At 58.4% G+C, this 55272-nt stretch carries 60 protein-coding genes, 1 tRNA gene and 2 pseudogenes (2 of these 63 only partly in view); 29 read left to right on the forward strand and 34 right to left on the reverse strand.

What is annotated here, in order from left to right; translation table 11 throughout:
* The 4 genes from rloA to pabB form a co-directional block, all read left to right on the forward strand.
* Positions 1-310: the 3' portion of a retropepsin-like aspartic peptidase RloA gene (gene rloA / locus BK662_RS26705; protein ID WP_123360056.1), read on the forward strand. Its footprint begins 227 nt before the window's first position; 310 of the gene's 537 nt are visible here — the last part of the coding sequence; the start codon falls outside the window, past its left edge; the stop codon is at positions 308-310.
* Between the two features lie 5 nt (positions 311-315).
* Complete coding sequence (gene rloB, locus BK662_RS26710; RefSeq protein ID WP_123360057.1) at positions 316-1851, forward strand: osmotic stress tolerance membrane protein RloB; 1536 nt, start codon at positions 316-318, stop codon at positions 1849-1851.
* Positions 1851-2837 (forward strand): alpha-L-glutamate ligase-like protein, encoded by a 987-nt coding sequence (locus tag BK662_RS26715; RefSeq protein WP_123360058.1) that lies wholly within the window; start codon positions 1851-1853, stop codon positions 2835-2837. Before rloB ends, BK662_RS26715 begins: the two co-directional genes overlap by 1 nt.
* A 198-nt stretch (positions 2838-3035) precedes the next feature.
* On the forward strand, positions 3036-4373 hold the full coding sequence (gene pabB / locus BK662_RS26720) for an aminodeoxychorismate synthase component I (RefSeq protein ID WP_123360059.1): 1338 nt from the start codon (positions 3036-3038) through the stop codon (positions 4371-4373).
* 171 nt (positions 4374-4544) lie between these two features.
* On the opposite strand, the gene thrH is transcribed toward pabB, so the two are convergent.
* On the reverse strand, positions 4545-5162 hold the full coding sequence (gene thrH / locus BK662_RS26725; protein WP_008074130.1) for a bifunctional phosphoserine phosphatase/homoserine phosphotransferase ThrH: 618 nt from the start codon (positions 5160-5162) through the stop codon (positions 4545-4547).
* Between the two features lie 174 nt (positions 5163-5336).
* On the opposite strand from thrH, the gene BK662_RS26730 reads away from it, so the two are divergent.
* From BK662_RS26730 to BK662_RS26740, 3 genes and pseudogenes are all read left to right on the forward strand, one after another.
* Positions 5337-6077 carry a phosphoadenylyl-sulfate reductase gene (locus BK662_RS26730; protein WP_008074131.1) on the forward strand — a complete coding sequence of 247 codons (741 nt, stop codon included), beginning with the start codon at positions 5337-5339 and terminating at the stop codon, positions 6075-6077.
* 240 nt (positions 6078-6317) lie between these two features.
* Positions 6318-6476, forward strand: a pseudogene (locus tag BK662_RS26735) (NCS1 family nucleobase:cation symporter-1); the annotation flags it as partial.
* 50 nt (positions 6477-6526) lie between these two features.
* Entirely contained in the window at positions 6527-7255 is a 729-nt protein-coding gene (locus BK662_RS26740) for an aspartate/glutamate racemase family protein (protein WP_123360060.1), read from the forward strand.
* 116 nt (positions 7256-7371) lie between these two features.
* Here the strand turns inward: BK662_RS26740 and BK662_RS26745 are convergent, their stop codons facing one another.
* Positions 7372-8295 (reverse strand): LysR family transcriptional regulator, encoded by a 924-nt coding sequence (locus BK662_RS26745; protein ID WP_123360061.1) that lies wholly within the window; start codon positions 8293-8295, stop codon positions 7372-7374.
* Positions 8296-8419: 124 nt separating this feature from the next.
* On the opposite strand from BK662_RS26745, the gene BK662_RS26750 reads away from it, so the two are divergent.
* Entirely contained in the window at positions 8420-9166 is a 747-nt protein-coding gene (locus tag BK662_RS26750; protein ID WP_123360721.1) for a 3-oxoacyl-ACP reductase family protein, read from the forward strand.
* A gap of 112 nt (positions 9167-9278) precedes the next feature.
* Here the strand turns inward: BK662_RS26750 and BK662_RS26755 are convergent, their stop codons facing one another.
* A complete protein-coding gene (locus BK662_RS26755) occupies positions 9279-9974 on the reverse strand; it encodes an HAD-IA family hydrolase (RefSeq protein ID WP_123360062.1) in 696 nt (231 codons plus the stop codon).
* A 263-nt stretch (positions 9975-10237) separates the two neighbouring features.
* On the opposite strand from BK662_RS26755, the gene BK662_RS26760 reads away from it, so the two are divergent.
* Positions 10238-15106, forward strand: coding sequence for an RHS repeat-associated core domain-containing protein (locus BK662_RS26760; protein WP_123360063.1), 4869 nt, complete (start codon positions 10238-10240; stop codon positions 15104-15106).
* Between the two features lie 2 nt (positions 15107-15108).
* On the forward strand, positions 15109-15519 hold the full coding sequence (locus BK662_RS26765) for a hypothetical protein (protein WP_123360064.1): 411 nt from the start codon (positions 15109-15111) through the stop codon (positions 15517-15519).
* 151 nt (positions 15520-15670) lie between these two features.
* Here the strand turns inward: BK662_RS26765 and BK662_RS26770 are convergent, their stop codons facing one another.
* The 7 genes from BK662_RS26770 to BK662_RS26795 all read right to left on the reverse strand — a co-directional run bounded on the left by BK662_RS26770 (position 15671) and on the right by BK662_RS26795 (position 18836).
* Positions 15671-16036 carry a hypothetical protein gene (locus BK662_RS26770; protein ID WP_123360065.1) on the reverse strand — a complete coding sequence of 122 codons (366 nt, stop codon included), beginning with the start codon at positions 16034-16036 and terminating at the stop codon, positions 15671-15673.
* A gap of 101 nt (positions 16037-16137) precedes the next feature.
* Entirely contained in the window at positions 16138-16362 is a 225-nt protein-coding gene (locus tag BK662_RS26775) for a hypothetical protein (protein ID WP_123360066.1), read from the reverse strand.
* Between the two features lie 108 nt (positions 16363-16470).
* On the reverse strand, positions 16471-16638 hold the full coding sequence (locus BK662_RS34940; protein WP_185047192.1) for a hypothetical protein: 168 nt from the start codon (positions 16636-16638) through the stop codon (positions 16471-16473).
* Positions 16639-16772: 134 nt separating this feature from the next.
* Positions 16773-17198, reverse strand: coding sequence for a glycine zipper domain-containing protein (locus tag BK662_RS26780; protein ID WP_123360067.1), 426 nt, complete (start codon positions 17196-17198; stop codon positions 16773-16775).
* A gap of 187 nt (positions 17199-17385) precedes the next feature.
* On the reverse strand, positions 17386-17751 hold the full coding sequence (locus BK662_RS26785) for a glycine zipper domain-containing protein (protein ID WP_123360068.1): 366 nt from the start codon (positions 17749-17751) through the stop codon (positions 17386-17388).
* A gap of 349 nt (positions 17752-18100) precedes the next feature.
* On the reverse strand, positions 18101-18295 hold the full coding sequence (locus tag BK662_RS35560) for a hypothetical protein (RefSeq protein ID WP_008072999.1): 195 nt from the start codon (positions 18293-18295) through the stop codon (positions 18101-18103).
* A gap of 220 nt (positions 18296-18515) precedes the next feature.
* Positions 18516-18836: a YbjQ family protein gene (locus BK662_RS26795; protein ID WP_007902143.1), complete on the reverse strand. Its 321-nt coding sequence runs from the start codon at positions 18834-18836 to the stop codon at positions 18516-18518.
* Between the two features lie 489 nt (positions 18837-19325).
* Between BK662_RS26795 and BK662_RS26800 the strand changes: the two genes are divergently transcribed.
* Together BK662_RS26800 and BK662_RS26805 are read left to right on the forward strand one after the other, a co-directional pair.
* Positions 19326-19595: a short-chain dehydrogenase gene (locus tag BK662_RS26800; protein ID WP_123360069.1), complete on the forward strand. Its 270-nt coding sequence runs from the start codon at positions 19326-19328 to the stop codon at positions 19593-19595.
* A 130-nt stretch (positions 19596-19725) separates the two neighbouring features.
* A pseudogene (locus BK662_RS26805) lies at positions 19726-19981 on the forward strand (Fis family transcriptional regulator).
* Here BK662_RS26805 and BK662_RS26810 read toward each other — a convergent pair.
* The 3 genes from BK662_RS26810 to BK662_RS26815 form a co-directional block, all read right to left on the reverse strand.
* A complete protein-coding gene (locus tag BK662_RS26810; protein WP_123360070.1) occupies positions 19978-20160 on the reverse strand; it encodes a hypothetical protein in 183 nt (60 codons plus the stop codon). The pseudogene BK662_RS26805 and the gene BK662_RS26810 sit on opposite strands and share 4 nt — an antisense overlap.
* A gap of 119 nt (positions 20161-20279) precedes the next feature.
* Positions 20280-20402 (reverse strand): hypothetical protein, encoded by a 123-nt coding sequence (locus BK662_RS35565; RefSeq protein WP_259695961.1) that lies wholly within the window; start codon positions 20400-20402, stop codon positions 20280-20282.
* A gap of 71 nt (positions 20403-20473) precedes the next feature.
* Positions 20474-20563: transfer RNA gene (locus tag BK662_RS26815), tRNA-Ser, on the reverse strand.
* A gap of 308 nt (positions 20564-20871) precedes the next feature.
* On the opposite strand from BK662_RS26815, the gene BK662_RS26820 reads away from it, so the two are divergent.
* From BK662_RS26820 to BK662_RS26830, 3 genes are all read left to right on the forward strand, one after another.
* Complete coding sequence (locus BK662_RS26820) at positions 20872-21561, forward strand: crotonase/enoyl-CoA hydratase family protein (protein ID WP_123360071.1); 690 nt, start codon at positions 20872-20874, stop codon at positions 21559-21561.
* Between the two features lie 214 nt (positions 21562-21775).
* Positions 21776-22498 (forward strand): lysophospholipid acyltransferase family protein, encoded by a 723-nt coding sequence (locus BK662_RS26825; RefSeq protein ID WP_038979796.1) that lies wholly within the window; start codon positions 21776-21778, stop codon positions 22496-22498.
* 145 nt (positions 22499-22643) lie between these two features.
* Positions 22644-23615 carry a magnesium and cobalt transport protein CorA gene (locus tag BK662_RS26830; RefSeq protein WP_123360072.1) on the forward strand — a complete coding sequence of 324 codons (972 nt, stop codon included), beginning with the start codon at positions 22644-22646 and terminating at the stop codon, positions 23613-23615.
* A 113-nt stretch (positions 23616-23728) separates the two neighbouring features.
* On the opposite strand, the gene BK662_RS26835 is transcribed toward BK662_RS26830, so the two are convergent.
* The 3 genes from BK662_RS26835 to BK662_RS26845 all read right to left on the reverse strand — a co-directional run bounded on the left by BK662_RS26835 (position 23729) and on the right by BK662_RS26845 (position 27959).
* Entirely contained in the window at positions 23729-24463 is a 735-nt protein-coding gene (locus tag BK662_RS26835) for an amidotransferase (RefSeq protein ID WP_123360073.1), read from the reverse strand.
* 107 nt (positions 24464-24570) lie between these two features.
* Positions 24571-26715, reverse strand: coding sequence for a 3-hydroxyacyl-CoA dehydrogenase NAD-binding domain-containing protein (locus tag BK662_RS26840; protein ID WP_123360074.1), 2145 nt, complete (start codon positions 26713-26715; stop codon positions 24571-24573).
* Positions 26716-26753: 38 nt separating this feature from the next.
* The gene (locus BK662_RS26845; RefSeq protein ID WP_123360075.1) at positions 26754-27959 is read right to left on the reverse strand and encodes an acetyl-CoA C-acetyltransferase; all 1206 of its coding nucleotides are present in this window, start codon (positions 27957-27959) and stop codon (positions 26754-26756) included.
* A 646-nt stretch (positions 27960-28605) separates the two neighbouring features.
* On the opposite strand from BK662_RS26845, the gene BK662_RS26855 reads away from it, so the two are divergent.
* Positions 28606-29427, forward strand: a complete 822-nt coding sequence (locus BK662_RS26855; RefSeq protein WP_123360077.1) for a c-type cytochrome — start codon at positions 28606-28608, stop codon at positions 29425-29427.
* 122 nt (positions 29428-29549) lie between these two features.
* Here the strand turns inward: BK662_RS26855 and BK662_RS26860 are convergent, their stop codons facing one another.
* The 3 genes from BK662_RS26860 to BK662_RS26870 are packed head-to-tail and all read right to left on the reverse strand — an operon-like array spanning position 29550 to position 32728.
* Positions 29550-30359, reverse strand: coding sequence for a transglutaminase family protein (locus BK662_RS26860; protein ID WP_123360078.1), 810 nt, complete (start codon positions 30357-30359; stop codon positions 29550-29552).
* On the reverse strand, positions 30356-31306 hold the full coding sequence (locus BK662_RS26865) for an alpha-E domain-containing protein (protein WP_047531601.1): 951 nt from the start codon (positions 31304-31306) through the stop codon (positions 30356-30358). The genes BK662_RS26860 and BK662_RS26865 overlap by 4 nt, the downstream gene beginning before the upstream one ends.
* 12 nt (positions 31307-31318) lie before the next feature.
* Entirely contained in the window at positions 31319-32728 is a 1410-nt protein-coding gene (locus BK662_RS26870; protein ID WP_007902187.1) for a circularly permuted type 2 ATP-grasp protein, read from the reverse strand.
* Between the two features lie 160 nt (positions 32729-32888).
* Here BK662_RS26870 and BK662_RS26875 point away from each other — a divergent pair, with 160 nt between their 5' ends.
* Positions 32889-33188 (forward strand): hypothetical protein, encoded by a 300-nt coding sequence (locus BK662_RS26875; protein WP_123360079.1) that lies wholly within the window; start codon positions 32889-32891, stop codon positions 33186-33188.
* Positions 33189-33256: 68 nt separating this feature from the next.
* Here the strand turns inward: BK662_RS26875 and BK662_RS26880 are convergent, their stop codons facing one another.
* The 7 genes from BK662_RS26880 to BK662_RS26910 all read right to left on the reverse strand — a co-directional run bounded on the left by BK662_RS26880 (position 33257) and on the right by BK662_RS26910 (position 38820).
* Complete coding sequence (locus tag BK662_RS26880; RefSeq protein WP_123360080.1) at positions 33257-33598, reverse strand: ribonuclease E inhibitor RraB; 342 nt, start codon at positions 33596-33598, stop codon at positions 33257-33259.
* Positions 33599-33813: 215 nt separating this feature from the next.
* Positions 33814-34047 (reverse strand): hypothetical protein, encoded by a 234-nt coding sequence (locus tag BK662_RS26885; RefSeq protein WP_123360081.1) that lies wholly within the window; start codon positions 34045-34047, stop codon positions 33814-33816.
* 219 nt (positions 34048-34266) lie between these two features.
* Positions 34267-35142: a polyamine aminopropyltransferase gene (speE, locus tag BK662_RS26890; protein ID WP_052963708.1), complete on the reverse strand. Its 876-nt coding sequence runs from the start codon at positions 35140-35142 to the stop codon at positions 34267-34269.
* Positions 35143-35409: 267 nt separating this feature from the next.
* Entirely contained in the window at positions 35410-35601 is a 192-nt protein-coding gene (locus tag BK662_RS26895; protein ID WP_007902193.1) for a PLDc N-terminal domain-containing protein, read from the reverse strand.
* An 83-nt stretch (positions 35602-35684) separates the two neighbouring features.
* Complete coding sequence (locus BK662_RS26900) at positions 35685-36215, reverse strand: hypothetical protein (protein ID WP_123360082.1); 531 nt, start codon at positions 36213-36215, stop codon at positions 35685-35687.
* Between the two features lie 151 nt (positions 36216-36366).
* A complete protein-coding gene (locus BK662_RS26905; protein WP_123360083.1) occupies positions 36367-36885 on the reverse strand; it encodes an ankyrin repeat domain-containing protein in 519 nt (172 codons plus the stop codon).
* A gap of 96 nt (positions 36886-36981) precedes the next feature.
* Complete coding sequence (locus BK662_RS26910; RefSeq protein ID WP_123360084.1) at positions 36982-38820, reverse strand: long-chain-acyl-CoA synthetase; 1839 nt, start codon at positions 38818-38820, stop codon at positions 36982-36984.
* Positions 38821-39171: 351 nt separating this feature from the next.
* Between BK662_RS26910 and BK662_RS26915 the strand changes: the two genes are divergently transcribed.
* Positions 39172-39450: a DUF3509 domain-containing protein gene (locus BK662_RS26915; protein WP_008005638.1), complete on the forward strand. Its 279-nt coding sequence runs from the start codon at positions 39172-39174 to the stop codon at positions 39448-39450.
* Between the two features lie 200 nt (positions 39451-39650).
* On the opposite strand, the gene mtnC is transcribed toward BK662_RS26915, so the two are convergent.
* From mtnC to aroC, 5 genes are read right to left on the reverse strand one after another with little or no spacing between them, the layout of a single operon-like run.
* A complete protein-coding gene (gene mtnC / locus BK662_RS26920; protein ID WP_123360085.1) occupies positions 39651-40334 on the reverse strand; it encodes an acireductone synthase in 684 nt (227 codons plus the stop codon).
* A gap of 4 nt (positions 40335-40338) precedes the next feature.
* Positions 40339-40884 (reverse strand): 1,2-dihydroxy-3-keto-5-methylthiopentene dioxygenase, encoded by a 546-nt coding sequence (locus BK662_RS26925; RefSeq protein WP_123360086.1) that lies wholly within the window; start codon positions 40882-40884, stop codon positions 40339-40341.
* Positions 40885-40904: 20 nt separating this feature from the next.
* A complete protein-coding gene (locus BK662_RS26930) occupies positions 40905-41531 on the reverse strand; it encodes a methylthioribulose 1-phosphate dehydratase (RefSeq protein WP_123360087.1) in 627 nt (208 codons plus the stop codon).
* The gene (locus BK662_RS26935; protein ID WP_123360088.1) at positions 41528-42673 is read right to left on the reverse strand and encodes an MFS transporter; all 1146 of its coding nucleotides are present in this window, start codon (positions 42671-42673) and stop codon (positions 41528-41530) included. Before BK662_RS26935 ends, BK662_RS26930 begins: the two co-directional genes overlap by 4 nt.
* Positions 42674-42707: 34 nt before the next feature.
* Positions 42708-43799 (reverse strand): chorismate synthase, encoded by a 1092-nt coding sequence (aroC, locus tag BK662_RS26940; protein WP_052963693.1) that lies wholly within the window; start codon positions 43797-43799, stop codon positions 42708-42710.
* Between the two features lie 84 nt (positions 43800-43883).
* Here aroC and BK662_RS26945 point away from each other — a divergent pair, with 84 nt between their 5' ends.
* Complete coding sequence (locus BK662_RS26945; protein WP_123360089.1) at positions 43884-44882, forward strand: alpha/beta hydrolase; 999 nt, start codon at positions 43884-43886, stop codon at positions 44880-44882.
* 96 nt (positions 44883-44978) lie between these two features.
* Positions 44979-45770 (forward strand): hypothetical protein, encoded by a 792-nt coding sequence (locus tag BK662_RS26950; RefSeq protein WP_123360090.1) that lies wholly within the window; start codon positions 44979-44981, stop codon positions 45768-45770.
* 102 nt (positions 45771-45872) lie between these two features.
* Here the strand turns inward: BK662_RS26950 and prmB are convergent, their stop codons facing one another.
* A complete protein-coding gene (prmB, locus tag BK662_RS26955) occupies positions 45873-46781 on the reverse strand; it encodes a 50S ribosomal protein L3 N(5)-glutamine methyltransferase (RefSeq protein ID WP_123360091.1) in 909 nt (302 codons plus the stop codon).
* Between the two features lie 238 nt (positions 46782-47019).
* On the opposite strand from prmB, the gene BK662_RS26960 reads away from it, so the two are divergent.
* The 5 genes from BK662_RS26960 to BK662_RS26980 all read left to right on the forward strand — a co-directional run bounded on the left by BK662_RS26960 (position 47020) and on the right by BK662_RS26980 (position 49792).
* Positions 47020-47610, forward strand: coding sequence for a cysteine hydrolase family protein (locus BK662_RS26960; protein WP_008005646.1), 591 nt, complete (start codon positions 47020-47022; stop codon positions 47608-47610).
* A 132-nt stretch (positions 47611-47742) separates the two neighbouring features.
* On the forward strand, positions 47743-48063 hold the full coding sequence (locus BK662_RS26965) for a hypothetical protein (RefSeq protein WP_010456650.1): 321 nt from the start codon (positions 47743-47745) through the stop codon (positions 48061-48063).
* Positions 48064-48138: 75 nt separating this feature from the next.
* Positions 48139-48696: a Smr/MutS family protein gene (locus BK662_RS26970; protein ID WP_007898817.1), complete on the forward strand. Its 558-nt coding sequence runs from the start codon at positions 48139-48141 to the stop codon at positions 48694-48696.
* A gap of 77 nt (positions 48697-48773) precedes the next feature.
* Positions 48774-49319 (forward strand): GTP cyclohydrolase I FolE, encoded by a 546-nt coding sequence (gene folE, locus BK662_RS26975; RefSeq protein ID WP_007898818.1) that lies wholly within the window; start codon positions 48774-48776, stop codon positions 49317-49319.
* A gap of 101 nt (positions 49320-49420) precedes the next feature.
* Positions 49421-49792 (forward strand): glutathione S-transferase N-terminal domain-containing protein, encoded by a 372-nt coding sequence (locus BK662_RS26980; protein WP_123360092.1) that lies wholly within the window; start codon positions 49421-49423, stop codon positions 49790-49792.
* A 198-nt stretch (positions 49793-49990) separates the two neighbouring features.
* Here the strand turns inward: BK662_RS26980 and BK662_RS26985 are convergent, their stop codons facing one another.
* Positions 49991-51157 carry an aminotransferase-like domain-containing protein gene (locus BK662_RS26985; protein ID WP_123360093.1) on the reverse strand — a complete coding sequence of 389 codons (1167 nt, stop codon included), beginning with the start codon at positions 51155-51157 and terminating at the stop codon, positions 49991-49993.
* Positions 51158-51238: 81 nt separating this feature from the next.
* Here BK662_RS26985 and BK662_RS26990 point away from each other — a divergent pair, with 81 nt between their 5' ends.
* The 3 genes from BK662_RS26990 (at position 51239) to BK662_RS27000 (ending at position 54110) form a co-directional block, all read left to right on the forward strand.
* Positions 51239-51694, forward strand: coding sequence for a MarR family winged helix-turn-helix transcriptional regulator (locus BK662_RS26990; protein ID WP_123360094.1), 456 nt, complete (start codon positions 51239-51241; stop codon positions 51692-51694).
* Between the two features lie 360 nt (positions 51695-52054).
* Positions 52055-53404 carry an NCS2 family permease gene (locus tag BK662_RS26995; protein ID WP_123360095.1) on the forward strand — a complete coding sequence of 450 codons (1350 nt, stop codon included), beginning with the start codon at positions 52055-52057 and terminating at the stop codon, positions 53402-53404.
* A 79-nt stretch (positions 53405-53483) separates the two neighbouring features.
* Positions 53484-54110, forward strand: a complete 627-nt coding sequence (locus BK662_RS27000; protein WP_123360096.1) for a LysE family translocator — start codon at positions 53484-53486, stop codon at positions 54108-54110.
* A 222-nt stretch (positions 54111-54332) separates the two neighbouring features.
* On the opposite strand, the gene uraH is transcribed toward BK662_RS27000, so the two are convergent.
* The gene (uraH, locus tag BK662_RS27005; RefSeq protein ID WP_007898824.1) at positions 54333-54686 is read right to left on the reverse strand and encodes a hydroxyisourate hydrolase; all 354 of its coding nucleotides are present in this window, start codon (positions 54684-54686) and stop codon (positions 54333-54335) included.
* Between the two features lie 435 nt (positions 54687-55121).
* On the opposite strand from uraH, the gene puuE reads away from it, so the two are divergent.
* Positions 55122-55272 carry the 5' end (the start) of an allantoinase PuuE gene (puuE, locus tag BK662_RS27010; RefSeq protein WP_123360097.1) on the forward strand. 776 nt of this gene lie beyond the right edge of the window, so only the first 151 of its 927 coding nucleotides appear in the window; it begins with the start codon at positions 55122-55124; its stop codon lies beyond the right edge, outside the window.

A 55272-nucleotide genomic window follows, 5' to 3' on the forward strand; every position in this document is an offset into this window, starting at 1 on the left:
TATCGACGCCGCGCATTCGCACCCGATCGAACGACCGCTGGCCCGTGTCAGCAAGATCAAGCGCCGGGCCGGTGACTACGACCCGGAAGAAGGCAAGAAGTACACCGCCCGTCCGGTCATCGAGCTGGATATCTGCATGGGTTCGGCGTTACGCAGCATCGAAGTGAACTTGACCGACCGCAGCGCCTTCCAATATCCGCTCTTGATCGGCTCCGAGGCACTCAAACGTTTCGATGCGCTGGTCGACCCCAGTCTTAAATACGCTGCTGGCAAACCCGCCTGCGCCACCGACGCTCATACCGCAGAGTAATTCCAATGCGCTCTCTTACCCTCCATCTGAAACTGCTGATCGCCATCCTGGTGGTGCTGGGCATTTCAGTTACGGCCTATCAGATTTTCGTGCTCGGAATTCCGGTAACCGAAGACGCTACCGACGACTTGTGGAACATCGACGCCAAGGTCGAGTTCGTCGCCAACGCCAAAGACCCGATCAAGATCCAGATGTTCGTGCCGCCGCTGAGCCGCGACTACGTGAGCCTCAACGAGAGTTTCATTTCCAATAATTACGGCGTGGCGGTGAACCGGGTCGACGGCAACCGCAAGGTCACCTGGTCGGCGCGTCGGGCCAAGGGCAACCAGACCCTTTATTACCGACTGGTGCTGACCAAGCGCTACAGCGGCGAAAAATCCAAGGTCAAAGGCCCGACCTTTCGCGACAGCATCGCCGTCGAAGGCCCGGAAAAAATCGCCGCCGAAGCCTTGCTCGCACCGATCCGCCAACACTCGGCCGATGTCGAAACCTTCATTGGCGAAGCCATCAAGCGCGTCAACAATCTCAATGACGACAACGTGAAATTGCTTCTGGGCGGCGATCCATCCACCGCGAACAAAGCAAGAATCGTCGAACTGGTACTGTCCATCGCCCACGTGCCGGTGGAAAAGGTCCATACCATTCGTCTGGTGGCCGATCAGCCGCAAATGCCTGAGCTCTGGTTGCGCAGCTTCAACGGCACCGACTGGCTGTACTTCAACCCGGAAACCGGTGAACAGGGCCTGCCCACCGACCGCTTGCTGTGGTGGACCGGCGACGAAAACCTGATCACCGTCGATGGCGGCAAAAAAGCCAACGTCACCTTCAGCCTGAACAACAGCGAAATGAACGCCATTCGCCTGGCCAAGCTGACCGATGAAAACTCCGACGCCAACTTCCTCGACTACTCGTTGTACGGCCTGCCACTGGAAACCCAGCAGACCTTCATGATCATGGTGATGATCCCGATCGGTGTGCTGGTGATCCTGATCCTGCGCAACCTGATCGGCATTCAGACACTCGGCACCTTTACCCCGGTGCTGATCGCCCTCGCCTTCCGGGAAACCCAGCTCGGCTTCGGTATTGTGCTGTTTACGATTATTACGGCGCTGGGGCTGTCGCTGCGTTCCTACCTTGAGCACTTGAAACTGCAAATGCTGCCGAGGCTGTCGGTGGTGCTGACCTTCGTGGTGGTACTGATCGCGGCTATCAGCCTGTTCAGCCACAAACTCGGCCTGGAACGCGGCTTGTCGGTGGCGCTGTTCCCGATGGTGATTCTGACCATGACCATCGAACGCCTGTCGATCACCTGGGAAGAGCGCGGTGGCGGCCATGCCATGAAAGTGGCAATCGGCACGCTGTTCGCAGCCTCCCTGGCACACCTGATCATGAGCGTGCCGGAGCTGGTGTACTTCGTGTTCACCTTCCCGGCGATCCTGCTGATCCTGGTGGGTTTCATGCTGGCCATGGGTCGCTATCGCGGTTATCGCCTGACCGAACTGGTGCGTTTCAAGGCTTTCCTCAAGAAGGCTGAAGCCTGATGTTCGGTCTCTGGAAGACCTGGAAAGCCCTTGAGGCCCGGGGCATCATGGGGATCAATCGGCGCAACGCAGACTACGTGCTCAAGTACAACAAGCGCAGCCTGTACCCGATTGTCGATGACAAGATCATCACCAAGGAACGCGCCATCGCCGCCGGCATCCACGTGCCGGAGCTGTATGGCGTGATCTCCACCGAGAAGGAAATCGACAACCTCGGCGAGATCATCGGCGGGCGTACCGATTTCGTGGTCAAACCAGCCCAGGGCGCCGGCGGTGACGGCATTCTGGTGATCGCCGACCGCTTCGAGGGCCGCTATCGCACGGTGTCGGGCAAGATCATCAGCCACGAGGAAATCGAGCACCAGATTTCCAGCATCCTGACCGGCCTGTACTCGCTCGGCGGTCACCGTGACCGCGCGCTGATCGAATACCGCGTGACCCCGGACCAGATCTTCAAAAGCATCAGCTATGAAGGCGTGCCGGACATTCGCATCATCGTCCTGATGGGCTATCCGGTGATGGCCATGTTGCGCCTGCCGACCCGCCAGTCCGGCGGCAAGGCCAACCTGCACCAGGGCGCCATCGGCGTCGGTGTCGATCTGGCCACAGGCCTGACATTGCGCGGCACCTGGCTGAACAACATCATCAACAAACACCCGGACACCACCAACGCAGTGGACGGTGTGCAACTGCCCTACTGGGACGGTTTCATGAAGCTCGCTGCCGGCTGCTATGAGTTGTGCGGGCTGGGTTACATCGGTGTCGACATGGTGCTCGACCAGGAAAAAGGCCCGCTGATTCTTGAGCTTAACGCCCGGCCCGGGTTGAACATTCAAATCGCCAACGATTGCGGGCTGACGTTGCGTACCCACGCAGTCGAAGCGCGGCTGGAAGAATTACAGGCCCGCGGGATAATCGAAACAGCGCAGGAGCGCGTGGAGTTCGTTCAGGAAATGTTTGGGCATATTCCTGCGGTTGAGGGCTGACCTGTGGCGAGGGGGCTTGTCGGTCTGTCTGATACAACCTGACTTGGGGCCGCTTCGCTGCCCGACGGGAGCAAGCTCCCTCGCCACAGGTAAACCTCCCTCGCCACAGATGTATCTCTTGCCGACATCCCCTCTAGGAGCAAATCCTGCAGAGGACTACAATCGCTCCCCCGCCTCGATGGCTGATCTACCCCGCCCATGTTGACCTGTTCCGTACACCCGCTGCCCTATCGCGCCAACCCCGCCGAATACTTTGCGGCGATTCGTCATGCCCCCGGTGCCGTGCTGCTCGACAGCGGTCGGCCGAGCGCCGAGCGTGGGCGTTATGACCTGTTCAGCGCCTGGCCGCTGGAGCAACTGGCTGTATTACCGGATGAAAGCGGCAGCCATTTCCTGCAACGCCTTCGCGACAACCTGACGCGACTCGGCGAAGCCACTGTTCCTTTCGACCTGCCTTTCGCCGGTGGCCTGATCGGTTATCTGAGCTACGACTTCGGCCGGCATCTGGAAAACCTGCCGAGTCAGGCACGGGACGATCTGCAATTGCCCGACGCACGATTTGGGCTGTACGACTGGGCCCTGATCAGCGATCACCACTTGGCCACCAGCCAACTGGTGTTCCACCCGGCGCTGATGAACAGTGAACGACAGCGGCTGATCGAACTGTTCACGCAACCTGCACCTCCGAAGATCGAGCCTTTCAAACTGGACGGCCCGATGAGTGCCGACCTGAGCGCCGATGACTATCGACAAGCCTTCGAACGCATTCAGCAGTACATCCAGGCCGGCGACTGCTATCAGGTCAACTTCGCCCAGCGCTTTCGCGCGCAATGCCAAGGCGATCCGTGGGCCGCGTACTGCGCGCTGCGGGCGGCGTGCCCGACACCGTTTTCCGGCTTCCAGAGCCTGCCCGATGGCGACGCCGTGCTGAGCCTGTCGCCGGAGCGCTTCGTCAAAGTCAGCGAGCGCCACGTCGAAACCCGCCCGATCAAGGGCACCCGCCCCCGCGGCCTGACTGCCGCTGAAGATGCAGCGAACGCCGCCGAACTGCTGGCCAGCCCCAAGGATCGCGCGGAAAACCTGATGATCGTCGATCTGCTGCGCAACGACCTCGGCCGCACCTGCCGCATCGGCTCGGTGCGGGTGCCGGAGTTGTTCAGCCTGGAAAGCTATCCGAACGTGCATCACTTGGTGAGCAGCGTTACCGGCGAGCTGGCGGATGACAAGGATGCGCTGGATTTGATCGCCGGCAGCTTCCCCGGCGGCTCGATTACCGGCGCGCCAAAGATTCGCGCGATGCAGATCATTGATGAGCTGGAACCGACCCGTCGTGGGTTGTATTGCGGTTCATTGCTGTACCTGGACGTGCGTGGCGAGATGGACAGCTCCATCGCCATCCGCAGTTTGCTGGTCAAGGATGGGCAGGTGTGCTGTTGGGGGGGTGGCGGGATCGTCGCGGATTCGGACTGGCAGGCGGAATATCAGGAATCGATAACCAAGGTAAAGGTGTTGCTGGATACTTTGCGGGACCTCTGATATCGGGCTTCTGTGGCGAGGGGGCTTGCCCCCGTTGGGGTGCGAAGCGCCCCCCCCCAAACCCCGACACCGCGAATCTTCAAATAGAACGCATGCACCGGTTTACGACTGCTTCGCAGCCGAACGGGGCGATGCGGCGTTCCGACAAGCCCCCTCGCCACAATATTGTGTTTACAAACTCAACGCCCGATTCGAAGCCTTGATGAACTCTTGCTTCAGCTCGGCAAAACTATGCACCGCCGGGAACTGTGGAAATTCGCGAATCACATTGTCCGGCGCATGGAACAGAATCCCGGCATCCGCCTCGCCCAGCATCGTCGTATCGTTGTAGGAATCCCCCGCCGCGATCACCCGGTAGTAGAGGCTCTTGAACGCCAACACCGACTGACGCTTGGGATCTTTCTGACGCAACTGATAGCCCGTAACCCGACCGGCATCGTCGGTAATCAGACGATGGCAAAGCAAGGTCGGGAAGCCCAGTTGACGCATCAGCGGCTGGGAGAATTCGTAAAAGGTGTCCGACAGAATCACCACCTGAAAGCGTTCACGCAGCCAGTCGACGAATTCGCTGGCGCCTTCCAGAGGCTTGAGCGTGGCGATCACCTCCTGGATGTCGGAAAGCTTCAGGCCGTGCTCGTCGAGAATCCGCAGGCGCTGCTTCATCAACACGTCATAGTCGGGAATGTCCCGAGTGGTGGCCCTGAGGGAGTCGATCCCGGTTTTTTCGGCAAAGGCGATCCAGATTTCCGGGACCAGTACACCTTCAAGATCCAGACAGGCAATTTCCACAAGACACTCCCATTTTGTACTGTTTATTGAGTCGAGCGAGCAAAAGGACTGCCGAACTCTAGCGACTCGTCCTTCTCTGCGCAACGCAGAGGGCGCACCAGCCGCCGCAGGATTTTGTTACCATCAGGCATATATAGAGCGCCCAGCGCCACCGACCTGTAGGAAGCCGCCCTGATGAGCCCATCGTTCGATGTCGTGGAACTCGCCACGACCTATGCCAACAAATCCGCCCAGGACATCCTGAAACTCGCGTTCGCCGAGTTTGGCGATGACCTGTGGATATCTTTCAGCGGTGCCGAGGATGTGGTGCTGGTGGACATGGCCTGGAAGCTGAACAAGAACGTCAAAGTGTTCAGTCTCGATACCGGCCGCTTGCACCCCGAGACCTACCGCTTCATCGAACAGGTGCGCGAGCACTATAAGATCGACATCGAAGTGGTATCGCCGGACTACACCAAGCTCGAACCTTTCGTGAAGGAAAAAGGCCTGTTCAGTTTCTACAAGGACGGCCATGGCGAGTGCTGCGGCATCCGCAAGATCGAGCCGTTGCGTCGCAAGCTGTCGGGCGTGACAGCCTGGGCCACCGGCCAGCGTCGGGACCAGAGCCCGGGCACTCGCAGCGCGGTCGCGGTGCTGGAAATCGATACCGCGTTCTCCACCCCGGAACGCACCCTGTATAAATTCAATCCGCTGGCGCAAATGACCAGCGAAGAGATCTGGGGCTACATCCGCATGCTGGAGCTGCCGTATAACAGCCTGCATGAGCGCGGCTTCATCAGTATCGGCTGCGAGCCTTGCACCCGTCCGGTGCTGCCGAACCAGCATGAGCGCGAAGGTCGTTGGTGGTGGGAAGAAGCCACACAGAAAGAATGCGGATTGCATGCGGGCAATATCATCAGCAAATCCAAAGCCTGATAGAGCAACTGACGCCGAAAATCAAAAGATCGCAGGCTTCGCCAGCTCCTACGCCAACCGCGTACACCCGTGATGCTGCGGCGTACGCAACCTCCGTAGGAGCTGCCGAAGGCTGCGATCTTTTGATCTTAAAAATCTGCACACAGAAATGTCATCATAGGTGCCATATCTGTGTGCACTTTTCATTTCAGCGCCCCGAAAAATCACCTCCTGCCCTGACTTCCCCAGTCCCAACAAAGACCCAATGGCGATTATGACTACAACCTTTGCGTCAATTTACGTGTCGTGGTGGCGTTCATTCCGGCAGCCTTTATCGCCATTGCCTTGGCCCTGGCGCCAGGTTTCGACAGCGTTTCGCCGTTCTCCTGGCTGATTGGCGCCGCGATTGCAGGGATGCTCGGCCCGGCAACGTCGGGCCGCAGAACCACTTCGCTCTAAAAGGACCTCCCATGCGAATTCTCGTGGTCAACGTCAACACCACCGAATCCATTACCCAGGCCATCGCCCGCCAGGCCCAATCCGTGGCCTCGCCCGGCACGGAAATCATCGGCCTGACCCCGCATTTTGGTGCCGACTCCATCGAAGGCAATTTCGAAAGTTATCTGGCTGCTATTGCGGTGATGGATCGGGTCATGTCCTACGATCAGCCCTTCGATGCGGTCATCCAGGCCGGTTATGGCGAGCACGGTCGCGAAGGTTTGCAGGAGTTGCTCAACGTGCCGGTGGTGGACATCACCGATGCCGGCGCCAGCACTGCGATGTTCCTCGGGCATGCCTATTCGGTGGTCACTACACTGGACCGCACCGTGCCGCTGATCGAGGATCGCCTCAAACTGTCCGGTCTTTGGGACCGCTGCGCGTCGGTACGGGCCAGCGGGTTGGCAGTGCTGGAGCTGGAGTCCGATCCAGAGCGTGCGCTGGAGGCGATTGTTCGACAGGCGGAACTGGCGGTGAGTGAAGACAAGGCCGAGGTGATCTGCCTGGGCTGCGGCGGCATGGCCGGGCTGGACGAGCAGATTCGTCAGCGCACCGGCGTGCCGGTGGTGGATGGCGTGACCGCGGCGGTAACCATTGCTGAATCGCTGGTGCGGTTGGGGTTGTCGACGTCGAAAGTGCGGACGTATGCGACGCCTCGGCCGAAGACCATTATTGGTTGGCCGGGGCGGTTTGGCAGGTAGACCGCGTTATCGTTCTTCGCGAGCAGGCTCGCTCCCACAGGAAATTTGTGAACGCCACAGACCCCATGTGGGAGCGAGCCTGCTCGCGATGGCCACACCTCGGTCCCAAGCCAGGTTCAAAGCGCACTGAACCGCTGCCCCACCCCCTGCTCCGCAAACTGCTCAATGATGAAATCGACAAACGCCCGGGTCTTGCCCGGCAGCAGTTTGTGCTCGGCGTAATAGATAGAGATGTTGCCGTCGTCGACATACCAGTCAGGCAACACCCGCTGCAACGTCCCGCCATCCAGATAACCCACGGCGAACGGCATGCTGACCAATGCGATACCCAGCCCCTGGGCCGCCGTGGCACAAGCGGCTTCCGAATCGCTCATGGTCATCCGCGCCTTGAGCGTCAGCGGGCTGTGTTGCCGAGTTCGACTGGTCAACTGCCAGGAGCGCACGCGCCCCGTCTGCGGCGAGCGTATCAAGATGCCATCGTGGTGTTTGAGGTCGTCGGGCTCGACGATCGCCTCGTGCCCCGCCAGGTACTCGGCTGAAGCCACCAATACCCGATGGGCAGGAGTCAGCTTGCGCGCCACCACGCCCTGTGGCAGTTCGAATCCGCCACCAATCGCTGCATCGAAACCCTGACCGATCAGGTCGACCTGACGGTTATCGAAATGCCAGTCCGGGTTGATCGCCGGAAAGCGCCGCAGAAACTCGCCCAGCAACGGCACGATGTACAAACGCCCGAACACTGTGCCCATGCTGACTTTCAATGTACCGGCGGGACGCCCTTCGGCGCTGGCCAGGTTGGCCACGGCATTCTGGATCGTGTGCAGGCTGGCGCTGACTTCGCCGAGAAACAGCTGGCCGGCCTCAGTCAGCGTCAGGCTGCGCGTGCTGCGCTGGAACAACCGCACCCCCAGTCGCGCCTCCAGCTTCGCCACGCTCTTGCCCACCGCCGCTGGCGTCAGGCTCAAGCGCCGCGCAGCTTCGGCGAAGCTGCCAACCTCGGCGCTGCGCACGAAGCATTCGATACTGCTGAAGGTTTCCATAAGCGTCACTATAAACTTTTGGTTTACACAGACTATAGCAATGACGGTCTACCCGCAGGGTAATGCGAGGCCGATACTCGACTCCAACAACAAGGCAGCCCGCCTTGAATTTCTGGAGATCGACATGACCACTCAACACCTCAGCGGTAAAGTAGCTCTGATTCAAGGCGGTTCACGCGGCATCGGTGCTGCCATCGTCAAACGTCTGGCCGCAGAAGGCGCTACCGTCGCCTTCACTTACGTCAGCTCTACCGCCAAAGCCGAAGAGTTGCAAAACAGCATCACCAGCGCTGGCGGCAAAGCCCTGGCCATCAAGGCCGACAGCGCCGACGCCGTCGCCATTCGCAATGCAGTGAACGCCACCGTCGAAGCCTTCGGTCACCTGGACATCCTGGTCAACAACGCAGGCGTTCTGGCCGTCGCACCACTGGAAGACTTCAAACTCGAAGACTTCGACCAGACCCTCGCCATCAACGTGCGCAGCGTATTCATCGCCACCCAGGAAGCGGCCAAACACATGACCGAAGGCGGTCGCATCATCAACATCGGCAGCACCAATGCCGAGCGCATGCCCTTCGCCGGTGGCGGCCCGTACGCCATGAGCAAATCGGCGCTGGTCGGCCTGACCAAAGGCCTGGCTCGCGATCTCGGCCCACGGGGTATCACCATCAATAACGTGCAACCGGGCCCGGTCGACACCGACATGAACCCCGCCAGCGGCGACTTCGCTGAAAGCCTGATCCCGCTGATGGCCGTGGGCCGTTACGGCAAAGTGGAAGAAATCGCCAGCTTCGTCGCCTACCTTGTCGGTCCCGAAGCCGGCTACATCACTGGTGCCAGCCTGACCATCGACGGTGGTTTCGGCGCCTGATACAGGTCACGGCGGGAGCGGGCCTGCTCGCGAAGGCGTCGTATCAGTCGACATTGATGTTGCCTGACACTCCCTCTTCGCGAGCAAGCCCGCTCCCACATTGATACCGGCATTAAGCCCACTCGAGTGCCGGCAGGCCACATGCACCGGGCTTGAACGCCTTCAACGTACGAAGAATGCCATCGGCGTGTGCGTACTTTTCGTCGGCCATCGCCGCATCCGGGATCGCAATCGCCGTCATCCCCGCCGCTTTCGCCGCAGTGACGCCGAACGGCGAATCTTCGAACACCAGGCAATCCTCAGGCGCAACACCCAGGCGCCGCGCCGCCGTCAGGAAGATATCCGGCGCCGGTTTGGCTGCGCCCACTTCCGGGTCATCAGCGGTAACGATGAAGTCGAACAGCGCAAACCAGTCCCGGTGCAAGGTGGTTTTCTGGCTGAACGACTGACGTGAAGAACTGGTGCCCACCGCAATAGGAATGTTGTTGGCCTTCAAATGCCGAACCAACTCCTCTGCGCCAGGCATCGCCAGCGCTGTCGGAAAACGCTCGCGCATCAGCGGTTCGCGGATCACCAGAAACTCTTCGGCAGTAATCGGCAGGTCCAGCGCCTCGACCACATAGCGCGCCAGATCACCTGCGCCACGACCGATGATGTTCTGTTTGACGCTCCAATCGAAGGTCCGGCCATAACGCCCGGCAATGATGGACGTGACCTCGGTGTAAATGCCCTCGGTATCCAGCAACAAGCCGTCCATGTCGAAAATCACGGCCTTGATCGGGCCGAACTCATCCAAGGGTGCATTCATCGCATCTGATCCGTTTTCTCATGACATCCCAGGAGCGGCTAAGGCACGACCGGGTCCGTGATGGATTAAAGGGTTCAGCAGCATAGCGAGCGCGGTTGGCAGAGAGCAACGGGCAATGCCTGGCGGATACAAAAAACTGTGTCGAGGCGCCAGCGATGATTTAGCGACTTGCCCTACACCAAACACCTCCTTTCCCGACTTCTTTCCTCGTTGATCCCCCGCAAAGTCTTGCGCTCCTAATTGATCAGCGCGAGGGATTGCGAATGTTCGAACCTGACAAGGTCCTGGCCTTGAACAACGCCATCGGTCTGCTGGTGGTCGCCGCCATGAATCCCGAGCAGCCGGACGTCGAAGCGTTGCTCGGCGATTTTCGACTCTGTCTTAACGACTACGAGGCCTGGGCGGAAAACTTCTGGACCGGTGGGGCGCTGAATGTCGAGCAGGTGTTCAAGGTCGGTAACGAAGTCCGGCTCAGCGCACCGAAGGACTCCACAACCCCTGTCAGTTCGACGCTCGCCATGTGCCCGGCCAGCGGTCCATTGACCCTGATGCACCTGTTTGAAGCCGCGCGTTTCGTGCCGATCGGCAATACGCCGGTGATGCTCGAACCGGTTATCTCGCAGCGTAATGGTGAACTGACGTTCGGCAAGCCCATCCACGAAACCATCGGCCCCAGCGGCATCCTCGAAATCCCCGAATGCTGGCGCGGCCAGCGCTATCGCATCACCTTCTTTCCCAATGTTTCCACTGAGCACATCAAAGCGCTCTACGCCTCCTATCAAGACGTGATCGGTGAGCTGGAAGGCTGGTTGCGCAATGAATGGACGAATGAATTTCAGCCCTTATGGGCAGGTTTTTCCGAGGCAGGGTTTACCCAGCGCTACGGCCTGCTGCAACAGGCCGACTGGCGCGGCTTCGAGCGCACGCTGCACGGTTTGTGGGATGACGTGAAGCAGGTCTACGCCCTGGTGGCAGACCTGCAAACCAACAGCGAAAAACTCCTTGAGTACCTGACCCAAGGCGAGCTTGAGACGCTGCTGAATGCCTCGTCTGAAGCCATCGCCAATGTGTTGCTGATGTTGAGCGATGAGCCGTTGATGTTCATCCATCTCGCGGCCTTTACCAGTTGGCTGAGGATGCTTCCGCCGCAGTACATCGCCGAAGTCGTGGCGCAAATTCGTACAGAACTGTTGATCAGTTTCCTGCTGGTGCGCCTCACTGGCCCCACGGGCCTGAAGCTCGGCATGAGCGCCAAAGTATTGGACAAGATCAAGTCCCGGCAGGCCCGCCAGTGGTTGGCGGCGGCCAGTTTGCGGCTGGCAGAACTGACGGCCAGATCTGACCTGACAGCCCACGCTGGCGCGCTCAAACCGCTCGTGGTCAGCGCGCGCAATGCACCACTGAAACCGGCACCGACAGTTCCGTTACAGATCAACACCGGCGACTCACCGGTTGTGCGGGTAAACAATCCGGTTGCCATTGCTCGCGACAAGTCCGACGCGATGACCCGGCTGGGGCGTCACAAACCTCACGACGACGCACCGAATCAGGCAAAAAACCCCAATGGCGACAGTGCCGATTGCGCGGCACTGACCTGCACCAACAACTGTCCGGTGTCGATGGTCACCGGTGAAGAACTGCTGACCCTGACCGACGGTTCGCTGGACGGAATCCTACCGTTCGACTTCACCCGGCTCTACCGCACCAGCGCGGTGGAGATCGATTGCGGGCTGGGCTGGGGCTGGAGCCATTCGCTGGCGCAGCGGTTGGAGCTGGACGATGAACAGGTCGTCTGGGTCGACCATGAAAACCGTCGTACGACGTTTCCGCTGCCGAGCGTCGAGCGCCCGGTGATCCACAACATCCTGTCGCGGGCGGCGATTTATCTCGGCGATGCCCCGGAAGAACTGATCCTCGCCCAGGCCGGCGGCGACGCGCGTTTTTATCACTTTCATAACGGTCGGTTGACGGCGATCAGCGACGCCTACAACAACCGCCTCCATATCACCCGCGACCGTCAGGAGCGCATTCAACGCCTCGATAACGGCGCTGGTCGTTCGTTGCTGTTGTGCTACGAGCGCAGGCACCTCGTCTCCGTCGAATACCAGTCGTTTCATTCCAGCGATACCTTGGGCGAAGCGTGGCGTACAGAGCAGACGCTGGTTTTCTATCGCTACGACGCCCGCCAACGCTTGATCGAAGCGACTAACGCCGCTGGCGAGAGCGAGCGTTACGACTACGACGATCGGCACGTGATTCTGCAGCGGCAACTGGCCGGTGGCGCGAGTTTCTTCTGGGAGTGGGAACGGTCTGGCAAGGCAGCGCGATGCGTGCGGCATTGGGCGTCGTTTTCACAGATGGACACGCGGTACATCTGGGATGATCAGGGCAGCGTCACGGTCCAGAACATCGATGGCAGCGAAGAGGTTTACGTCCACGATGACCGGGCGCGGCTCGTGCGCAAGGTCGAGCTGGACGGTGGCGAACACCTCAAGGCCTATGACGATCAGGGTCGGCTGATTGCAGAGCAGGATCCGCTCGGGGCCGTCACCGAATACCGCTACGACGAAGTCGGAAGGTTGGTGGCGCTGATTCCGCCGCAAGACGAGCCAACATCCTACGAATATCGCAATGGTTTCCTGCATGCACGCTATCGCGGCAAAGCGGTGTGGAAATATCAGCGCAATGCTCAGGGGGATGTCACCGAAGCCACCGATCCGGATGGCCAGGTCACTCACTATCACTACGACACTCAGGGGCGTTTGCTGTCGATCCGCTTCCCGGACAACGGCCGGCATGTCTTCATCCGGAACGGGCTGGGACAACTACTCGAAGAGACCTTGCCGGACGGTGGTCAGAGGCGCTTTTCCTACGACGCGCTAGGCCGGCAGACGACCCGTCAGGACGAACACGGTGCGCTCACCCAGTACCAATGGGATACCGTCGGCCGACTGCTCCAGACGATTTTGCCTACTGGCGCTAGCCGCGCCTTTAGTTACAACGCCTATGGCAAGATCACCGCCGAACGCGATGAACTGGGCCGCGTCACTCGCTATGAATACGCCGACGATTTGCACCTTGTCAGCCGCCGCATCAACCCCGATGGAACGCAACTGCGTTATCGCTACGACAACGCGCAGTTACGGCTCACGGAAATCGAAAACGAATCCGGTGAAAAATATCGGCTGGATTACACGCCCAACGGCCTGATCCGACAGGAAACCGGCTTCGACGGCCGCCGCACCGCTTATAGCTACGACCTTAACGGCCACCTGCAGGAGAAAACCGAGTTTGGCGATGACGACTCCCCGCTGGTTACGGGGTATCAACGGGATTCGGTCGGACGCCTGATGGTCAAGACCTTGCCCGACGGCGTCAAGGTCAAGTACTGCTACGACCGCCTCGGCCGACTGGTCAGTGTCGACGACGGCCACGACCATCCGCTGGAATTCGAATACGACACCCAGGACAGGCTGATCACCGAGCACCAAAGTTGGGGCACCTTGCGTTACCGCTACGACGCCTGCGGCCAGCTCAACCACCTGCGCCTGCCGGACAACAGCAAACTCGATTATCACCACGCCAAGGGCGGCGCGCTGACGGCCATTGACCTCAACGGCACACGCCTCACCACCCACCAGTTTGCCTTCGGTCGCGAACAAAACCGCCAACAAGGTCTGTTGCTCAGCGAATATGCCTACGACGACCAGGGCCGGCTGAAAGCCCATGCCGTCAGCCAACATCAACATCCGCTGTACCGTCGCGACTACGCCTACAGCGCCAATGGCAATCTCGAGCATATTGCCGATACCCGCCACGGTCAGCGCAGTTACCAGTACGACCCGCTCGACCGCCTGATCCGCGTCCACCATTCCCGCGACCAATCGCCGGAAAGCTTCGCCCACGACCCGGCCGGTAACCTGCTGATGCAGGACCGTCCTGGCGCCGCGAAGGTGCTGGGTAATCGCCTGCTGATGCAAGGCGACCGGCATTACGACTACGACGCCTTCGGCAACCTGATTCGCGAACGCCGCGGCACCGCGCAAAAACTCGTCACCGAATACCGCTACGACTGCCAGCACCGGTTGATCGGCGCCACCTTGCCCAATGGCAGCCAAGCGACTTACCGCTACGACGCCTTCGGCCGCCGTATCAGCAAAACCGTCGACGGCAAAACCACCGAATTTTTCTGGCAAGGCGACCACCTCGTCGCCGAACACAGCCAGGATCACCATCGCAGCTACATCTACGAACCCGGAACCTTCCGTCCACTGGTCATGCTCGACGGCAAAGGACCGCGCCAAGCGTGCCCGTTCTACTACCAACTCGACCACCTCGGCACACCGCAAGAACTCACCGACTACAGCGGCGACATCATCTGGGCCGCCCGATACACCGCCTATGGCCGCCTCACTCGCCTAAACCGCGACACTCACCAGGTTCTCGATCAGCCGCTGCGCTTTCAAGGGCAGTATTTCGACGCGGAAACCGGCCTGCACTACAACCGGCATCGCTACTACAATCCGGATGTCGGGCGGTATCTGACGCCGGACCCGAGCAAATTGGCGGGTGGGTTAAACGGCTATCAGTACACGCGCAATCCGGCGGGTTGGGTTGATCCGTTGGGGTTGAGTGATTGTCCTGGGAGGGACGGGTGTAAGAAGCCGTCGTTTGGGGATGAGGATCCGGCGGGCAAGGTGGGAGTTGATGAGGGGGAGCCCGGAACCCCAAATCCAAAACAAGAGAACTATTATTTATACCGTGGTGACGACCGAGAACCATGGGAAATTTTTGAGGCAGAATTTGAACCCTTGGGAGACAGTACAGATCTGTATTTGCATGCATCAGATAACAGAAGCCCTCCCAGTTACTTTGTCAGCACTACGACAAACGAAAAAGAGGCAAAAAAGTTTGCCACAGGCTACGGTCTTGCTGACGGCTATATATATGTGCTGAAAAACATTCGCGGCATCGATGTAAATAAAGAATTGGGCATGATGTCACCACATCGACGTGAGGATGAGATAGCGTTCCCAGGAGGAATAAAAAATCACGACATCGTGGGCGTCACCCCCATCTACGATGATGGTAGCTATAAGGGCTACTCAATACCCAACCCTTTCAGGAAGTAACCATGAAAACAATAGAAATTTTAATAAACAATCATGGGATCATAGAAAGGGCCACACTCGAATGCGACAGAAAAAAACCGACACTCACATTTACAATGCAAAGTGGTTTAAAAAAAACTTATACCGCCTATGACCTTTACGTATGCTTTGGCATGTTAAGAGCCGACTACCCTGAGATAAAATTTCTGTGCAAAGGAGCCAAATTAAATGTTCATCCTTCACGAATGTCGTCCCAAATGTCTAGCGGTTTAGTCGCATACGAACTTAAACTTGGAAAACCTGGCGAAGAAGAGGACATAGTACGAATTTTCGACTACGAAGACGAAAATATTACTAGCAACATTGAAGAGCAAAAGACATTCTATAAAAAATGGATCGAGTCATTAATTATTACAACGCAAAAAAAAACCTGAAGATAATACTCAATAAAACAACCAACAACATAGAATCATAAACTCACGCAACACGCTCATCGAGCAAATGCGTCAAGCATCAGTGACGTCTGTGAAAAACATCCAAAGCCCAGCTCGACGCTGGGCTCAGTTCTACAGTAAACACTCTGACTTAACCGCCAGAACCACCGGTTTTACCTCCATTTTCCGCTCCACCACCGCTCTCATCAATTTTAAAATCACCTGACTCTCCAGACCCACTTCCAGAACCACTCTCCATCGAACCTCCCTCGCTCATCGACCCACTCCCCTTCCCCGGGCTGGTGCTACTTCCACTGGCATCGCCGCCATTCCCACCACCAATGGTGTCCGGTGGCGGCGCCTTCCCGTCCGAGGTACCTGCATTCATTTCCGAGTAAGGTGGCATCCCGCCCTTGTCGACCGGCGCATCGCGGCCAGAAGATTGAGCAAACGCCGTCAATGAACTGATCGACAATAAGCCGACCACTGTCAGGGTCGTCAGTTTTGACCTGATCATGGCGCACCTCCTTAAAAGAGTGCTTTACCTGATGTCTGGCAGCGGTCGCTTTTTAAAGGTGCCGCGCAATCGACGGGCGGCGATGGATCGCTGCGCAGGCTTCAGCTCGGTTCTCCCGATAGATCGTCACCGGCAATGTCCGGGTCATCGGGATTGGCTTCCACATCCCCGCGCTTCACATCATCGGTATCGGTGGGCACCTGCTCCACGCCGGTGTCGTCATCGTCGGGCGGGCGCTGATCGCGACTCAGGGAGTCGGTGGGTGAAGGCAGCGGATATTCGGGGGTATCGTCGTCGATATCGGAGTCTTTTGGATCAGCGTTCATAACGCACCTCTCAATGGACCTGAAAAGCAGATCCTGACATTTCGAGGACAACACGATAGACACGGTTCGATCAGAGGGACGATCGGTCGGCCCGACCGCAAATCCTTGTCACTCGTCATCTTCCTCGTCGTATTCGTCGTACTCACAATTGCCCACATCGCCTGCATCATCGGCATCGTTGAGCGGCACCGTGGCGTCATCCATCAGAGATCCCGGATCTTCGTTGCCAGGATCGTTCGGACCTTCATCTTCCATGCCTTCGGCTTCCGGAGTCATGACATGCCTCACAACGTTCAGGGGTGTATGACGTTCGAGGCGTCCCACGGGCAAACGTTCCTGAGCCCTACTGACAGAAACGAAAAACCCGGCGCTGGGCCGGGTTTCTACTGTCTAAGAAACTCGATATCGAGTTAGCGATGCTTGTACTTGTTTTTATGCTTGTGTTTATAGTTGCCGCCACCTGAATGCGAGCTGCCGCTGTCATTACCCAGGTTGCTGCCCACCGCGCCACCGGCTGCACCGCCTACGCCTGCGCCAATGGTCGAACCAGTGGAGCCGCCCAAACTATTGCCGATCACCGAGCCGCCCGCTGCGCCGATACCGCCGCCAACAGCCGCTTCTGTTCGACTGCCCTTGCGCGCACCAACCGCGCTGCCTGCCGCACCGCCGACGCCAGCGCCAACCGCCGCTCCTGTGCTGCCGCCTAGTTGACCGCCGACCACGTTACCTAACGCGCCACCAAGACCACCGCCCACTGCAGCGGTGCCGTCACCGGCAGCCATTGCACCCTGAGCGACCAAAAGTCCTAAAACCACCGTGGACAATGTCAAACGCATGATATGAACCTCTAATTTCCGCATCGAGGGAAGAACGTGCCGCGGATAGGCCTCAGCCTGGCCTCTGCGTCTGTTAAACAGCAAAGCGAATACCAACTGTACGAGATTTGAGCCACATGCGGGAGAAACGTTCCAAAACGAAAAAGCCCGGCATCGAGAGCCGGGCTTTTTCAGCGGATCATTAGGATCAGTGGCGCTTTTTGGACAGATTGCTGCCCACGCCGCCACCCAATGCACCACCCAGGCCGGCGCCGATGGTGGACCCTGTCTTACCGCCCAGGCTGTTGCCGATCACAGAACCGCCCGCCGCGCCGACACCGCCGCCGATGGCCGCTTTGGTGCGGCTGCCTTTGCGTGCTGCAACAGCACTGCCGGCTGCGCCCGCTACGCCAGCACCAATCGCTGCACCTGTGCTGCCGCCCATTTTCTGACCGACCACATTACCCATCGCGCCACCCAGACCACCACCGAGTGCGGCAGTGCCATCACCGGCAGCCATCGCACCTTGAGCAACCAAAAGGCCCAGAACCAGAGCAGGCAGTGTCAAACGCATTACGAGAACCTCAAAAAAGGGGGAAACCGAAAGGCCGGAGATTGAATGCTTTAGAGGAGGCAAAGTCCAGACACAAACACGGAACAACCTCGTCATTGGCGACGGTTGGACAGCATTTATGGAAAAGGTTTTATGACAGGCAAAAAAAAGCCCGCTGGGGAGACGGGCTAGGGTACTGCTTTCTAACGGATGAGCTGAGACTACGTAGGCGGGTGTGAAAAGTTTGTGAAAAAAACCACTAGCGCTCGCAAAGTTGTAGGACGTTTCCCCGCATGGCCTCCAAGCCACGCTTTCTACCCTTCAAAAACAAGAAACCCCGCTCAATGGCGGGGCTCATACGAGTCACTGTTTACTTCCGGGAAGGCGCACCCAGCTTGGGCATGAATTTCGATTTCGGCCCTCGAGTTCGAGGCACTGTAGATTTGATTTTGTTGATTTTGATACGGTCTTCACCGAAGCTCGGCACATAGTCCGTCTGACCACACTGCACGCAATTATTGATTGGAAACTCCGCCCCGTCGTCTTCGATATACGGCTCAGTCATATCTTCGCTCCTCTCAACGGGTCGATACCGGCAAGCCCTATTTGCCTGAAAAATATCGACCACCCAGGATTTTGAGACTAGTCGGTCATTCCCGGACTTGTGATTCCGATTGTTACGTGCCCGACGAATGGCCAGCGCTTGCTTCCTACAAAATCAGATGGCGAACAAACAAAACGAGTACGCCCTTGGCACGGCGCCCCCATGATTTTTTCACACCGACTTACCGCAATTTGACCGCCGTCCCAGTCACAAACACCACCACCATTCCACCCTTGCCGGCCGGCATGCTGATCTCATAATCGAGCCCTACCACTGCATCCGCCTGAAGCGCCCGCGCCCGCTCCTTGATCTCATCGGTCGCCTGAATCCGCGCATCCTTCAATGCCCGCTCCAACGTCTGAGAGCGACCACCGAAAAAATCCCGCATCCCGGCGAACAGATCGCGGATCACATTGACGCCCTGCACCGACTCGGCGCTGACGATGTCCAGGTATGCAGTGATTTGCCGACCTTCGATGGTGTGGGTTGTGGTGGTGATCATGAAATGTCCTTGTTCAGAGCTGTCGTCGATAGGGTGAAACGACGGGGAAAACGGCGCGAGAATTGAGTATAGAGATCGATTACCGTCGAGGGTTTGGCAGTCTAACAGGGGGGCTGAACTCACCTAAAATGGGGCTTTGAGGGCGGTTTGAAAAGGTCGTACCCGAAAAGGAGACAAGTCCTACATATCGTTCGGAAGCCACACGCCGTTCGCGCATTGCTCTGGTTTGGAATGCACGCCTATAGTCTGGATGTCGCCCAAATGGCGGCTCGGGTTTGGCGACTCGATGACGAAAGTGCAGAAGCCTCCAGGTTAATTTGCGGAGCGCTTCTGCGCGCAATAAGCTGCTCCATGGTAGCTGTGCGCGGGAGACCTTTGGGTCTGCCGGTTTTCCTTTTGTCCCGGTTCGCCAACCTGCGTACAGCCGCCACCTATTCGTTTGGCGACGAATGAGTGGTGGTTCTCCCTAATTCATCTGGAGCATCACTCATGCAGCAATACATGGCCCTCACCAGCAACGCCGACGACCAACCTACGCTGTTTGTCGACACCACAAAACCTCTGCATATATTACTCGACGCAGCTGGCTATCGAATCCGCGCCGTCACTCAAGTTCTGGAAAACCTCGCAATGCGCGGTGATATTGCCAGCGACTCGGTGATTCTTAGCGACTTCGCGTTGCTTTGCGCTATTCCACTGCGGGATGGGTGTGATGTGCTGGATGTAATTGGGCGGAGGCTGGATAAAATGCCGGATTGATAAATAAGAAATGGGCGACCAGACAGTCGCCCATTTTGGTGTTAGCGACAGGAGCTTTGCGTGCCAACAAACCCGAAAATAAATTCGGTAACCGCCAAACAGTGCAAAGAAAAACTATGAGGCACAAAAGATGAATAAGCATATCGGATCTGACTTCGATGACTTCCTTGCCGCGCAAGGTCTTGCGGAAGAGGTTTCCGCTGCAGCTCTCAAGCGCGTCATTTCCTGGCAAATTGCTGAGGCTACGAAGCTGAACCCTTGCCGAGCAGATGCATACAAGCGGCACCGCAGTGGATTGGGCACTCGATCAAAATAACTCAAGCATGACATTGGCCCCTGCCCCCTCAGAAAACCAAGCCCCTAATCTCGAGTCCTGTAGGGATTAGAGAAGCTTGATCAACACCGCAGTAATAGTTGCCACCGTCACGATCAGGCCAGTCGCAACGCCTACCGGATACCAAAAAATCTCACAGGTCATCTTGCCAGCTTCGGCGTTGAGCTTGTGCTGTTCAGCCATCAGCTTGACGATTTCCACGCGAACCTTTTTCAGCTCCGCCTGTTTCATGGTGAACTCCTGCATAACGTGTGCGCGTCCGTTACAGATAATGGGGCGCTTCTTGTCTGCTGCCCTTTGAGTCATTTTGCACCCTGAAGGCGCAAAACCAATACTCCTCACAGTGCAACTCATATGAGGTGCAAAAACCGATAAAAGCCCCCAACCATCTGGCTTTCCAGCATTGCTTCCCACACGTCAATCAATCTTCCTACATCAATTTCGGAAGCGCCTTCGCTGATGCCGATATGCATGAAATCCAGACACCAGAAACCACAAAACCCCTGACTTCTCTCGAAATCAGGGGTTTGGGTTACATCGAATTTGGCGGTGAAGGAGAGATTCGAACTCTCGATACAGTTTCCTGTATACACACTTTCCAGGCGTGCTCCTTAAGCCACTCGGACACTTCACCGTATCTCGTCAAACATGTTCTGTCTGTCGAGGCGCGCTAATGTAGTCGAAAGCTTTTCTGATGGCAAACATTTTTTTCAGAATTTTCATGCGGTTAACTCCGTTAACCCTTTCGTGCCGTTCAAGGGTATGGCAAACCTGCCAATCTCCGGCTTCGCCTCCCCTTCTATATAGAAGCCAATGCGCGGCGGACGTGGCTGACTACGCCTGGCGGGCGGAGAAAGGGTGACTGGTGAGTCAGTCACGGCGCTTTACCTGACCTACGACGGTGGGTAACGTCTGCCCTACTTTATTAGAAGGATTGGCGTCATGAGTGAGTTGATTTCCTACCATCTCGAAGACGGTATCGCGACCCTGACCTTGAGCAATGGCAAGGTCAATGCCATCTCGCCGGATGTGATTGTTGCGTTCAACGCTGCGCTGGACCGGGCGGTGGCGGATCGGGCGGTGGTGATCATTACCAGTCAGCCGGGTATTTTTTCGGGTGGCTATGACTTGAAGGTGATGACGGCCGGCCCTAAAGAGGCGATTGCACTGGTGGCTGCCGGTTCGACGCTGGCTCGTCGCCTGCTGTCGCACCCGTTCCCGGTGGTCGTGGCCTGTCCTGGGCATGCGGTGGCCAAGGGTGCGTTTATTCTGTTGTCGGCTGACTACCGCATTGGTGTCGATGGCCCGTTCAGCATTGGTCTGAACGAAGTGCAGATCGGCATGACCATGCACCACGCCGGTATCGAGCTGGCGCGTGATCGTCTGCGCAAGTCGGCGTTTCATCGTGCGGTGATTAATGCCGAGATGTTCAATCCGCAGAGTGCTGTGGATGCCGGCTTCCTTGATGTGGTGGTGTCGGCCGAAGAGCTGCAAGGCGCAGCACTGGCGGCGGCTCGTCAGTTGAAGAAGCTCAACATGATCGCCCACAAGAACACCAAACTGAAAGTGCGCAAGGCGCTGCTGGAGACGCTGGACAACGCGATCATCCTGGATCAGGAGCATATGGGTTAAGCCCGAACGCGTTGCACCGAAAAGCCCGACCGTCGTGTCGGGCTTTTTCTTGCGTGTTTGGTTTAAAACCTTACAACCGCTCTAGACCGCATCTGACCCATAAGTCGGAAACATGCGCTCAAACATCGGCCATCTCCCGCTTCTATAGCGGCAATTGCCGAAAACAGTGCACATCCGTACACTGCGCCACCTTTTGTCCCGGTGGGCCCTTTAAATGCTGTTTGTGTTTCGTATGTTATTGATGGGCTTGCACTTTATTCTGGCCGGCGTGCTTGGAGTGATCCTCGGTCTATGCCGGCCGTTTAATCCGGACAACAGCCGTTTATGCGCACGTCTGTACGCGTGGCCGGCGATGTGCATTTTGCGCTTGCGGGTGAAGGCTGACGTCGGGCCGTTGATGGCTAAGCCTGACAGCTGCGTGATCATTGCCAATCACCAGTCCAACTACGATTTGTTTGTGTTCGGTAACGTGGTGCCCCGTCGCACCGTGTGCATCGGCAAGAAGAGCCTGAAGTGGGTGCCGCTGTTCGGGCAGTTGTTCTGGCTGGCCGGCAATGTGTTGATTGACCGCGGCAATGCGCACAAGGCACGCCAGTCGATGCTGACCACTACTCGCACCTTGCAGCATGAAGACACCTCGATCTGGGTCTTCCCGGAAGGCACGCGCAACCTCGGCGAAGAGCTGCTGCCGTTCAAGAAAGGCGCGTTCCAGATGGCGATTGCCGCGGGCGTGCCCATCGTGCCGGTGTGTGTCAGCAGTTACGTCAAACACATGCGATTGAACCGCTGGCGCAGTGGGAAGATTCTGATCCGTTCGCTGCCGGCGATTCCTACGGCTGGATTGAGTCTGGATGACATGCCCATGCTGATCGCCCAGTGCCGCGAGCAGATGCGCGAGTGCATCGACTCGATGGATCGGCAACTGCAAGCCGCCTGAAAGAAACCCGCCCTGTGCGGGTTTTCTTTTGCCTGCGAACTCTACAGATTTTGCTGACTCTCAAGCAGCAGACAAGGTTAAGCTGAATCCTGCCTGGCACCGCCAGTCTTTACAGAAAGCGGCTAATAAGAAGTGAATCACCATCATGGGTAGAGTCGTTGCTGCTGCGGTTTATAGCGCCGGTAAGAAGGTCACCAATATCACCCTCGACGAAGGCGCTGCCTGGGCTGCCAAACCTGGCCACTTTGTGTGGATTGGCCTCGAAGAGCCGAACGCCCAGGAGCTGTTCAACCTGCAACGTCAGTTCAACCTGCACGAACTGGCCATCGAAGACGCCCTGGAAAAACACAGCCGACCGAAGCTGGAAACCTTCGGGGATGCCCTGTTCATCGTCACGTATTCGCCGATCCGCAATGAAGGCAAACTGGAGTTCATCGAGACTCATATCTTCGCCGGCAAGGGTTACATCATTACCGCTCGTAATGGTCACTCGGCGTCCTACGCGTACGTCCGACAGCGTTGTGAGGCGCGACCGCTGCTGTTGGAGCATGGGGAAGATTTCGTACTTTATGCCATCCTCGATTTCGTGATTGAAAACTACCAGCCGATGGGCGAAGCGATACATACCGAGATCGATGAGCTGGAACAAAACGTTATGTGCGGTTCCCTGAACGAGCGCGACATCCAGAAACTCCACAGCCTGCGCCGCGATGTATTGCGCTTACGCCGGTATGCGGCGCCGATGGTGGAGATCGGTGAAGAGTTGCAGAAACTGAGCTTTCCATTCATCGACAAGAACATGCGCCCGTATTTCCGTGATGTGCAGATTCATGTCACGCGGCAGATGGAAGACCTGACGACGCTGGCGGACATTGCCAGCCAGACCATCGAGGTCGGGGTGTTGCTGGAGGCGTCACGGCAGAGCGTGGTGCAGCGCAAGTTTGCGGCATGGGCAGCGATTCTGGCGTTCCCGACAGCGGTGGCCGGGATCTACGGGATGAACTTCCAGAACATGCCGGAGTTGAGTTGGCATTACGGGTATTTCGCGGTATTGGGGTTTATCACCATTGGGTGTGTCGGTTTGTGGGCGAGTTTCAAGCGGTCGGGATGGTTGTGAGACCGTGGGGTTTCAGTCAGAACCGGTTGCCCCCATTCGCTCAAGCCCGCTCCCACATTGGATTTTCGTCGTGACACAGATCCAACGTGGGAGCGGGCTTGCTCGCGAAGCTTTTAGCGTTTAACCGCTTCACCCTCAGGCTTGTGCGCCACAAACCGCATCATCCACTCTGCGACGGTAGTGCCGTGATGCTCGTGTTCAAGACTCGCCATACCTTTCGAATAAATCTGCTCGCCCAGCGCTTCCTGACGGATATCCAGCAACGCCCGTGAGTAATCGTGAATGAACTCCGGATGCCCCTGGAAGCACAGCACTTGATCGTTGATGTGGTACGCGGCGAACGGACAGAAATCGCTCGAGGCGATGACCGTAGCGTTTTCCGGCAGCGCGGTGACCTGATCCTGGTGGCTGATCAGCAACGTCAGCTCTTCCCTCAGCGGGCTCATCCATGGCGCCTTGGCCGCGAGTTTATAGTTGTGGGTGCCGACGCCCCAACCCTGGGTCGCCCGCTCGCTCTTGCCGCCCAACAGTAGCGCCAGCAATTGATGGCCGAAGCACACACCCAGCAGTTTGTCGCCGCGCTCGTAGCGGTTCAGCAGGTAGGTCTTGAGGGTTTGAATCCACGGGTCGGTGCCGAAGGAATCGGCCTTGCTGCCGGTGACCAGATACGCATCGAAGATCAGGTCATCGCTGGGATAATCGCCCTGCATCACGTTGTACACGGTGAACTCGGCAGCGATGGGTTGCTGCGAAAACAGACGCTGGAACATCTGCCCGTAACCCTGATATTGATCGACCAGTTCCGGACGCAGGATGTCGGTTTCCAGAATGCAGATGCGTAACGACATAAAAAATACCTGACACATGAAGGGAATAATGCACACCCCAGAGCCTGCCTTGAAACACAGTGGCAAGGCAAGCCCCGGAGCGCGTCATCGGTCCCTTAGAACATCCCTTAAAACAACCCGTCTTTGGCGGCTTTCTCCAGCAGCAGCGCAGGCGGCGTGAAGCGCTCGCCGTACTGCTCAGCCAGGTACTGGGCGCGGGCGACGAAGTCTTTCACGCCGTACTGATTGATGAACTGCAGCGCTCCGCCGGTCCAGGCCGCGAAGCCGATGCCGAAGATCGAACCAACGTTGGCATCCGCCGCCGAGGTCAGCACGCCCTCCTCCATACAGCGCACGGTTTCGATGGCTTGTACGAACAGCAGTCGATCGCGTATGTCCTTCGGCGAAATCTGTCCATCGACTTTCTCGAAGCGGGCTTTTAACTCTGGCCACAAATGCTTCTGCCCTGTGGCCGGGTAATCATAGAAACCACCTCCAGCGGCCTTGCCCGGACGCTTGTATTCCTTGAGCAGCAAGTCAATCACGGCGAACGCCGGATGCTCAATCAGGGGTTTCCCTTCTGCTCGCAGGTCTTTGGCGGTTTGCTCGCGGATATGGCTCATGAGGCTGAGGGAAACTTCGTCGGAGATCGCCAGAGGCCCGACAGGCATGCCGGCCTTGCGCGCTTCGGTCTCGATCATCGGCGCGTTCACACCTTCGCCGAGCATGGCAATGCCTTCGTTGGTGAAAGTGCCGAACACCCGCGAGGTAAAGAAGCCGCGACTGTCGTTGACCACGATCGGTGTCTTCTTGATTTGCAGGACGAAATCGAATCCGCGAGCCAGGGTTTCGTCGCTGGTGTGGACACCTTTGATGATTTCCACCAACGGCATTTTCTCCACGGGGCTGAAGAAATGCAGGCCGATGAATTTCGTCTGGTCCGGCACGGCGGTGGCCAGGCCACTGATCGGCAAGGTCGAGGTGTTGGAGGCGATGACCGCGTCCGGGCCGACGACTGTTTGCGCAGCCGATGAGACCTTGGCCTTCAGTTCGCGATCTTCAAACACCGCTTCAATAATCAGATCGCAACCCGCCAGGTCCGTATCGTTTTCGGTGGCATGGATTCGCGCCAAAATCTCTTCGCGCTGCTCCCGGGTTAACTGACCACGCGCAACCTTCTTGTCCAGCAACGCCGCCGAGTGAGCCTTGCCCTTCTCTGCCGCGGCGAGGTTAATGTCTTTGAGCACCACGTCGATGCCGGCCGATGCGCTGACAAACGCGATGCCCGCGCCCATCATCCCGGCGCCAAGCACGCCGACTTTCTTCGTTACGTAATGCGCTATGCCTTGGGGCCGCGAGCCGCCGGCATTGATCTCATTGAGCTGAAACCAGAACGTGCCAATGAGGTTTTTCGACACCTGGCCGGTGGTCAGCTCGGTGAAGTAGCGGGTTTCGATCAAGTGCGCCGTGTCGAAATCCACCTGGGCGCCTTCCACCGCGGCGCAGAGGATTTTCTCCGGCGCGGGCAGACAGCCCTGGGTTTTGCTGCGCAGAATCGATGGCGTGATAGCAAGCATCGGCGCGAGCTTCGGATCCGACGGCGTGCCGCCAGGAATCTGATAACCCTTTACGTCCCAGCGCTGCACAGCGACCGGGTGAGCGACAATCCACGCCCGCGCCTTGGCCATCAGTTCATCGCGATCAGCTGCCAACTCGTCGATCAACCGCGCCTGTAACGCCTGTTGCGGCCGGATTTTCTTGCCTTCAAGCAGATACGGCAGGGCTTTTTCGATGCCCAGCATGCGGACCATGCGCACTACCCCGCCGCCGCCCGGCAACAGGCCAAGAGTGACTTCCGGCAAACCCAGCAGTACCGACGGGTTGTCCAGCGCGACGCGGTGATGACAGGCCAGGCAGATTTCCCAACCGCCACCGAGCGCCGCGCCGTTAATGGCGGCGACCACCGGTTTGCCGAGGGTTTCCAGGGTGCGCAGTTGGCCCTTGAGGGTCAGCACCATGTCGTAAAAGGCTTTGGCTTCGGGTTTGCCGACCTTGATCAGTTCATTGAGGTCGCCGCCAGCGAAGAAAGTCTTCTTGGCCGAGGTGATGATCACGCCGGCAATGGCGTCCTTGTCGGCGACCAGTCGGGCGACGCAGGTGGCCATGGCGTCGCGGTAGACCGCGTTCATGGTGTTGGCACTCTGGCCCGGCATGTCGATGGTCAGGACGACGATCTGGTCCTGACCCTTTTCGTAACGGATGGCTGGGGTCATGGCAATTTTCCTTGAGTCAGATTTTCTTAAAGTCATGCTCAGAGGCGTTCGATGATGGTGGCAATGCCCATGCCGCCGCCGACACACAATGTCGCCAGGCCATAGCGCAGGCGCCGGGTTTCCAGTTCATCGAGCAGCGTGCCGAGAATCGCGCAGCCGGTGGCGCCGAGCGGGTGGCCCATGGCGATGGAGCCGCCGTTGACGTTGACCTTGTCGGGGTCGATGGCCATGTCTTTGATGAACTTGAGCACCACCGAGGCGAACGCTTCGTTGACTTCGAACAGGTCAATGTCTTCGACCCGTAGCCCGGCCTTGGCCAGCGCCTTGCGCGTGGCCGGCGCCGGGCCGGTGAGCATGATGGTCGGATCGGTGCTGGTGACCGCCGTGGCGACGATTCGCGCCCGTGGCTGCAAGCCTAGCGCCCGGCCCTTGGCCTCGGAGCCGATCAGCATCAGCGCCGCGCCATCGACGATCCCGGAACTGTTGCCCGGCGTGTGAACGTGGTTGATCCGCTCGATCTGGCTGTAAACCCGCAATGCCGTGGCGTCGAAGCCCATTTGCCCGATCATTTCGAAACTCGGCTTGAGCTTGCCCAGGCCTTCCATTGTCGATTCAGCGCGAATGAACTCATCGTGATCGAGCAGAATGATGCCGTTCTGGTCTTGCACCGGCACCAGCGACTTATTGAACGAACCGTCCGCCCGCGCCCGCGCTGCCTTCTGCTGGGAGTGCAACGCGAAGGCATCGACGTCCTGACGGCTGAAACCTTCAATCGTGGCGATCAGGTCGGCACCCACGCCCTGAGGCGTGAAGTGGTTGTGAAAATTGGTTTCCGGGTCCAGCGCCCAGGCCCCGCCGTCACTGCCCATGGGCACGCGCGACATCGATTCGACGCCACCGACCACCACCAGGTCTTCGAAGCCGGAACGCACTTTCATCGCACCGAGGTTCACCGCTTCCAGCCCCGACGCGCAGAAGCGATTGAGCTGCATACCCGCCACGCTGACGTCCCAATCGGCCACCTGCGTGGCGGTCTTGGCGATGTCGGAACCTTGATCGCCGATGGGCGTCACGCAGCCGAGCACCACATCATCGACCTGACTGGTGTCCAGGGACGTGCGCTGTTGCAGCGCCGTCAGTAGCCCGGCCACCAGATTCACTGGCTTGACGCTGTGCAACGTGCCATTGGCCTTGCCTTTGCCACGGGGCGTGCGTAACGCGTCGAATATCAAAGCTTGGGTCATGACGTCCTCGAACCTGACGGTGAATGAAGATCAAAAAAATCAAAAGATCGCAGCCTTCGGCGGCGCCCACAGGAGGCCGTGTGACCCTGATCTTTATGCCCTCACCTTATGCCGAGCAGCCGTGGATTCAATGACCACAGCGCTCATTGGCGTTGACGGTCACGCTCAGACGAACGGTAGTCTGCTATCGGATAAACCGATTCAAGTCACCAAGCTGTCTAGCAAACGGGCGCCCAAGAAGCTGGCCATAAGCCTCATACCTTTTTAAAAGCGATGAGTGCTCAGCACATACGAAATGGATCTAAGCCAATCGTGACGCGGGCCCTAAGGTAAACCTGTACGAAGTTGTCGTCGGGTTTTGCCGAGGCACTCGTCATACAAGGAAGTGCAGCGCTCTGCCGTCATGGAGATAGGCAGGCAGGCATCAGGAAATAACAAAAAAGGCGGTCAAGCCATGTTCAAGCATTCGAAAGTTCGTCAAGCCGGGCTCATTCTATTCGCCACTACACTGTTGTTGATTTTGCCGAACCTGACCAAGGTGATTGGCTGATCGGGCATCAGGGTTTTCATTTCGCCTGATAAAAATGTGATTGGCTCGCTACCCGGGTCAGCGCGGCTGTGCCAACCTTTGCGGCACTTCCACGACATGGACGGCGATCACTTGAAAGCGCTCACTCTATTTGGGGCCTTGCTGCTCAGCATGCCTCTGTCTGCCGCACAGCTCACTCTTGAGCTGGGCGCGAGTTCTCGCACCTGGCAGACCGAGCAATTGCTCAAGCATCCTCAGGTTCAGACCATCACGATCACTAACGACGCTTCCTACAAACGGGACATGAGCTATCGCGCCGTGCCCTTGGCGGCGTTGTTGACGGGTATCAAGCCTGACGATCATCTGCAAGCCGTTGCCCTGGACGGTTTTGCCGCCGAACTGGCCGCCGCGCCATTGCTCAATACCCAGGGCGCGCAGGCTTGGCTAGCGATTGAAGACCCGGCCAAGCCGTGGCCGCCGCTGTCAGAGGGCAAGCACAGTGCGGGGCCGTTTTATCTGGTCTGGACCGATCCACAAGCGGGCAATATCAGCCCCGAGCAATGGCCGTTCGAAGTCGCCAGCATCAAGCGCATGGCCCCGGTGGCCGAGCGCTTCCCTGCCCTGCTGCCTGATCCTGCGCTGAAGGCGGACGATCCGGTGAACAAGGGCTTTGCGCTGTTTCAGAAGAACTGCCTGGCCTGTCATCGATTGAACGGCGCAGGGGATGCGCAGTTCGGGCCGGACCTGAATATTCCGTTCAACCCGACCGAGTACTTCGGCGCGGATTTCCTCAAGCGCTACATTCGTGATCCGCAGAGCTTGCGCCAGTGGCCACAGGCGAAGATGCCGGCGTTCGCCACGACGGTGTTGCCGGAGGGGGATCTGGAATTGTTGGTGGGGTATTTGAAGCATATGGCGGGACGGAAGGTGAAGCCTTGACACCAATCCCCTTGTGGGAGCGAGCCTGCTCGCGATAGCGGATGTTCAGTCAGTAAATCTGTAGCTGACACACCGCTATCGCGAGCAGGCTCGCTCCCACAGGGGATTTGTGAAATCCCGGATTACTGCTGTTGGACGGAGATCACCGGCACCGGCGTCGGTGACACAAACACCTTCGCATGCATCTGTTCGCACCCACCACCACGGCGCATGCCGCGCACCGGACAGGCGTCCAGGTAGTCGAGGCCCACAGCCAGTTTCAGGTGACGCTCCGGGCGGGCCAGTTCGTTGGTCACGTCGAAGCTGTACCAGGCGTCATCCAGCCAGGCTTCAGCCCAGGCGTGACTGGCCAGGTGTTCGCTGTTCTCGCTGTACAAATACCCCGACACATAACGCGAGGGAATGCCCAGGCTGCGGGCGCAGGCGAGAAATGCATGGGTGTGGTCCTGGCAGACACCGGAACGCCCGGCGAAAGCCTGGGCGGCGCTGGTGTCTACTTCGGTGGAACCCGGCGTGTAGGTCATGTGCTGGTTCAGGCCATGCATCAAATCGATCAGCGCCGTACGATCCCGGCGTTGTTTGCAGGCCTTGTCGGCGAATGCGCGCAGCGCTTCGTCGGCTTCGGTCAGGCGCGTGAAGCGCAGGAACGGCAGCGCCGACTGGCTTTCATGCTCGGCTTCGCGCAATTCGTCGATGTCCACCTGCCCTCGGGCGCCGATGATGATTGCCTCGTGAGGTTCGTCCAGGGTCAGCACATGCAGAATGTTGCCGAACGGATCGAGTTGCGCGCGCACCGGGCGTGGCAGGTCGAGCTGCCAGCTGAGCACGTGCTGGCGCTCGCTGTCATGGGGGGTCAGTCGCAGGTACTGGATGCTCGCCCGCACCTGATCTTCGTAGTGATAGGTGGTCTCGTGGCTAATGGAAAGTCTCATGCAGCCTCCAGGTAGGAACTGTGTATGGCATTGCCCAACTGGCGCACCAGCGGGATGAACTCGGTCAGCCAGGCGTGCAGGCCTTCGTCGAGGATTTCGTTGATACCGGTGTAGCGCAGGCGTGCGTCCATTTCCGCGGCCAGGCGTTGCGCGGGACGGCCGTTGGCCCCCGGCAACTGGGCGAGGATCTGGTCGATTTCTTCGGTGCAGGCGCGCAGGGATCGCGGCACGTCGGCGCGCAGAAGCAACAACTCGGCCACATGCCGGGCGCCGGGGGCGTCGCGATAGATCTCGGTATAGGCCTCGAACGACGATAGCGCTCGCAGCAAAGCACTCCACTGGTAGTAGGCGTGAGCCGTGCCGTCGCTGACCGCTTCGGCCTGATCACCAGCCATTTCGTAACGGGCGTCGAGCAGACGCAAGGTGTTGTCAGCCCTTTCGATAAAGGTGCCCAGACGAATGAACCGGAACGCGTCGTTACGCATGATGGTGCCGTAGGACGCGCCGCGGAACAGGTGGGAACGTTCCTTGATCCACTCACAGAAACGGCTCATGCCGTAGCGACTCAAGCCCTGTTCGGCGATCCCGCGAATTTCCAGCCAGGTGGCGTTGATGTTTTCCCACATGTCGGCGGTGATTCGCCCACGCACCGCATGGGCGCTGGCTCGCGCGGCACCGAGGCAGCTGTAGATGCTCGCAGGGTTGGCCGCATCCAAAGCAAAAAAATGCAGCAGCCGTTCGGCATGCAGTTCGCCGTGACGCTCCAGGTAATCGTCCAGCGTGCCGGTGATCAGCAGCGGCATGGCGAGTTCGTGCAAACCATCGCCACGACCGTCCTGAGGCATCAGTGACAGCGAATAACTGATGTCGAGCATCCGTGCGAGGTTTTCCGCCCGCTCCAGGTAACGCGACATCCAATACAGATCCGAGGCAGTTCTACTTAACATGGCAGGCTTCCTTCAATCCTCGACCACCCAAGTGTCCTTGGTTCCGCCACCCTGGGAGGAATTCACCACCAGGGAGCCTTCGCGCAAGGCAACACGGGTCAAACCGCCGGGCACAACCCGGGTTTCGCGGCCAGACAATACAAACGGACGCAGGTCGATATGGCGTGGAGCGATGCCGTTTTCGACAAAGGTCGGACAGGTCGATAAAGACAACGTCGGTTGGGCGATGTACGCGTGGGGCTTGGCTTTGATCCGCTCGCGGAACGATTCGATTTCCGCCGCCGTCGCCGCTGGCCCCACCAGCATTCCGTAACCGCCGGAGCCCTGGGTTTCCTTGACTACCAGCTCTGGAAGATTGGCCAGCACGTGGGACAGTTCCGAGGGATTACGACACTGCCATGTAGGCACGTTCTTCAGAATCGGCTCTTCATCCAGGTAGAAACGAATCATGTCCGTGACAAAGGGGTACACCGACTTGTCGTCCGCGACCCCGGTGCCGATGGCATTCGCCAGCACCACGTTGCCGGAGCGGTAGGACGACAGCAGACCTGGAACGCCGAGCATCGAGTCCGGGTTGAACGCCAGAGGATCGAGGAACGCATCGTCGAGGCGCCGGTAGATCACATCGACGGCTTTCGGCCCGTCCGTGGTGCGCATGAACACCTTGTCATCGCGCACGAACAGGTCCGCGCCTTCCACCAGTTCAACGCCCATTTCCCGGGCCAGAAACGCATGCTCGAAAAACGCGCTGTTGAAGCGCCCCGGCGTCAGCACCACCACGCTCGGGTTGTCGATCGGGCTGGAGCTTTTCAGGGTGTCGAGCAACAGATTCGGATAGTGGTCGATCGGTGCGATGCGCTGGGCCGCGAACAACTCGGGGAACAATCGCATCATCATCTTGCGGTCTTCGAGCATGTAGCTCACGCCGCTGGGTGTACGAAGATTGTCTTCGAGCACGTAGTACGTGCCGTCGCCATCGCGCACCAGGTCGACGCCGGAAATGTGCGAATAGATATCGCGGTGCAGATCCAGCCCTTGCATCGCCAACTGGTATTGCTCGTTGGCCAGCACTTGCTCGGCCGGGATGATGCCGGCCTTGATGATGCGTTGCTCGTGATAGAGGTCGGCAAGGAACATGTTCAATGCCTTGACCCGCTGAATGCAGCCGCGCTCGACGACCCGCCATTCACTGGCGGGGATACTGCGGGGAATGGTGTCGAAGGGAATCAGGCGCTCTGTCCCCTGCTCATCACCATAGAGCGTGAATGTAATCCCGGCACGATGAAATAACAGATCGGCCTCGCGTCGCCGTTGTGCCAAAAGCTCGTCAGGCGTTTCGGCCAGCCAACGGGCAAACTCCCGATAATGCGGGCGGACCTGGCCGCCGGCATCGTACATCTCATCAAAATAGGTGCGGATCATGCCGTACTCCTTGTCACCCGGACATCCAAGCCATCGCAAGGCCCGTGCCATCGGCATAAACGCTTTGATATCAATCAGTTGGATAATGGCGCTGCATGCACCGCACCAATCCTGTGCGGTAAATGCCCCAACCTGATCGCCCCCGCTTCATGGCGAAGCAATGCTGTCGCGTATCAGCAGCATAGTCAGAGTTGATTTCACTGCCCGGAAGGCGATGCGGATAATCGGCGCATTCGCTGGAAAAATGACCGAACACTTACCGAACTTCCCTTTTAGCCGCCTGTTCAGGTGGCTTTTTTTTGCGTTTTTGAAACGTTATGAATCAAAAACACGATCAAGAGATCGCAGCCTCGTTTCACTCGACAGCTCCTACAGGGTGCACGCCATCCCAATTGATAAACGCCATCCCAACGTAGGAGCTGCCGAAGGCTGCGATCTTTTGATCTTGCTTTTGACTTGATCACCCCCGAAACGAAAACGGCCAACCCAAAGGTCAGCCGTTGCTGAGTGTTGTCACTGTTCATAAAGTTATGCGAGTAGCCCTCGTACCTCCTGCTTGACGCCCCATCCTTCGATAATACCGCCCAGAGGCCCGACCACCGCCTCGAAGTCCTGCTCAAAGTCGCCGATCCCGTCATAGGTGGCGTACATCACTTTGCTCAGTTCCAGGTGCCACGCGCCGTCGTCGCGCACGCTGATCTGGGCATTCAAGGATTCACCACAGAAATGACCTGCCGCCCTGCGTGCCCGCTCCTCGTCCGGAAAAATGGCGTAGAACTCGATGGGATGGAATCGTGAAAAGTCGAAACCGCCTTCTTTCATGCGGCGCAGCACGCTGCTGCTGATGTCTTCTTGATAGGCTGTGCTCATGAAACGTCCCCCTCAGACTGATGGATAGACTTTCCGTATTCCCTGCACTTTCAACCGATTGGTGAGAGCGATACGGCAACAGAGGTTGCCGACGGGAAACAAGCATGTAGCTGACAAGACCAGACCTTAGCGAGTCATTCGCTGATCTCGCTTGCAGAGTAGCCTCAAGATAGAGCTGCTGCCAAGGTCTGGTTGTGAATGTGACAAGAGGTGTATCAAATCGGGGTAATACTGATGATTTCAATGCTGTTCTGGGATTTCAGACTTTTGACGGTCGGATCATCGGTACGCCCCTCCAGATCATTGAGATCCAGTTCGGCAGCGACCGGCAGGCACCGGGCGCGAATGAGTTTGGCGGCTTGCTCGTTATTCGGGCATTCCTCGCACTCGAAGAGTTCGTCCACTGTTTCACCGTGATCATCCACGAAAGTGATTTTCCACTTTTGCATCGGTGCCTCCTCGATAAAACCCATGAATGGGCTTACTTCTATCTGGACTTTTGCCCGGAGTGATCGTTCAAACGGATTACCGCGTACTGGCATGAAAAAAAACACAGAAACCTGTGCAGGAGCGAAGCTCGCGAACGCGGTGTATCAGTTGACACGTGTATTGGCTGATACACCGCGTTCGCGAGCAAGCTTCGTTCCTGCAGGGGTTATGTGTTCATTTTAGTCGTTGCTGGGTTTGTTCACCGCTTGCAGTACGTATTGCGGCAAGGCGAAGGCACCGATGTGGATTTCCGGGTTGTAGTAGCGGGTGATGATGCCGCTGCCGGCGAACCGCTGTTGCAGGGTTTCGCGGGACAACTTCCGATAGGCGGTATTGGTTGCGCCCCACGCGAAGGTCATCGCGCCGCCGATGTAGGTCGGCACGGCCGCCTGATAGAAGTGCCAGTCCGGGAACAGGCTGCGCAGACGGCCGGCGGTGGTTTTGACTTCTTCGATTTGCATGAACGGGGTGCCGTTCTGGGTCACCAGAATGCCGCCTTCATTCAGGCAGCGACGACAAGCCTGGTAGAAGTTTTCGGAGAACAGCACTTCACCCGGGCCGATCGGGTCGGTGGAGTCGGAAATGATCACGTCGAACTTTTCGGTGGTGGTGGCGACGAAACGCATGCCGTCGTCGATCACCAGGTTCAGGCGTGGATCATCGAATGCACCCTTGGAGTGGTTCGGCAGGAATTCCTTGCACATGTCGACCACGGTACCGTCGATCTCGACCATGGTGATGTGCTCGATGCTGCGATGCTTGGCCACTTCACGCAGCATGCCGCCGTCGCCACCGCCGATGATCAGCACGCGCTTGGCAGTGCCATGAGCGAGGATCGGCACGTGGGTAAGCATTTCGTGGTAGATGAACTCGTCCGCTTCGGTGGTCTGGATCACGCCGTCCAGCGCCATTACCCGGCCCATGCGCGGGTTTTCGAAGATCACCAGGTGCTGGTGTTCGGTGCGCACTTCGTGCAGCAGTTTTTCCATGCGAAAACGCTGGCCATAGCCTTCGTAGAGGGTTTCCAGGTACTCGCTGGTTGGGGTATTGCTCATGGGAAGTGCTCCGATGAATGCGGGTGGCAGCGGACGGTTACCCGCCCATGATGGCCAATCGATCCGTTCGATTGACCGGGAAAGGCGCGCATTCTACGTTGCGGAACATGACAGGTCGAACCTTCGTCATTGAAGTACATGCAGAACAATGTGGGAGCGAGCCTGCTCGCGATGACGGCGGCACCTTCCGCATCAATGTTGCAGACAGATCGCTATCGCGAGCAGGCTCGCTCCCACAAGTGAAATGCGTTGTGCCTGAGGACGCAGTCAGATCCGTACATTGCCCCTTGGCCCGGCGATGGCCCAGATGATCAGGCCCAGGACCGGCAGCAGGAGGATCAATAGCACCCAGATGATTTTCATCCCGGTCTCGGCGCCACTTTTAAGCACGTTGATGATGGCCCAGATATCCAGGGCAAGAATAATCAGGCCAACCAGGCTGTTGAACGTGGAACCCATGGTGACGCTCCTGAAGAGTGGTATGCACTCTTAGGATAGTCGGGCCTTGCGAGGGTTCCGTTTTATTACCGTCGTGGACGGTTTCAGACGTGGATCGCCACTTTCAGGGCTTCCAGGGAGGGTGCGGCGGCGATGCCGACTTCGGCGCACAATTCGAGAACCCGTGGCACGTCGTTACCGTAGACCAGCACCACTTGCAGTTCGTCGTCGAGCAACTGGCTGAAGTTCATCAGCGTGTAACCGCCATTTTCCTTGTTCATGCTGCTCATCTGCACCTGAATGCGATTGAGCGCCGTCAGGGCTTCGGTCTTGGCCAGCTGCTTGGGTTTGATGTTGAAATCGACGCCGGGACCGAACGAAGCGACGATCTGCGCAAACAGGTCCATGTAGGTGTCGGCCTGGAACAGCACGGTTTCCGGCAAGCTGCCGACAACCACCCACTCACCCAACGAGATCGGGAAGGTGTCGTCGTAGTTGATGTCCGGATTGGCCGCCAGAAAAGCCTCGGGATCGGCGTAGGCCTGAGCCGCTTCGTCAGCGACTTTCAGGATTTCGTCCTCGCTCATGCACCCGGAGCTGATTTTGCTGATGAGTTCGACGAGTGCGGCTTTCATGAGGTGGATCCTGTAGCGAGGGAAATTTGAGGGCGCGAAGGATAGCGCAGGTTAAGCGCAAAGACGAAAAGATCGCAGCCTTCGGCAGCTCCTACATTGGCATGACGTGCGCTCTGTAGGAGCTGCCGAAGGCTGCGATCTTTTAATGTGATCAGCCGAGCAATTTTTGCAGCTGAGTCGTGGTATCCACCGCGCCCATGGTTTTGGCCGCGTCCAGCGCGGATACGCCGTTGGCATCCTTGGCTTTCGGATCGGCGCCTTTGCTGATCAGATAGTCGACGATTTCGACGCGGTTGAACATCGCCGCCATCATCAGCGCAGTACGACCGTCGAAGGACGAACCTTCCACTTGCGCGCCCCCCTCGACTAGCGCCTTGACCACCGCCAGGTCGCCCTTGAACGCCGCACCGGCAATGGGGCTCTGGCCATTGTCATTGCGGATTTCCGGGTCAGCCTTGTGTTCAAGCAGGACTTTTACCGTGTCGACATGGCCGTGGTACGCGGCGAGCATCAGCAAGGTGTCGCCCTTATGGTTGCGCAGGTTCGGCGGCAGGCCCTTGGTCAGCAGCGCAGCCATCATGGCCGCATCACCCTCGCGCGCTTTGTTGAACACCTGTTCGGCAAATTCAGCAGCCTCTTCGGGGCTCATCTGGCGGCTTTTGTCTGACATTGGGGACTCCACATTCGGTCAATCGGAAAGCCGATAGTTTCCCGAGCGCTCCGGAACCTGTCACTTCTTTTTTCTAATGGGAGGCCATAGCTACATTCAATAGCGGTACTTGCCGTCTTGAATATCCGCCAGCACGTGCTCGGTGACTTGCACATAAGTCTGGGTACCCGGCAACCAGGCGTAGATCGGGTCATCGCCGGTTTTGTTCGGGTCGAAGGCTTCATCCTTGAGCCGGGTCTTCTGGTATTTGAAGGTCCCGGTGGTCTCCATTTTCACTTTCACCCGAAGGAAAAGTGGCACTGCATAAGCAGGCATTTGCTGCCTGGCGAAAGCCAGCAACTCGCTGAAGTCCAGCGTCGCCAGGGATTCAGCCGGCGTGATTGCCGCCATCCCGGCACGCCCGTTGGTGTTGTGGATTTCCACGCCATAGGCCACGGCTTCAGCGATATGCGGGTGTTGCAGGAGGATGTTCTCGACCTCGGTGGTCGAGACGTTCTCGCCTTTCCAACGGTAGGTGTCGCCCAAGCGATCCACAAACTGCGCGTGGCCAAAACCGATGTTGCGCAGCAGGTCACCGGTATTGAAGTAACGGTCGCCCTTCTTGAACACGTCGTGGAGCACGACTTTTGCGGTCTTCTGCGGATCGGTGTAGCCGTCCAGCGGCGCCTTGTCGTCGATCCTCGCCAGCAGCAAACCCTGCTCGCCCTTGGCCACTTTGCGCATGAAACCCTTGGCATCACGGGTGGGCGCGCCGCTGTCGTGGTCGTACGCCACCAGTTCCCAGGCCATCAGCGAAAAACCGATGGTGTTGTCAAAATTGAGGATGTTGGTAAAGCCGATATTGCCGTCGCTGGCAGCGTACAGCTCGCAGATATGGTCAACGGCAAAGCGCGTTTTGAACTCGCTCCACGCACCGGGGCGCAGACCGTTGCCAATCATCTTCGTCACGCCGTGCCGACTGTCGTCGATGCTGCGCGGTTGATCCACCAGGTATCGGCACAATTCGCCGACGTAACCGAGGGTGGTCGCCCGGTATTTGCGCACGTCACTCCAGAACTGACTGGCGCTGAACTTGCGACGGATGGCAAACCCCGACGCCCCGATGATCGCCGAGCCCCAGCACACGCAGAGCCCGGTGGCGTGGTAGAGCGGCAAGGTGCAATAAACGACGTCCTGAGGCTGCATATCCAGCGCGATCAGGCCAAAACTTGCAGAACTGCGCATCCAGCGGCCGTGCTTGAACACCCCGGCCTTGGGCAACCCGGTGGTGCCCGAGGTGTAAATGTAGAAACAAGGATCGTCGAGAAAAACCTGTTGGCTGCTGGCGGGGTTATCGCTGCACGCTTCGGCGCTGACTGTCATCAGGTTAATGAAGCCATCGGGCGAATTGCCCGGATCGCGAAAAGTGTCTTGATCGGCGACAAACCAGGTGCGCGCCGCGTCGATGGCCACCCGCTCGCGGACCGCATTGAAGGCCGCAACCAGCTCTTCTCCGACCACGATCGCCACCGGCGCCACCAGGTTCAGGCTGTGGGCCAGGGTGTCGCGGGTCTGGGAAGTATTGAGCAAGGCGCTGATCGCGCCGACCTTGGCCACCGCCAATATCGTCACCAGCAGTTCCGGACGGTTCTCGATAAAAATCGCCACCACATCGCCCTTGCCGATGCCTTGGGCGATCAAGTGATGGGCGATGCGGTTGGCCCACTGATTGACTTGTGCATAAGTGAGTGCCACCTCGCCCTGCAGCAAGGCCGGGCCATCGGGATTGCGCAATGTCGCCTGCTCGAAGCTCCAGCCGAGACCACACGGTTGGGTCGGGTCCTTGACGTTGGCGGCTTTCATGCCCTTCACCACGCGGGGAATGGCTTTGGCAATGGAAGGCAGCTTGCGGAGCATCATGCCCCAGGTAATCGTGTCGTTCAGCGTGCGGCTCATGGTGCTCCCGTCGATCTTCTTATTGTCGGGTGGCGTTGATTGAGGCCGAAAATACGTCAGCGGTTCTTGAGCTGTACACGCGGTTTTTGAAATGTTTTGTATCCGCGACCGAACTATTCGAAGCTGCCATCGAAAAGCGGAACCCTGACGTTGTGATTGGTTCAATCGAATCGACCGACCACGCAAAATGCAGGATGCACGATGGCCATTCATGCAGATTGCACGAAAGCGCAAAAACACTTAAAAGTTAACTTGTTGATTTATATGTCTTTTTAAAAAAACAGGCGCTGGCACAATCACTGCAGCTACCTCTCCATGTTGCCCTTCAAAGCACTCACGGAGCTGATAGACATGAGCCTGATCCAGGAAAAATTTTCGTCGCTGTTCTCCAACTTCGAAGTGACCACCCAGCCACGGCCTGACGGCGGCATTCTGCTGACCCTGCGCAGTACGGACGGCAAAGTCTTCAAACGTTCGATTTCCTACCAGCAATTGCATGCCGGCGATCAGCTGTCCTGGGTGATCAGCGCGATTCGCCGTGACATCGCCGAACAGGCCAGTGAACTGCCGCAGATCTCCATGCTGCAAAGCCAGCAACGGTTCGCCCTGCCGACCTATCACTCGGTGTAAATCCTGCGGTTGTATAAATAAACGCGCTACAAACAAACAGGCCGTGAGAGCTTTCGCTTCACGGCCTGTTTTGTTTTCTGGAGCGTAATCCATGTGGGAACGAGCCTGCTCGCGAAAGCGGCGTGTCAGGCAACATCAATGTTGAATGGCCTACCGCCTTCGCGAGCAGACTCGCTCCCACAGGTTATGTGCGTTGATCTTTAAAAAGTGGAAGGATTTATCTGCGCAAAGCTGTCGACGGTCACATGCCCTGCCAGTTCCCCGCCCTCACGGGCCAGGCCACAGGTTGCCATCCCGGCCGCACGCGCTGCGTCCAGTTCCTGAACGATGTCGGATAGAAACAGAATCTGCGAAGCCTCGACGCCAATCGCCTGGGTGATGCGCTCGTAGGACTGCGCTTCACGCTTGGGTCCCGAGGTGGTGTCGAAATAGCCGCTGAACAGTGGCGACAAATCCCCCGCGTCCGAGCAACCGAAAATCAGTTTTTGCGCCTGAATCGAGCCCGAAGAATACACAAACAGTTGATAGCCTTCCTGATGCCAGCGCTTCAGCGCTTCAACGGCATCCGGGTAAACGTGGCCTTTCAACTGCCCGGACTGATAACCCTGCTCCCAGACCATGCCTTGCAACGCCTTGAGCGGCGTGGCCTTGCGGTCTTCGGCAATCCAGCCCAAGAGGATATCGATGACCCGTTCGACGTCGGCTTGCGGCTCACCGCTGTCACGCCGAACAGCGGTGAGCTGCTCGGCAACGTCGGCGCGTTCGGCGTTTTCGCGAACGAAATCCGGCAGGTGTCTGGCGGCGTAGGGAAACAGCACGTCGAACACAAAACTCACCGCGCTGGTGGTGCCTTCGATGTCGGTGAGAATCGCTTTGATCGGCATCGGCTCAGTCCTCGAGACGCGGGAAGTGGCTGGCAATGTTATCGCCGGTGAAATTGGCCACCCAGCCTTCGGGGTTGTTGAACAGGCGGATCGCGACGAAATGCGGGTTTTCGCCCATATCGAACCAGTGCGGTGTACCGGCCGGCACTGAGATCAGGTCGTTTTTCTCGCAGAGCACGGCATAGACGTAATCGCCGATGTGCAGGGTGAACAGCCCACGGCCGGCGACGAAAAATCGTACTTCGTCTTCGCCATGGCGGTGTTCATCGAGGAACTTGGCACGTAACTCGGCTTTTTGCGGATGATCGCTGTTCAGGCTGATCACGTCGACGGTGATGTATCCGCGCTCGGTCATCAGTTTGTCGATTTGCGCCTGATACGCGGCGATCACTTCTTCCTGGCTGGCGCCGGGCTGGATTTTCGCCGTGGCTTGCCAACGGTCGAAGCGCACGCCCTGTTCGGCCAGGGTCGAGGCGATGTCTTCGAAGTGGGTCAACACCTTGTTCGGCAAGTCTGGGCTGCTGACGTGGTAAACGGACAGGCTGCTCATCGGGGCAACTCCTTAACGGTTCATGCTTTATGGTTAAAGAGCGAGCGCGTCTTCAACTCGCACTCGAACAAAAATTCAAAGGCCTCGATCTGCCGCAGCGCGTCACTCATACGCGCGCCCCACGTGTAGAGGCCATGGCCGCGGATCAGGTAGCCGACGCAATCAGGATGGGCGTCGAGCCAAGGCTGCACCTTGGCGGCCAGCCGTGCAATGTCCTGATCGTTGTCGAAAATCGGCACGCGCACCCGGGACTCGTGGGTCGAGACGCCGCTGAAGGCTTTTTGCAGTTCATAGTCTTCGAACTCGATGAAGTCTTCCGGCGTCAGACGCGACAACACCGTGGCATTCACCGAATGGGTGTGCAACACCGCGCCAATCTCCGGGCGCCAGCTGTAGAGCTGAGTGTGCAGCAGGGTTTCGGCGGACGGTTTTTTGCCCGGTTCCAGGCTATTGCCCGACAGGTCGGTGGCCAGCACATCGTCGATGCCCAACTGGCCTTTGTGCTTGCCGGACACCGTCAGCAAGGCTTCGGTCGGCGACAGGCGGGTCGAGTAATTGCTACTGGTGGCCGGCGACCAGCCGCGCCCATACAGAAAACGCCCGGCGTCGATGATTTCCTGGGCGAGGTGTTCACGGGTAAGGCTCATGGCCTGTCCTCTTGCATACATGTGGCAATGATAACGGCAGCAGCGAAGGCTGCGAGACTGGCAATACTAAAGGTCAATGTGGCGCCGAGGGCATTCCAGCTGTAGCCGGAATACAACGCACCCAATGCGCCGCCGGTGCCGGCCAGCGCGGCATACAACGCCTGGCCCTGCCCTTGCTGACGCGCGCCGAAGCTACGTTGCACGAACTGGATGGCAGCCGCGTGAAAGCTGCCGAAGGTGGTGGCGTGCAGCACTTGGGCGAACAACAATACCCAAAGGAACTCGGCAAACGAACCGAGCAACAACCAACGCAACGCCGCCAATAGAAAACTCGCCAGCAGCACCCGGCGCACCGAGAAACGCGCAAGGATCTTGCTCATGGCCAGAAACATCAAGACTTCGGCAACCACGCCGACCGCCCAGAGTATGCCGATCAGCCCGCGACTGTAACCGAGTCGCTCAAGGTGCAGGGTCAGAAAGGTGTAATACGGCCCGTGACTCATCTGCATCAGCGCCACACAACCGTAGAACGCCAATACCCCGGGGTTGCGCAATTGCTGGAGGAATCCCTCCCCTGCCAACCGTTCACTCTGAACAGGTTGCGCGTTGGGCACCCACAAGCTGCTGACGACGATACCGGCCATGATCAGCACCAGCGTCACCGGATAGATGTCCAGGCTGAGCCATTCGAACAACCTGCCGAGCGCGACCACGGTGATGATGAAACCGATTGAGCCCCACAGGCGAATCTGACTGTAGCGAGACGTCTGGCCGTTCAAATGCGCCAGAGTGATGACTTCGAACTGTGGCAATACCGCGTGCCAGAAGAACGCGTGCAAGGCCATGACCATCGCCAGCCACGCATAGCTTTTGCTGACGAAAATCAGTGAGAAGGTCAGCAGCGTACAGACCGCGCCGAACCGCACGATGGCCAGCCGTCGCCCGGTGTAGTCACCGAGCCAGCCCCAGATGTTCGGCGCCACGCAGCGCATCAGCATCGGGATCGCCACCAGTTCGCCAATGCGCGCACTGGAAAAGCCCAGGTGATCGAAATACAGCGCCAGAAACGGCGCCGTCGAACCGAGCAAGGCGAAATAGAACAGATAGAAACTGGAGAGCCGCCAGTACGGGAGCGCCGCCAAAGTCGTCAAACCAAAGCGGCTGTAAGGTCAGCCATTAAAGCTGACCCAGCACCGGAGTGCTCACGCGCACATTGAGGTTCTGCCCGCGGTGACGCAGCAGGTGATCCATCAGCACGATGGCCATCATCGCTTCGGCAATCGGCGTGGCGCGGATGCCGACGCACGGGTCGTGACGGCCTTTGGTGACAACTTCAACCGGGTTGCCATGGATGTCGATGGAACGGCCCGGTGTGGTGATACTCGAGGTTGGCTTGAGTGCCAGATGCGCAACGATCGGCTGACCGGAGGAGATGCCACCCAGAATGCCGCCCGCGTTGTTGCTGAGGAAACCTTCCGGGGTCATTTCATCACGATGTTCGGTGCCCCGTTGGGCGATGCTGGCAAACCCGGCGCCGATTTCCACGCCTTTGACCGCGTTGATGCTCATCAGCGCGTGGGCCAGTTCGGCATCGAGGCGGTCGAAAATCGGCTCGCCCAAGCCAGGCATAACGCCTTCGGCAACCACGGTGATCTTCGCGCCTACCGAATCCTGGTCGCGACGCAACTGGTCCATATAGGCTTCCAGCTCCGGCACTTTGTCCGGATCAGGGCTGAAGAAAGCGTTTTCTTCCACCGAATCCCAGGTCTTGAACGGGATTTCGATCGGGCCGAGCTGGCTCATGTAGCCACGAATGACGATGCCCTGGGTGGCCAGGTACTTTTTCGCAATCGCCCCTGCCGCCACGCGCATGGCGGTTTCACGGGCCGAACTGCGACCGCCGCCACGGTAATCGCGCTCGCCGTATTTGTGGTGGTAGGTGTAGTCGGCGTGGGCCGGGCGGAACAGATCCTTGATCGCCGAGTAGTCCTTGGACTTCTGGTCGGTGTTGCGGATCAGCAGGCCGATGGCGCAACCGGTGGTGCGGCCTTCGAACACGCCGCTGAGGATTTCGACTTCGTCGGCTTCCTGGCGCTGGGTGGTGTGGCGGCTGGTGCCGGGTTTGCGCCGGTCCAGGTCGCGCTGCAGGTCCTCAAGGGAAATCTCCAGGCCCGGCGGGCAGCCATCGACAATGGCGACCAACGCCGGACCATGGCTTTCGCCCGCGGTGGTGACAGTGAACAGCTTGCCGTAGGTATTGCCGGACATGCGGGACGCTCCGTGAAATCGAACTGAAATACGTAATGCGCGCCAGTATACGCAGGCTACCCGACTAGTTCATCCTCGAACCTTATGGGTGCCCGCGAGTCCAACCGGCACCTTGTTGATGATGGCGTGATGATGCTGCGAGTTCTAGCCTTGAGCCTTACCTTGTTTACCGGCTTTGTACAGGCCACTGTCCTGCAACGCCCGATCACTTTGGACACGGGCAGCGGCGAGCTTTTCGGCTCGCTGTTGCTGCCCAAGTCCGACACGCCTGTGCCGGTTGTCCTGATCATTTCCGGCTCCGGTCCTACGGATCGTGACGGAAACAACCCCGACGGCGGACGCAACGACAGCCTCAAACGACTGGCCTGGGTGCTGGCCAAACACAACATCGCCAGTGTGCGCTACGACAAGCGCGGCGTGGCGGCGAGCCTGGCGGCCACGCCCGATGAACGCAATCTGTCGGTGGAGGCCTATGTGGCCGACGCCCAAGCCTGGGGCCAGAAGCTCAAAGCCGATCCGCGCTTTGGCAAACTGATTTTGCTGGGCCACAGCGAAGGTGCATTGATCGCCAGCCTGGCGGCGCCAAACGTCGATGCCGCGGCAGTGATTTCCATGTCCGGCAGCGCCCGGCCGATCGATCAGGTACTGCGCCAGCAGTTAAGCAATCGCCTGCCGCCGCCGTTGATGCTGCGCAGCAATGAACTGCTCGACAGCCTCAAGGCCGGCCACACCGACGACAACGTGCCCCCGCAATTGCAGGTGATTTTCCGCCCCAGCGTACAGCCGTATCTGATTTCGCTGTTCCGCCAAGACCCGGCAGCGGCCTTCGCCAAACTGAAAATGCCGGCGCTGATTATCCAGGGCAGCAACGACATTCAGGTCGGCGTGGGTGACGCCAGGGCACTCAAGGCCGCCAAACCGGACGCCGAACTGGCGCTGATCGAAGGCATGAACCACGTGATGCGCATCGTGCCCAACGACGTGAAGCGGCAATTGGCCTCCTATAAAGATCCGCAATTACCGCTGGCGGCGGAACTCGGCGCACGAATCCTCGGTTTTATTGACGGACTTCGCACCCGTTAAGCCCTAGCCCTCCAGTCCTGAAAGAAACGGCCGATAAGCCTTTGTCGCCAGCGCACTGACTGGCGGCAAGCAGGGCTTGGACAGGATCTCGCCGTTATGACTGATACCCAGACTTCACCCGACACCACCGCTGAAAAAGACGCACCGCCAGCGGTCGAGCTGCCGTGGGCGGATGTCCATGTCGAGCACCACAAAATGCTCCGCCTGGCGCCGCTGCAAACCGATCGCAACACTGGCGGACGGCCGTTGCGCTTTGTCGAATTCGGTTACGCCGAACGCAATAGCAAGGAACGCAGCCTGCTGCGCATGACCATCAAGCTGCCGGGCCAGCGGGTGCGCAAAGAACAGAATCATCTGGACGTGTGGGTCGACCATGTCGCCAAACGCATGCATTTCGGGCCGGAAAGCGGCTTGCAGATCGAGCCGATGAACCGTGGCATCGGGCGCTATTTGGCGGCTCAGGGCATTACCTGGGCGAAGAAGAAATGGCCCGCCTACACCGTCGACGGCACTGACCTGAACAACAAGGATGCGCTGAACGAAGACACTCGCCTGCGTCGCGATCACTTTCTGCGGGTGCATGGTTTTGACGTGGTCTACGCCGACGCCCAGCATTTGAAGGGCAGCGTTAAAGAGGTACAGGTCGGTGATTTGCTCGGTGACTGGAACAGCGAAAAGTTGCAGCAGGTAGAAATCCTCGAAGCCGCGCAGATGCTCCAGCAAGCCGAGCAAAACCTGGCGGAACAGGAAGTCAAACTGAAGAAGCACGAAGAAAAAGTCAGCAAGTACAAACGCGAGGACGCCGGGCTGCGTTTTACCATTACCTGTCTGGTGGCGTTTGCGGTGTTTCAGGCGGGGTTGTTGATCTGGATTGCGACGCACCGGTAATGGGAGCCAAGCCTAAAAAGATCGCAGCCTTCGGCAGCTTCTACAGGGTTTGGTGTACACCTGTAGGAGCTGCCGAAGGCTGCGATCTTTTGCTTTTAAGGGTTAAACGCGAGAAGCGAACAGCGCCTGATGATGGCGGCACTGCTCCGCTGTGAGCATGAACACCCCATGCCCACCGCGCTCGAACTCCAGCCAGGCGAAGTCGACTTCCGGGTACAGCGCCTCGACATGAACCTGACTGTTACCTACCTCGACAATCAGCAAACCCTTCTCGGTCAGATGATCCGCCGCTTCGGCGAGCATGCGGCGCACCAGGTTCAAACCGTCGTCGCCACAGGCCAGGCCCAACTCCGGTTCGTGCTGATACTCGTCCGGCATGTCAGCGAAATCTTCCGCATCGACGTAAGGCGGGTTCGACACGATCAGGTCGAAACGTTGACCCGGCAAGCCATCGAAACCATCGCCTTGAACGGTGAACACGCGCTCATCGACACCGTGACGCTCGATGTTCTGATTCGCCACCTCCAGCGCTTCGAACGACAGGTCAGCCAGTACCACTTCGGCATTCTGGAACTCGTAAGCACAGGCGATACCGATGCAACCGGAACCGGTGCATAGATCGAGAATACGTGCAGGTTCGGCACCCAACCATGGTTCAAAACGCTTTTCGATCAGCTCGCCAATGGGTGAGCGCGGGATCAGCACGCGTTCGTCGACAATGAACGACATACCGCAGAACCAGGCTTCACCCAGCAGGTAAGCGGTCGGAATGCGCTCTTCGATGCGGCGCTTGAGCAAGCGTTGCAGATTGACCAGTTCGTCGTCTTCCAGACGGCAGTCCAGATAGCTGTCGGCGATTTCCCACGGCAAGTGCAGCGCACCCAACACCAGTTGACGGGCTTCGTCCCAGGCGTTGTCGGTCCCATGGCCGAAAAACAGATCCTCCCCATGGAAGCGGCTGACGGCCCAACGGATATGGTCACGCAGGGTACGAAGTCGGGAAGTGATCACGGGGCAAACTCCAGAAAAAACGACTGACGATTCTAACAGCCAAAAGACGCCACGACGACGCAGGATAAACACCGGATCAGATGTAGGACTCTTCTATTTTTTCAGCAAGCTATTGAACAGAACGAGTATCTTGACAAGGCTGCGACCCAACAACGGCGGTGCCTACGATGGTAGCGATTCACAGAAGCGCTCAGCCAGAGGACAATGTCGCAAAAGCCCCACCCGAAGGAGCCCCAGAATGTCCGTTCCAAAAACGATGTTTCAACTCAGCGGCCGTGGTTATGCAGCGGCCAATCTGGGTCATGCGACCCTTGTCATCATCGATGCCCAGAAAGAATACCTCAGCGGCCCCTTGGCACTGAGCGGCATGGATGCTGCCGTCGCGAACATCAAGCAACTGGTGGCCGCTGCCCGTGCAGCCGGTCGGCCGATCGTGCATGTGCGCCACCTCGGCACTGTCGGTGGGCTGTTCGACCCGCAAGGCGAGCGCGGCGAGTTCATCCCGGGGCTCGAGCCACAGGGTGACGAAACCATCATCGGCAAATTGCTGCCGAGTGCGTTTCATGGCACCGAACTGCTGGAGCGCCTGCAGAATCTCGGCTCGCTGGACCTTATCGTCTGCGGCTTCATGAGCCACTCCAGCGTCAGCACTACCGTGCGCGCCGCTAAGAACCTGGGCTTTCGTTGCACATTGGTTGAAGACGCCTGCGCGACTCGCGACCTGCCCTACAAGGGTGGCGTCCTGAGCGCCGAGCACGTTCAGCACACCGAGATGGCGATCATGGCGGACAATTTCGCCACCCTCGCCCAGACCCGTGAGCTGATCTGATCAACCCTTCGATGAGCGGTCCATGCCGCCGCTCATCCGCAAAAGCCTCTCATTTGCTGTAATTGCCCTAGCCTCAGGAACATCCCGGTCAACTCCCGGTCGAAGGGCCGATACCCATTGAGGAAGGTCGGAATGAAGTTATCCGATGGTTTTGATGCACGCCGCTTGCGGCCCAAAGGCCAACGCAACTGGCGTTTTCGCTTCGGCGCAGCGTTCGCTGCCTTGCTGGCGACGTGCGGTGTGTTGCTGGCGATGGCCGGCGCGGCCAGCCTGCTGGGCCGGCCACCGGCGCTGGGCGAATTGAATGCCAGCCCGCTGGGCTCGGCGATCATTCTGGCCGTGGGCCTGTTCGTGCTGTACATCGGCGTATGGCTATGGCGCCGCTGCCGTCGCCGCTCGCGCCAGTCGCGAGAGCTGAACATGTCTCCGCACTTGATGAAAAAACACGACTAAGCCCAACGCCGGACGTTTTGTCGCGCCCGATTCGTCCCGACTTGGGTAAACTGGCCGCCCTTCGCGGAGGCTGACATGCAAGACGACGATTTTTCCCTGTTCAAAAGCGCGATCCAAGGCGTCAAGCCAATCAAGCACGATCGCGCCGAAACCGGCAAACCCAAGGCCGACCGCGCGCAAATTGCCAAGCTGCGCCAGGCCGCCACTGTGCGCACCGACGCCACCACCGTTGATGGGCTGTCCGATCAGTTCGTCATCGATGTCGGCCCCGAAGATGAGCTGATGTGGGCCCGCGACGGCGTCCAGGAAAGCCAGATGCGCAAGCTCAAGATCGGACAGATTCCGTTCGAAGGCAGCCTCGATCTGCATGGCATGAACGTGGAAAAGGCCCGTGAAACCCTGTGGGCCTTTCTGGCCGAAGCGACAAAATTCGAAATCCGCTGCGTACGTGTCACCCACGGCAAAGCGGTTCGTCTGGACGGTAAGCGGCCGATGATCAAGAGCCACGTCAACACGTGGCTGCGTCAGCATTCACAGGTACTCGGCTTCACCTCGTGCCAACCGAAACACGGCGGCGCCGGAGCAGTTTATGTGATGCTCAAACGCACCATGATGGAAGGTCGCGACGAGTGATGCCGTCGCTTCACGCTTGCAGCGCCGTGTCCGTCACCGTACCCTTGCCCTTTGCGTAAAATCCCACAGGTAGTTTCATGTCCCTGGAACAGAATTACACCGAGATTCTCGGCCAATTGGGCGAGGACGCCTCCCGCGAGGGCCTGCTCGACACGCCAAAACGTGCCGCCAAAGCCATGCAGTACCTCTGCCGCGGTTATGAACAGACACTGGAAGAGGTCACCAACGGTGCCTTGTTCAGTTCCGACAACAGCGAGATGGTGCTGGTCAAGGACATCGAGCTTTACTCGCTGTGCGAGCACCACATGCTGCCGTTCATCGGCAAGGCCCATGTTGCCTACATCCCTAGCGGCAAGGTCCTGGGGCTGTCGAAAGTCGCGCGCATCGTCGACATGTACGCCCGCCGCCTGCAAATCCAGGAAAACCTCAGCCGCCAGATCGCCGATGCGGTCCAGCAAGTCACCGGCGCCCTGGGCGTTGCGGTGGTGATTGAGGCCAAGCACATGTGCATGATGATGCGCGGAGTGGAGAAACAGAATTCGACGATGATCACCTCGGTGATGCTCGGCGAGTTCCGCGAAAACGCAGCCACCCGCAGCGAGTTTCTCAGCCTGATCAAGTAACTTGCAGCACGAAGAAAACCGGCACTGATCGCCGGTTTTTTTTCGCCTGCGAAAAATCAGGTAAGCTGCGCGCCTTCTGTTTGCCCTGTGAGGCTTATCCCGTGTTCGTAAAAGCGCTTCGTATCGGCCTCGGCCAACTGATCATCTTCATCGACTTCATCACTCGTCCAGGCAAGAAGCAGCGCCCCGCCGCCGCTCAGGCTCAGGTCGAAACGGCCGCCAAGGACCTGACCCTGTATCAGTTCCACGCCTGCCCGTTCTGCGTGAAAACCCGCCGCACCCTGCGTCGCCTGAACGTTCCGGTGGCATTGCGCGATGCCAAGAACAACGAACAGGATCGCCAGGCTTTGCTGGAGCAAGGTGGCAAGATCAAGGTGCCGTGCCTGCGCATCGAAGAGAATGGCCAGACCACCTGGATGTATGAGTCCAAGGTGATCATTGATTATCTGGATAAGCGGTTTGCTGCTGTCTGATCCATTTGGGTTGTTTGAGCTAACGCCATCGCGAACAGGCTCGCTCCCACAGTAGATTTGTAGTGAGAATGGGATTTGTATTTAAAACAGATCCAATGTGGGAGCGAGCCTGCTCGCGATGAGGCCAGCCCAAGCACTACAAATCCCGGACAAAAATAAACCGGCCGATTGGCCGGTTTGTTTGTTTATACCCTCCCCTCAAGCCGCTTCTGCCGCCTGAGCCTGACGCACCACCGCCGCCAGCCGCTTGAGCCCTTCGTCCAGCCGCGCCGGGTCGATGTGGCTGAAGTTCAGCCGCAGATGGCCGGGGTTCTTGTCCGGCTCGGGAAAAAACGGTTCGCCCGGCATAAATGCCACATCCGCCGCCAACGCAGCCTTGAGCAGCGTGCGCGTATCCAGCGGCTGCTTTAACGTCAACCAGAAAAACAGCCCACCCTGCGGCACGTTCCACTGCGCCAGGTCGTCAAAATGCTTTTCAAGTGCTGACTGGAATGCATCCCGACGAACCCGATAGAAGTCCCGCAACTCACCCAAGTGCTGCTGATATTTCTCGGTGCCGATCCATTGCAGCGCTTGCCACTGCCCGATGCGGTTGGTGTGCAGATCGGCCGATTGCTTGAGCCGCAACAAGTGCGGAAACAGGTCTGGACTGGCGATCAGGTAACCGACCCGCAGGCCCGGCAACAGGGTTTTCGACACCGTGCCGGTGTAGATCCAGCTGGCCTTGTTCAAGCGACTGACAATCGGCGTGGCACTGCCGCCGTCGAAGGTCAGTTCGCGGTAGGGTTCGTCTTCGATCAGGGTTACGCCGAACTCGTCGAGCAACGCCGCCACTGCATCGCGCCTGGTCTCGCTATAGCGCACCGCCGACGGGTTCTGAAACGTCGGAATCAGGTAGATGAACGCGGGCTTGTGTTTTTCCAGACGGCTGCGCAACTGCGCCAGGTTCGGGCCATCGGCTTCCTGCGGAACGGTGATGCAGTCGGCGCCGAACAGCTGAAAAATCTGCAACGCTGCCAGGTAGGTCGGCGCCTCAAGCAGGATCTCGGTGCCTTTGTCGATGTAGAGCTTGGCCGCCAGATCGAGGGTTTGCTGGGAACCGCTGACCACCAGCACCTGACTCGCCTCGCACGGCACACCCAACGCTCGGGCTTCGGCCGCCAGCGCCTCACGCAGCGCCGGCTCGCCTTCGCTCATGCCGTATTGCCCCATGGACAGCGGCATGTCCGCCCACTCGACTTTCGGCAACATGGCTTCGGCCGGCAAGCCGCCGGCGAACGACATCACTTCCGGGCGCTGGGCGGCGGCGAGGATTTCACGGATCAAAGAACTTTTAAGGCGCGAGACACGTTCGGAAAAAGCCATGGGGTCACCGGTAGCGAGGCCTGAGGGAAATGAGTCAAACTGGTTGACCGAAATTACGACAGACCGAGCGGATACGTCAACATGCTTGACCTTAAAAACCCCAGCACTCAGCAACAAGCCATGGAAGCGTTTTTCTTCGGCTACCAAGCCTTCACTGCCAAGGCCGACGAAATGCTCGAGCGTCGCGGCTTGAGCCGGGTGCATCAACGCATCGTGTTTTTCATCGCCCGCTACCCTGCCCTCAGCGTCAAGGAGTTGCTGGCATTGCTGGGGGTGAGCAAGCAGGCGCTGAACATTCCGCTACGACAATTGGTGGAAATGCATTTGGTGAACAGCGTCGCGTCCAAGACCGACAAGCGTAAACGGTTGCTGGAACTGACCGACGATGGCGCGCGGTTCGAGCAGTCGCTGCGGCGCGAGCAGGTGAAATTGCTGGAGCGGGTGTTTGCCGAGGCCGGAGAGGCGGCGGTGAATGGGTGGCTGGCGGTGAATCTGGCGTTAGGAGAAGTAACCAGAGTTGACCGGGGCGACACCTGACTGTGGCGAGGGAGCTTGCTCCCGTTCGGCTGCGCAGCAGTCGCAATGAACGATAACGCCGGTATGCCTGAAAAATCGCCATCGCCTGAGTCGGGCCGCTGCGCGCCCAGCGGGAGCAAGCTCCCTCGCCACAAAAAGCTCGCTACACATCACATTTCTTATCCATATACCCCGCATGCCATTTTTTTCGTCTACAAAATCAAAAACATTATTTGCTTTATTTGTATACAAAAGCATAATTCGCTTCGTGTGAGTTCCTGACCAAAAGGTCAACAAATTCGCAAATGCCTCAAAGGGTCGCTGCCACCCTCATGGGTCCGGCCCTGGAAATAACAATAAAACTCTTGAGGAGTATTCGCTGTGGAAAGCCGTAAATCCGAAGCCCCGACGCTGGAACTCTCGCCGCCATTACGCAATGGCTGGCTGGAGCGCATCTTCAAACTCAGCTTGCACGGCACCACGGTGAAGACCGAGCTGATCGCCGGTCTGACAACCTTCATCACCATGGCTTACATCATCTTCGTCAACCCGAACATCATGGCCGATGCCGGCATCGATCACGGGGCGGCGTTCGTCGCCACCTGCATCGCCGCCGCGCTGGGTTGCCTGCTGATGGGCCTGTACGCCAACTGGCCCGTCGGCCTGGCGCCGGGCATGGGCCTGAACGCGTTCTTCACTTACACCGTGGTCGGCACCATGGGCTACAACTGGGAAACCGCCCTCGGTGCGGTGTTCGTTTCCGGTGTGTTGTTCATGTTCCTGACCTTTTCCCGGATTCGCGAATGGCTGCTCAACAGCATTCCAGTAAGTTTGCGCTTTGCCATGGGCGCCGGTGTGGGCCTGTTTCTGGGACTGATCGGTTTGAAAACCGCTGGCATCGTTGTCGATAGCCCGGCCACTCTGATCAAGCTTGGTTCCCTGCGCGAGCCTGGTCCGCTGCTGGCGGCCATCTGCTTCCTGATGATTGCCGTGCTCAGCTACCACAAAGTGTTCGGCGCAATCCTCATCAGCATCATCACCGTGACCCTGGCCGGTTGGGGCCTGGGCCTGGTGCACTACGAGGGCATCATGTCTGCCCCGCCGAGCCTGGCCCCGACCTGGATGGCCATGAATGTCGCCGGCGTATTCAACGTCAGCATGATCAGCGTGGTGCTGGCCTTCCTCTTCGTACACATGTTCGACACCGCCGGCACCCTGATGGGCGTCGCCCAGCGCGCCAACCTGGTGAACGCTGACGGCCGGATCGAAAACCTTTCCCGCGCCATGAAAGCCGACAGTGCTTCCAGCGTATTTGGTGCGATGGTCGGTGTTCCGCCAGTTACCAGCTATGTGGAAAGTGCCGCTGGCGTAGCAGCGGGTGGTCGGACTGGTCTTACCGCCGTGACCGTCGGTGTGCTATTTATTGCCGCAATGTTTTTCGCACCGCTGGCTGGCATGATCCCCGCTTATGCAACCGCCGGTGCATTGATTTATGTGGCGATGCTGATGATGGGCGGCATGGCGCATATCGAATGGGACGAAGCGACTGACAGCATTCCGGCGATCGTTACCGCGATCATGATGCCGCTGACCTTCTCGGTCGCCGACGGCATCGCGCTGGGCTTCATCACTTATGTGGCGCTGAAGGCCGGCACCGGTAAGTACAAGGAAATTTCCGTCAGTCTGTGGGTGCTTTGCGCGATCTTTATCGCCAAGTTCATTTTCTTGTAAGCCGTTTACGATTCAAAAACAGTGTTTCAAAACAGCCTCACCCCCTCGGGTGAGGCTTTTGTGCAAATGGAGGAAAGTGATGAGTCTGGAAACCTGGCTGCTGTTCAGCGGCGCTGCGCTGGTGGTGATCCTGATCCCGGGACCACTGTCTTTGCTGATGATCAGCAACAGTCTGAATTACGGTTTGCGCCGTTCTTACCCAGCGTTTCTGGGAGGCGTGATTGCGTCGATCTGCCTGCTTAGTGCTTCGGCACTTGGCTTGGGCGCATTGTTGCTGGCGTCGGAACAGCTGTTCAGCGCCCTGAAAATCGTCGGCGCGCTGTACCTGTTCTATCTCGCCAGGCAGAGCTGGCAGCAATCGCGTCAGCCATCCCAAGGCGCCGAAGTGCCCCAGGCTGCACCGGTGCCGCGCTTTCGCGCACTGTTCGGGCGCGCGTTCATGCTCGGCGCGAGTAATCCGAAAGACATTTTGTTCTTTGCCGCTTTCCTGCCGCAGTTTCTGAGTGCCGAGCAACCGTTCCTGCCGCAGTTGCTGGTGATGATTGCCACCTGGACCGTGCTGGATCTGCTGTGCAAATTGGCTTATGGGCTGGGTGCCCGTGGTGCTGCGCGGTATCTACGCAGCGGCAAGGGGCAGAGCTGGTTTAATCGGGTGAGTGCGGGGTTGTTCAGTGGCGCCGGTGCGGCTTCGTTGTTGAGCCGTTAAAAGCAAAAGCTTCGCGAGCAAGCCCGCTCCCACACTGGATCTTCTGCGAATACATTAGTTGTGACCGGCAGAGATCAAATGTGGGAGCGGGCTTGCTCGCGAAGGCGTCATCAGCAACACCACATATCTCAGGGCAAAAAAAGCCCGCAGTGTGAGCGGGCGAAAGACCAAAGAAGCTTATGCGCAGCTTTTTTTGAGAAGAAGGGGGCTGGGGGGAAAGTCCTAGCTTCCTCTGTAGGTCGAATAGCTATACGGCGAAATCAACAACGGCACATGGTAGTGATCCTGTTCCGCAGAGATGCCGAAACGCAGCACCACCACATCCAGGAACGCAGGCTCAGGCAGCTGAACCCCACGGGCGCGGTAGTAATCACCCGCATGAAACTGAAGCTGATAAACCCCCGACCGATAGTCATCACCTTGCAGCAGCGGCGAATCGACACGGCCATCACTGTTGGTGAGCGCAGTGGCGACCAATTCCAGCTGCGAACCTTCAACGCGGTACAACTCGACCTTGATCGAACTGCCCGGGCAACCGTGTGCAGCGTCCAAAACGTGTGTAGTCAAACGTCCCATTGATTCTGCGCGCCTGCCTGCGTTGAGCAGTCAGACCTCGCGCCTCCCGAAGTCAGTTGAAAAGGAGACCGCACCGTTTCGGAGCACGAAAAGCTGCGGCGAGCGACTGATTAAGACACTTTTAATAAAAATTGTACACAATAAAAACGACATTTTTACCGCTACCATCGTCATTCAGCCTTTGGCAGCGAATCTTGCGCCGAACCATAAGATCAGAGGACCTTCTATCCATTAGCTGACCAGTCAGGCAGGTTTCTTGCAGTACCCTTCAAAGTGGGCAGTCAGTGAAAAATGCAAAAAATCAGGCTTACAAAGTGAATATAAAGTTGTATACAATCACTCCATCGCTGTGACGCCAGCCTGCCCTCTCATCGCCAGGCCGCCACACACACCCTGACTTTGAATAAGTCGACACGAACAAGAAGGAAGACTGCAGTGAGCGCTGACTATCCACGCGACCTGATCGGTTACGGCAGTAACCCTCCTCACCCACACTGGCCGGGCAATGCCCGCATCGCGCTGTCCTTCGTGCTCAATTACGAGGAAGGTGGCGAACGCAATATCCTGCACGGCGATAAAGAGTCCG

The sequence above is a fragment of the Pseudomonas frederiksbergensis genome (assembly GCF_003732275.1).
In the GTDB taxonomy this organism is placed as follows: Bacteria; Pseudomonadota; Gammaproteobacteria; order Pseudomonadales; family Pseudomonadaceae; genus Aquipseudomonas; species Aquipseudomonas frederiksbergensis_H.

Coding starts and splice junctions, on each gene's coding strand:
- rloB (WP_123360057.1), top strand. CDS start 316: ATGCGCTCTCTTACCCTCCATCTGAAACTGCTGATCGCCATCCTGGTG.
- BK662_RS26715 (WP_123360058.1), top strand. CDS start 1,851: ATGTTCGGTCTCTGGAAGACCTGGAAAGCCCTTGAGGCCCGGGGCATC.
- pabB (WP_123360059.1), top strand. CDS start 3,036: ATGTTGACCTGTTCCGTACACCCGCTGCCCTATCGCGCCAACCCCGCC.
- BK662_RS26730 (WP_008074131.1), top strand. CDS start 5,337: ATGAGCCCATCGTTCGATGTCGTGGAACTCGCCACGACCTATGCCAAC.
- BK662_RS26740 (WP_123360060.1), top strand. CDS start 6,527: ATGCGAATTCTCGTGGTCAACGTCAACACCACCGAATCCATTACCCAG.
- BK662_RS26745 (WP_123360061.1), bottom strand. CDS start 8,295: ATGGAAACCTTCAGCAGTATCGAATGCTTCGTGCGCAGCGCCGAGGTT.
- BK662_RS26750 (WP_123360721.1), top strand. CDS start 8,420: ATGACCACTCAACACCTCAGCGGTAAAGTAGCTCTGATTCAAGGCGGT.
- BK662_RS26755 (WP_123360062.1), bottom strand. CDS start 9,974: ATGAATGCACCCTTGGATGAGTTCGGCCCGATCAAGGCCGTGATTTTC.
- BK662_RS26760 (WP_123360063.1), top strand. CDS start 10,238: ATGTTCGAACCTGACAAGGTCCTGGCCTTGAACAACGCCATCGGTCTG.
- BK662_RS26765 (WP_123360064.1), top strand. CDS start 15,109: ATGAAAACAATAGAAATTTTAATAAACAATCATGGGATCATAGAAAGG.
- BK662_RS26770 (WP_123360065.1), bottom strand. CDS start 16,036: ATGATCAGGTCAAAACTGACGACCCTGACAGTGGTCGGCTTATTGTCG.
- BK662_RS26775 (WP_123360066.1), bottom strand. CDS start 16,362: ATGAACGCTGATCCAAAAGACTCCGATATCGACGACGATACCCCCGAA.
- BK662_RS34940 (WP_185047192.1), bottom strand. CDS start 16,638: ATGACTCCGGAAGCCGAAGGCATGGAAGATGAAGGTCCGAACGATCCT.
- BK662_RS26780 (WP_123360067.1), bottom strand. CDS start 17,198: ATGCGTTTGACATTGTCCACGGTGGTTTTAGGACTTTTGGTCGCTCAG.
- BK662_RS26785 (WP_123360068.1), bottom strand. CDS start 17,751: ATGCGTTTGACACTGCCTGCTCTGGTTCTGGGCCTTTTGGTTGCTCAA.
- BK662_RS35560 (WP_008072999.1), bottom strand. CDS start 18,295: ATGACTGAGCCGTATATCGAAGACGACGGGGCGGAGTTTCCAATCAAT.
- BK662_RS26795 (WP_007902143.1), bottom strand. CDS start 18,836: ATGATCACCACCACAACCCACACCATCGAAGGTCGGCAAATCACTGCA.
- BK662_RS26800 (WP_123360069.1), top strand. CDS start 19,326: ATGCAGCAATACATGGCCCTCACCAGCAACGCCGACGACCAACCTACG.
- BK662_RS26810 (WP_123360070.1), bottom strand. CDS start 20,160: ATGAAACAGGCGGAGCTGAAAAAGGTTCGCGTGGAAATCGTCAAGCTG.
- BK662_RS35565 (WP_259695961.1), bottom strand. CDS start 20,402: ATGCATATCGGCATCAGCGAAGGCGCTTCCGAAATTGATGTAGGAAGA.
- BK662_RS26820 (WP_123360071.1), top strand. CDS start 20,872: ATGAGTGAGTTGATTTCCTACCATCTCGAAGACGGTATCGCGACCCTG.
- BK662_RS26825 (WP_038979796.1), top strand. CDS start 21,776: ATGCTGTTTGTGTTTCGTATGTTATTGATGGGCTTGCACTTTATTCTG.
- BK662_RS26830 (WP_123360072.1), top strand. CDS start 22,644: ATGGGTAGAGTCGTTGCTGCTGCGGTTTATAGCGCCGGTAAGAAGGTC.
- BK662_RS26835 (WP_123360073.1), bottom strand. CDS start 24,463: ATGTCGTTACGCATCTGCATTCTGGAAACCGACATCCTGCGTCCGGAA.
- BK662_RS26840 (WP_123360074.1), bottom strand. CDS start 26,715: ATGACCCCAGCCATCCGTTACGAAAAGGGTCAGGACCAGATCGTCGTC.
- BK662_RS26845 (WP_123360075.1), bottom strand. CDS start 27,959: ATGACCCAAGCTTTGATATTCGACGCGTTACGCACGCCCCGTGGCAAA.
- BK662_RS26855 (WP_123360077.1), top strand. CDS start 28,606: ATGGACGGCGATCACTTGAAAGCGCTCACTCTATTTGGGGCCTTGCTG.
- BK662_RS26860 (WP_123360078.1), bottom strand. CDS start 30,359: ATGAGACTTTCCATTAGCCACGAGACCACCTATCACTACGAAGATCAG.
- BK662_RS26865 (WP_047531601.1), bottom strand. CDS start 31,306: ATGTTAAGTAGAACTGCCTCGGATCTGTATTGGATGTCGCGTTACCTG.
- BK662_RS26870 (WP_007902187.1), bottom strand. CDS start 32,728: ATGATCCGCACCTATTTTGATGAGATGTACGATGCCGGCGGCCAGGTC.
- BK662_RS26875 (WP_123360079.1), top strand. CDS start 32,889: ATGCTGTCGCGTATCAGCAGCATAGTCAGAGTTGATTTCACTGCCCGG.
- BK662_RS26880 (WP_123360080.1), bottom strand. CDS start 33,598: ATGAGCACAGCCTATCAAGAAGACATCAGCAGCAGCGTGCTGCGCCGC.
- BK662_RS26885 (WP_123360081.1), bottom strand. CDS start 34,047: ATGCAAAAGTGGAAAATCACTTTCGTGGATGATCACGGTGAAACAGTG.
- speE (WP_052963708.1), bottom strand. CDS start 35,142: ATGAGCAATACCCCAACCAGCGAGTACCTGGAAACCCTCTACGAAGGC.
- BK662_RS26895 (WP_007902193.1), bottom strand. CDS start 35,601: ATGGGTTCCACGTTCAACAGCCTGGTTGGCCTGATTATTCTTGCCCTG.
- BK662_RS26900 (WP_123360082.1), bottom strand. CDS start 36,215: ATGAAAGCCGCACTCGTCGAACTCATCAGCAAAATCAGCTCCGGGTGC.
- BK662_RS26905 (WP_123360083.1), bottom strand. CDS start 36,885: ATGTCAGACAAAAGCCGCCAGATGAGCCCCGAAGAGGCTGCTGAATTT.
- BK662_RS26910 (WP_123360084.1), bottom strand. CDS start 38,820: ATGAGCCGCACGCTGAACGACACGATTACCTGGGGCATGATGCTCCGC.
- BK662_RS26915 (WP_008005638.1), top strand. CDS start 39,172: ATGAGCCTGATCCAGGAAAAATTTTCGTCGCTGTTCTCCAACTTCGAA.
- mtnC (WP_123360085.1), bottom strand. CDS start 40,334: ATGCCGATCAAAGCGATTCTCACCGACATCGAAGGCACCACCAGCGCG.
- BK662_RS26925 (WP_123360086.1), bottom strand. CDS start 40,884: ATGAGCAGCCTGTCCGTTTACCACGTCAGCAGCCCAGACTTGCCGAAC.
- BK662_RS26930 (WP_123360087.1), bottom strand. CDS start 41,531: ATGAGCCTTACCCGTGAACACCTCGCCCAGGAAATCATCGACGCCGGG.
- aroC (WP_052963693.1), bottom strand. CDS start 43,799: ATGTCCGGCAATACCTACGGCAAGCTGTTCACTGTCACCACCGCGGGC.
- BK662_RS26945 (WP_123360089.1), top strand. CDS start 43,884: ATGGGTGCCCGCGAGTCCAACCGGCACCTTGTTGATGATGGCGTGATG.
- BK662_RS26950 (WP_123360090.1), top strand. CDS start 44,979: ATGACTGATACCCAGACTTCACCCGACACCACCGCTGAAAAAGACGCA.
- BK662_RS26960 (WP_008005646.1), top strand. CDS start 47,020: ATGTCCGTTCCAAAAACGATGTTTCAACTCAGCGGCCGTGGTTATGCA.
- BK662_RS26965 (WP_010456650.1), top strand. CDS start 47,743: ATGAAGTTATCCGATGGTTTTGATGCACGCCGCTTGCGGCCCAAAGGC.
- BK662_RS26970 (WP_007898817.1), top strand. CDS start 48,139: ATGCAAGACGACGATTTTTCCCTGTTCAAAAGCGCGATCCAAGGCGTC.
- folE (WP_007898818.1), top strand. CDS start 48,774: ATGTCCCTGGAACAGAATTACACCGAGATTCTCGGCCAATTGGGCGAG.
- BK662_RS26985 (WP_123360093.1), bottom strand. CDS start 51,157: ATGGCTTTTTCCGAACGTGTCTCGCGCCTTAAAAGTTCTTTGATCCGT.
- BK662_RS26990 (WP_123360094.1), top strand. CDS start 51,239: ATGCTTGACCTTAAAAACCCCAGCACTCAGCAACAAGCCATGGAAGCG.
- BK662_RS27000 (WP_123360096.1), top strand. CDS start 53,484: ATGAGTCTGGAAACCTGGCTGCTGTTCAGCGGCGCTGCGCTGGTGGTG.
- uraH (WP_007898824.1), bottom strand. CDS start 54,686: ATGGGACGTTTGACTACACACGTTTTGGACGCTGCACACGGTTGCCCG.